General features: G+C 73.9%; 65 protein-coding genes, 1 tRNA gene, 1 pseudogene and 1 riboswitch (1 of these 68 running past the window's edge). Of the genes and pseudogenes, 51 read left to right on the top strand and 16 right to left on the bottom strand.

Going from position 1 to position 54890, the window contains the following annotated elements; translation table 11 throughout:
- The 6 genes from VG869_05435 to VG869_05410 all read right to left on the bottom strand — a co-directional run.
- Positions 1 to 649 carry the start of a glycosyltransferase gene (locus VG869_05435; GenBank protein ID HEV3450630.1) on the bottom strand. The gene continues 785 nt to the left of window position 1, outside the view, so the window shows 649 of its 1434 coding nt (coding positions 1–649); it begins with the start codon at positions 647 to 649; its stop codon lies off the left edge, out of view.
- A gap of 111 nt (positions 650 to 760) precedes the next feature.
- The gene (locus VG869_05430; GenBank protein HEV3450629.1) at positions 761 to 1444 is read right to left on the bottom strand and encodes a hypothetical protein; all 684 of its coding nucleotides are present in this window, start codon (positions 1442 to 1444) and stop codon (positions 761 to 763) included.
- A 370-nt stretch (positions 1445 to 1814) separates the two neighbouring features.
- On the bottom strand, positions 1815 to 2432 hold the full coding sequence (locus tag VG869_05425) for a cytidylate kinase-like family protein (protein HEV3450628.1): 618 nt from the start codon (positions 2430 to 2432) through the stop codon (positions 1815 to 1817).
- 61 nt (positions 2433 to 2493) lie between these two features.
- A complete protein-coding gene (locus tag VG869_05420) occupies positions 2494 to 2937 on the bottom strand; it encodes a nuclear transport factor 2 family protein (protein HEV3450627.1) in 444 nt (147 codons plus the stop codon).
- 25 nt (positions 2938 to 2962) lie between these two features.
- On the bottom strand, positions 2963 to 3184 hold the full coding sequence (locus VG869_05415; GenBank protein ID HEV3450626.1) for a hypothetical protein: 222 nt from the start codon (positions 3182 to 3184) through the stop codon (positions 2963 to 2965).
- A 231-nt stretch (positions 3185 to 3415) separates the two neighbouring features.
- On the bottom strand, positions 3416 to 3829 hold the full coding sequence (locus VG869_05410) for a hypothetical protein (protein HEV3450625.1): 414 nt from the start codon (positions 3827 to 3829) through the stop codon (positions 3416 to 3418).
- Positions 3830 to 3988: 159 nt separating this feature from the next.
- On the opposite strand from VG869_05410, the gene VG869_05405 reads away from it, so the two are divergent.
- The 4 genes from VG869_05405 (at position 3989) to VG869_05390 (ending at position 7581) form a co-directional block, all read left to right on the top strand.
- On the top strand, positions 3989 to 4987 hold the full coding sequence (locus VG869_05405) for a hypothetical protein (protein HEV3450624.1): 999 nt from the start codon (positions 3989 to 3991) through the stop codon (positions 4985 to 4987).
- A gap of 63 nt (positions 4988 to 5050) precedes the next feature.
- The gene (locus tag VG869_05400) at positions 5051 to 5830 is read left to right on the top strand and encodes an endonuclease/exonuclease/phosphatase family protein (GenBank protein ID HEV3450623.1); all 780 of its coding nucleotides are present in this window, start codon (positions 5051 to 5053) and stop codon (positions 5828 to 5830) included.
- Between the two features lie 195 nt (positions 5831 to 6025).
- The gene (locus tag VG869_05395; GenBank protein ID HEV3450622.1) at positions 6026 to 6799 is read left to right on the top strand and encodes an SDR family NAD(P)-dependent oxidoreductase; all 774 of its coding nucleotides are present in this window, start codon (positions 6026 to 6028) and stop codon (positions 6797 to 6799) included.
- A 209-nt stretch (positions 6800 to 7008) separates the two neighbouring features.
- Entirely contained in the window at positions 7009 to 7581 is a 573-nt protein-coding gene (locus VG869_05390) for a TIGR03086 family metal-binding protein (protein ID HEV3450621.1), read from the top strand.
- Positions 7582 to 7617: 36 nt separating this feature from the next.
- On the opposite strand, the gene VG869_05385 is transcribed toward VG869_05390, so the two are convergent.
- Positions 7618 to 8973: a PQQ-binding-like beta-propeller repeat protein gene (locus VG869_05385; protein HEV3450620.1), complete on the bottom strand. Its 1356-nt coding sequence runs from the start codon at positions 8971 to 8973 to the stop codon at positions 7618 to 7620.
- A 183-nt stretch (positions 8974 to 9156) separates the two neighbouring features.
- On the opposite strand from VG869_05385, the gene VG869_05380 reads away from it, so the two are divergent.
- From VG869_05380 to VG869_05275, 22 genes are all read left to right on the top strand, one after another.
- A complete protein-coding gene (locus tag VG869_05380; GenBank protein HEV3450619.1) occupies positions 9157 to 9741 on the top strand; it encodes a sigma-70 family RNA polymerase sigma factor in 585 nt (194 codons plus the stop codon).
- A gap of 46 nt (positions 9742 to 9787) precedes the next feature.
- A complete protein-coding gene (rsrA, locus tag VG869_05375) occupies positions 9788 to 10024 on the top strand; it encodes a mycothiol system anti-sigma-R factor (protein HEV3450618.1) in 237 nt (78 codons plus the stop codon).
- 23 nt (positions 10025 to 10047) lie between these two features.
- Complete coding sequence (locus tag VG869_05370; protein HEV3450617.1) at positions 10048 to 10269, top strand: hypothetical protein; 222 nt, start codon at positions 10048 to 10050, stop codon at positions 10267 to 10269.
- Complete coding sequence (locus VG869_05365; protein ID HEV3450616.1) at positions 10266 to 11372, top strand: zinc-dependent metalloprotease; 1107 nt, start codon at positions 10266 to 10268, stop codon at positions 11370 to 11372. Before VG869_05370 ends, VG869_05365 begins: the two co-directional genes overlap by 4 nt.
- A gap of 1 nt (position 11373) precedes the next feature.
- Positions 11374 to 12288 (top strand): tRNA lysidine(34) synthetase TilS, encoded by a 915-nt coding sequence (gene tilS / locus VG869_05360; protein HEV3450615.1) that lies wholly within the window; start codon positions 11374 to 11376, stop codon positions 12286 to 12288.
- Positions 12285 to 12884 (top strand): hypoxanthine phosphoribosyltransferase, encoded by a 600-nt coding sequence (gene hpt / locus VG869_05355; protein HEV3450614.1) that lies wholly within the window; start codon positions 12285 to 12287, stop codon positions 12882 to 12884. Before tilS ends, hpt begins: the two co-directional genes overlap by 4 nt.
- A gap of 86 nt (positions 12885 to 12970) precedes the next feature.
- Positions 12971 to 14770, top strand: coding sequence for an ATP-dependent zinc metalloprotease FtsH (gene ftsH / locus VG869_05350; protein HEV3450613.1), 1800 nt, complete (start codon positions 12971 to 12973; stop codon positions 14768 to 14770).
- Complete coding sequence (gene folE / locus VG869_05345) at positions 14767 to 15372, top strand: GTP cyclohydrolase I FolE (protein ID HEV3450612.1); 606 nt, start codon at positions 14767 to 14769, stop codon at positions 15370 to 15372. The genes ftsH and folE overlap by 4 nt, the downstream gene beginning before the upstream one ends.
- A 200-nt stretch (positions 15373 to 15572) precedes the next feature.
- On the top strand, positions 15573 to 16418 hold the full coding sequence (gene folP, locus VG869_05340) for a dihydropteroate synthase (protein HEV3450611.1): 846 nt from the start codon (positions 15573 to 15575) through the stop codon (positions 16416 to 16418).
- On the top strand, positions 16418 to 16945 hold the full coding sequence (locus VG869_05335; protein ID HEV3450610.1) for a hypothetical protein: 528 nt from the start codon (positions 16418 to 16420) through the stop codon (positions 16943 to 16945). Before folP ends, VG869_05335 begins: the two co-directional genes overlap by 1 nt.
- 3 nt (positions 16946 to 16948) lie before the next feature.
- Complete coding sequence (gene folB / locus VG869_05330; GenBank protein HEV3450609.1) at positions 16949 to 17299, top strand: dihydroneopterin aldolase; 351 nt, start codon at positions 16949 to 16951, stop codon at positions 17297 to 17299.
- On the top strand, positions 17296 to 17775 hold the full coding sequence (gene folK / locus VG869_05325; protein HEV3450608.1) for a 2-amino-4-hydroxy-6-hydroxymethyldihydropteridine diphosphokinase: 480 nt from the start codon (positions 17296 to 17298) through the stop codon (positions 17773 to 17775). Before folB ends, folK begins: the two co-directional genes overlap by 4 nt.
- Positions 17776 to 17816: 41 nt before the next feature.
- Positions 17817 to 18632: a DUF2520 domain-containing protein gene (locus VG869_05320; GenBank protein ID HEV3450607.1), complete on the top strand. Its 816-nt coding sequence runs from the start codon at positions 17817 to 17819 to the stop codon at positions 18630 to 18632.
- Positions 18629 to 19528, top strand: coding sequence for a pantoate--beta-alanine ligase (gene panC / locus VG869_05315; protein ID HEV3450606.1), 900 nt, complete (start codon positions 18629 to 18631; stop codon positions 19526 to 19528). The genes VG869_05320 and panC overlap by 4 nt, the downstream gene beginning before the upstream one ends.
- On the top strand, positions 19528 to 19917 hold the full coding sequence (panD, locus tag VG869_05310) for an aspartate 1-decarboxylase (GenBank protein ID HEV3450605.1): 390 nt from the start codon (positions 19528 to 19530) through the stop codon (positions 19915 to 19917). The genes panC and panD overlap by 1 nt, the downstream gene beginning before the upstream one ends.
- An 11-nt stretch (positions 19918 to 19928) precedes the next feature.
- The gene (gene nadB / locus VG869_05305; protein HEV3450604.1) at positions 19929 to 21506 is read left to right on the top strand and encodes an L-aspartate oxidase; all 1578 of its coding nucleotides are present in this window, start codon (positions 19929 to 19931) and stop codon (positions 21504 to 21506) included.
- Entirely contained in the window at positions 21503 to 22366 is an 864-nt protein-coding gene (gene nadC, locus VG869_05300) for a carboxylating nicotinate-nucleotide diphosphorylase (protein ID HEV3450603.1), read from the top strand. Before nadB ends, nadC begins: the two co-directional genes overlap by 4 nt.
- Positions 22366 to 23175, top strand: a complete 810-nt coding sequence (locus tag VG869_05295; protein ID HEV3450602.1) for a type III pantothenate kinase — start codon at positions 22366 to 22368, stop codon at positions 23173 to 23175. Before nadC ends, VG869_05295 begins: the two co-directional genes overlap by 1 nt.
- The gene (gene lysS / locus VG869_05290; GenBank protein ID HEV3450601.1) at positions 23172 to 24710 is read left to right on the top strand and encodes a lysine--tRNA ligase; all 1539 of its coding nucleotides are present in this window, start codon (positions 23172 to 23174) and stop codon (positions 24708 to 24710) included. The genes VG869_05295 and lysS overlap by 4 nt, the downstream gene beginning before the upstream one ends.
- Positions 24710 to 25678: an NAD-dependent epimerase/dehydratase family protein gene (locus VG869_05285; GenBank protein HEV3450600.1), complete on the top strand. Its 969-nt coding sequence runs from the start codon at positions 24710 to 24712 to the stop codon at positions 25676 to 25678. The genes lysS and VG869_05285 overlap by 1 nt, the downstream gene beginning before the upstream one ends.
- Positions 25675 to 26343 carry a hypothetical protein gene (locus VG869_05280; protein ID HEV3450599.1) on the top strand — a complete coding sequence of 223 codons (669 nt, stop codon included), beginning with the start codon at positions 25675 to 25677 and terminating at the stop codon, positions 26341 to 26343. Before VG869_05285 ends, VG869_05280 begins: the two co-directional genes overlap by 4 nt.
- Positions 26340 to 27161 carry an alpha/beta fold hydrolase gene (locus VG869_05275; GenBank protein ID HEV3450598.1) on the top strand — a complete coding sequence of 274 codons (822 nt, stop codon included), beginning with the start codon at positions 26340 to 26342 and terminating at the stop codon, positions 27159 to 27161. The genes VG869_05280 and VG869_05275 overlap by 4 nt, the downstream gene beginning before the upstream one ends.
- Positions 27162 to 27164: 3 nt before the next feature.
- Here VG869_05275 and VG869_05270 read toward each other — a convergent pair whose 3' ends face one another.
- A complete protein-coding gene (locus tag VG869_05270; protein ID HEV3450597.1) occupies positions 27165 to 28148 on the bottom strand; it encodes a polyprenyl synthetase family protein in 984 nt (327 codons plus the stop codon).
- Positions 28149 to 28385: 237 nt separating this feature from the next.
- Here VG869_05270 and VG869_05265 point away from each other — a divergent pair, with 237 nt between their 5' ends.
- From VG869_05265 to VG869_05250, 4 genes are all read left to right on the top strand, one after another.
- Positions 28386 to 30872 (top strand): ATP-dependent Clp protease ATP-binding subunit, encoded by a 2487-nt coding sequence (locus VG869_05265; protein ID HEV3450596.1) that lies wholly within the window; start codon positions 28386 to 28388, stop codon positions 30870 to 30872.
- Positions 30873 to 30907: 35 nt separating this feature from the next.
- Entirely contained in the window at positions 30908 to 31717 is an 810-nt protein-coding gene (locus tag VG869_05260; GenBank protein HEV3450595.1) for a hypothetical protein, read from the top strand.
- Between the two features lie 205 nt (positions 31718 to 31922).
- On the top strand, positions 31923 to 32996 hold the full coding sequence (disA, locus tag VG869_05255; protein HEV3450594.1) for a DNA integrity scanning diadenylate cyclase DisA: 1074 nt from the start codon (positions 31923 to 31925) through the stop codon (positions 32994 to 32996).
- Positions 32996 to 33724, top strand: coding sequence for a dienelactone hydrolase family protein (locus VG869_05250; protein ID HEV3450593.1), 729 nt, complete (start codon positions 32996 to 32998; stop codon positions 33722 to 33724). The genes disA and VG869_05250 overlap by 1 nt, the downstream gene beginning before the upstream one ends.
- A 1-nt stretch (position 33725) precedes the next feature.
- Here the strand turns inward: VG869_05250 and VG869_05245 are convergent, their stop codons facing one another.
- Positions 33726 to 34391 (bottom strand): Crp/Fnr family transcriptional regulator, encoded by a 666-nt coding sequence (locus tag VG869_05245; GenBank protein ID HEV3450592.1) that lies wholly within the window; start codon positions 34389 to 34391, stop codon positions 33726 to 33728.
- 115 nt (positions 34392 to 34506) lie between these two features.
- On the opposite strand from VG869_05245, the pseudogene VG869_05240 reads away from it, so the two are divergent.
- From VG869_05240 to VG869_05210, 7 genes and pseudogenes are all read left to right on the top strand, one after another.
- Positions 34507 to 34983, top strand: a pseudogene (locus VG869_05240) (CarD family transcriptional regulator).
- A gap of 145 nt (positions 34984 to 35128) precedes the next feature.
- On the top strand, positions 35129 to 35767 hold the full coding sequence (gene ispD, locus VG869_05235) for a 2-C-methyl-D-erythritol 4-phosphate cytidylyltransferase (GenBank protein ID HEV3450591.1): 639 nt from the start codon (positions 35129 to 35131) through the stop codon (positions 35765 to 35767).
- Positions 35764 to 36246, top strand: a complete 483-nt coding sequence (gene ispF / locus VG869_05230) for a 2-C-methyl-D-erythritol 2,4-cyclodiphosphate synthase (protein HEV3450590.1) — start codon at positions 35764 to 35766, stop codon at positions 36244 to 36246. Before ispD ends, ispF begins: the two co-directional genes overlap by 4 nt.
- 25 nt (positions 36247 to 36271) lie before the next feature.
- Positions 36272 to 37642 carry a cysteine--tRNA ligase gene (gene cysS / locus VG869_05225; GenBank protein ID HEV3450589.1) on the top strand — a complete coding sequence of 457 codons (1371 nt, stop codon included), beginning with the start codon at positions 36272 to 36274 and terminating at the stop codon, positions 37640 to 37642.
- The gene (rlmB, locus tag VG869_05220) at positions 37639 to 38388 is read left to right on the top strand and encodes a 23S rRNA (guanosine(2251)-2'-O)-methyltransferase RlmB (protein ID HEV3450588.1); all 750 of its coding nucleotides are present in this window, start codon (positions 37639 to 37641) and stop codon (positions 38386 to 38388) included. The genes cysS and rlmB overlap by 4 nt, the downstream gene beginning before the upstream one ends.
- Positions 38389 to 38403: 15 nt before the next feature.
- A tRNA-Thr gene (locus VG869_05215) sits at positions 38404 to 38476 on the top strand.
- A gap of 143 nt (positions 38477 to 38619) precedes the next feature.
- Positions 38620 to 38895: a PqqD family protein gene (locus VG869_05210; GenBank protein ID HEV3450587.1), complete on the top strand. Its 276-nt coding sequence runs from the start codon at positions 38620 to 38622 to the stop codon at positions 38893 to 38895.
- On the opposite strand, the gene VG869_05205 is transcribed toward VG869_05210, so the two are convergent.
- On the bottom strand, positions 38870 to 39820 hold the full coding sequence (locus VG869_05205) for a hypothetical protein (protein HEV3450586.1): 951 nt from the start codon (positions 39818 to 39820) through the stop codon (positions 38870 to 38872). The two genes, VG869_05210 and VG869_05205, sit on opposite strands and share 26 nt — an antisense overlap.
- Positions 39821 to 40149: 329 nt before the next feature.
- On the opposite strand from VG869_05205, the gene VG869_05200 reads away from it, so the two are divergent.
- The 8 genes from VG869_05200 (at position 40150) to VG869_05165 (ending at position 44154) form a co-directional block, all read left to right on the top strand.
- Positions 40150 to 40407, top strand: coding sequence for a hypothetical protein (locus VG869_05200; GenBank protein HEV3450585.1), 258 nt, complete (start codon positions 40150 to 40152; stop codon positions 40405 to 40407).
- A 27-nt stretch (positions 40408 to 40434) separates the two neighbouring features.
- Positions 40435 to 40710: a hypothetical protein gene (locus tag VG869_05195; GenBank protein ID HEV3450584.1), complete on the top strand. Its 276-nt coding sequence runs from the start codon at positions 40435 to 40437 to the stop codon at positions 40708 to 40710.
- A 27-nt stretch (positions 40711 to 40737) separates the two neighbouring features.
- Complete coding sequence (locus VG869_05190) at positions 40738 to 41043, top strand: hypothetical protein (GenBank protein ID HEV3450583.1); 306 nt, start codon at positions 40738 to 40740, stop codon at positions 41041 to 41043.
- The gene (locus VG869_05185; GenBank protein HEV3450582.1) at positions 41033 to 41293 is read left to right on the top strand and encodes a hypothetical protein; all 261 of its coding nucleotides are present in this window, start codon (positions 41033 to 41035) and stop codon (positions 41291 to 41293) included. Before VG869_05190 ends, VG869_05185 begins: the two co-directional genes overlap by 11 nt.
- A 45-nt stretch (positions 41294 to 41338) precedes the next feature.
- The gene (locus tag VG869_05180; protein ID HEV3450581.1) at positions 41339 to 41593 is read left to right on the top strand and encodes a hypothetical protein; all 255 of its coding nucleotides are present in this window, start codon (positions 41339 to 41341) and stop codon (positions 41591 to 41593) included.
- Positions 41594 to 41633: 40 nt separating this feature from the next.
- The gene (locus VG869_05175) at positions 41634 to 41885 is read left to right on the top strand and encodes a hypothetical protein (protein HEV3450580.1); all 252 of its coding nucleotides are present in this window, start codon (positions 41634 to 41636) and stop codon (positions 41883 to 41885) included.
- A gap of 482 nt (positions 41886 to 42367) precedes the next feature.
- Positions 42368 to 43243 carry a cupin domain-containing protein gene (locus VG869_05170; GenBank protein ID HEV3450579.1) on the top strand — a complete coding sequence of 292 codons (876 nt, stop codon included), beginning with the start codon at positions 42368 to 42370 and terminating at the stop codon, positions 43241 to 43243.
- Complete coding sequence (locus VG869_05165) at positions 43240 to 44154, top strand: cupin domain-containing protein (GenBank protein ID HEV3450578.1); 915 nt, start codon at positions 43240 to 43242, stop codon at positions 44152 to 44154. Before VG869_05170 ends, VG869_05165 begins: the two co-directional genes overlap by 4 nt.
- A 32-nt stretch (positions 44155 to 44186) precedes the next feature.
- On the opposite strand, the gene VG869_05160 is transcribed toward VG869_05165, so the two are convergent.
- The 3 genes from VG869_05160 to VG869_05150 all read right to left on the bottom strand — a co-directional run bounded on the left by VG869_05160 (position 44187) and on the right by VG869_05150 (position 47465).
- Positions 44187 to 45359 carry a nucleotidyltransferase family protein gene (locus VG869_05160; protein ID HEV3450577.1) on the bottom strand — a complete coding sequence of 391 codons (1173 nt, stop codon included), beginning with the start codon at positions 45357 to 45359 and terminating at the stop codon, positions 44187 to 44189.
- A gap of 243 nt (positions 45360 to 45602) precedes the next feature.
- Positions 45603 to 46307 (bottom strand): cytochrome c biogenesis protein CcdA, encoded by a 705-nt coding sequence (locus VG869_05155; protein ID HEV3450576.1) that lies wholly within the window; start codon positions 46305 to 46307, stop codon positions 45603 to 45605.
- Entirely contained in the window at positions 46308 to 47465 is a 1158-nt protein-coding gene (locus tag VG869_05150) for a redoxin family protein (protein HEV3450575.1), read from the bottom strand.
- A gap of 115 nt (positions 47466 to 47580) precedes the next feature.
- Between VG869_05150 and VG869_05145 the strand changes: the two genes are divergently transcribed.
- The 5 genes from VG869_05145 (at position 47581) to otsB (ending at position 50155) form a co-directional block, all read left to right on the top strand.
- Positions 47581 to 48231 carry an RNA polymerase sigma factor gene (locus VG869_05145; GenBank protein ID HEV3450574.1) on the top strand — a complete coding sequence of 217 codons (651 nt, stop codon included), beginning with the start codon at positions 47581 to 47583 and terminating at the stop codon, positions 48229 to 48231.
- The gene (locus VG869_05140) at positions 48228 to 48509 is read left to right on the top strand and encodes a zf-HC2 domain-containing protein (protein HEV3450573.1); all 282 of its coding nucleotides are present in this window, start codon (positions 48228 to 48230) and stop codon (positions 48507 to 48509) included. The genes VG869_05145 and VG869_05140 overlap by 4 nt, the downstream gene beginning before the upstream one ends.
- A 101-nt stretch (positions 48510 to 48610) precedes the next feature.
- Entirely contained in the window at positions 48611 to 48868 is a 258-nt protein-coding gene (locus tag VG869_05135; protein HEV3450572.1) for a DUF3263 domain-containing protein, read from the top strand.
- On the top strand, positions 48865 to 49341 hold the full coding sequence (locus VG869_05130; GenBank protein ID HEV3450571.1) for a LytR C-terminal domain-containing protein: 477 nt from the start codon (positions 48865 to 48867) through the stop codon (positions 49339 to 49341). The genes VG869_05135 and VG869_05130 overlap by 4 nt, the downstream gene beginning before the upstream one ends.
- A gap of 25 nt (positions 49342 to 49366) precedes the next feature.
- Entirely contained in the window at positions 49367 to 50155 is a 789-nt protein-coding gene (gene otsB, locus VG869_05125; GenBank protein HEV3450570.1) for a trehalose-phosphatase, read from the top strand.
- On the opposite strand, the gene VG869_05120 is transcribed toward otsB, so the two are convergent.
- Together VG869_05120 and VG869_05115 are read right to left on the bottom strand one after the other, a co-directional pair.
- Positions 50139 to 51518, bottom strand: coding sequence for a trehalose-6-phosphate synthase (locus VG869_05120; protein ID HEV3450569.1), 1380 nt, complete (start codon positions 51516 to 51518; stop codon positions 50139 to 50141). The two genes, otsB and VG869_05120, sit on opposite strands and share 17 nt — an antisense overlap.
- Entirely contained in the window at positions 51515 to 52765 is a 1251-nt protein-coding gene (locus VG869_05115; protein HEV3450568.1) for a glycosyltransferase, read from the bottom strand. Before VG869_05115 ends, VG869_05120 begins: the two co-directional genes overlap by 4 nt.
- 14 nt (positions 52766 to 52779) lie before the next feature.
- Between VG869_05115 and VG869_05110 the strand changes: the two genes are divergently transcribed.
- Positions 52780 to 53820 carry a glycerate kinase gene (locus VG869_05110; protein ID HEV3450567.1) on the top strand — a complete coding sequence of 347 codons (1041 nt, stop codon included), beginning with the start codon at positions 52780 to 52782 and terminating at the stop codon, positions 53818 to 53820.
- On the opposite strand, the gene VG869_05105 is transcribed toward VG869_05110, so the two are convergent.
- Entirely contained in the window at positions 53810 to 54712 is a 903-nt protein-coding gene (locus tag VG869_05105; GenBank protein ID HEV3450566.1) for a glucosyl-3-phosphoglycerate synthase, read from the bottom strand. The genes VG869_05110 and VG869_05105 overlap by 11 nt on opposite strands.
- Before the next feature lie 50 nt (positions 54713 to 54762).
- A riboswitch (SAM riboswitch) is annotated at positions 54763 to 54862 on the top strand.
- Positions 54863 to 54890: the final 28 nt, after the last annotated feature.

Raw genomic sequence — 54890 nt, 5'->3', positions numbered from 1 at the left:
ACGGATCGATCGACGGCGGGATCGTGGCCGTGCGCGTCCGATCGGCCCACCGAGGGATGAAGGCAGCGCGACTGAAGACGTACGCGTCGGCGTCTTCGACGTACGGACGGAGAAAGTCCCAGCCCTCGTCCGAGTAGGCGTTCGGGGCGTCGCGGCCGATGTGACAGCGCCAGATGACGATTGCTCCCGCACGTCTGGCCGCGTCGGTGAGGCCCGCGGCCTGCGGGTCATGGAGCACGACGATGTCGCCGGGTCGGATCAGGTCCAGGAGGTCCGCACGGTTCGAGCGCAGTGTCTCCTCGTAGGCAGCGCGTTGGGCTCCCCCAAGCGAGCCGGCGTCACCACGAACGCCGTAGATCCGGTTGTGCAAGCGCTTCGTGATCTCGAAGAACTCTGGGCCGCCGTCGATGACCAGCCAGCTGGCGTCGATGCCGACCCCACGCGCGTATGGAAGGAGGCTCTCGAGGAGCTCGGCCACACCGCCGCCGCGGGCGGTGGAGTTCACGTTGATGACCCGGCGACGGCCCAGCGAGGCCCGGGCGGCAGCAGTGGTCTCGCGGAACCGCTCGGCACGTTCGGGGCCAATCAGAGCCTGGAGGCGATCGGGTGGGAGGGCCTCAACCTGTACTTGGCGCACGGCCACGACCACCGACGACGAGGGGCTCGGACCGGACGCTAGTCGCTTCGTTCAGTCCGATCTCGCGCTCGCGCTGCAGGCGGCTCGTCGAGCCGACCGCGGTCAGCGAGTCGCCGTGCGGGCTCAGGCGGTCCGGGCGTCGCCCTCGCCGGTCAGCAGCGCGACTGGCGGGTCCTCACCGCGGTCCCCGACCGAGCGCCCGCTGTCGCGCGCGGCCATGGACGCGCTGGCACCGCCGGGACCTCCGAGGTCCGAAACGGTGAGGTCCAGCTCCTGGAGTGTGGGTCGGTCGCCGGTCGCGTCCGACAAGAGTCGGTCGAGCTTCGTGGCGTGGGTGTCCAGGACGTTGCGGAGGCGGTCGCGGACCTCGTCGGCGAACTGCTCGAGCGCGTCGACATCGCTCTCGAGGACCCGTCGTTGCGCGAGCGCCTCACCGACGGTGGACTCCGCCCGCGTGCGTCCGGCCTCAACGAGATGGGACGCCACCCGCTCGGACTCGGCGATCAGGCGACCGGCCCGAGCCTGGGCGTCGGTGAGGAGCGTGGCCGCCTTCGCCTCGGCGTCGGCGATCAGCCGGTCGGCGCTGGCCTGGGCCAGGAGCAGTGTCCGGTGCAGCAAGTCGGCTTGGTCCCGTCGGCGGCGCTCGAGCTCGGGTTGGTCGAGAGCCTGGAGCCGGGTGATCGTCGCCGCCGCCCGCTCGAGCAGGCCGTCGACGAGGTCCGGCGCATAGCCCCTGCGAACGATCGGGATCGCGGCGCCGAGCAACTCGTCGGGCGCGACGGCGCCGCCGACCGCGTCGTCATCCACCGGTGTGATGCTCTGCAACGGAAGCCTCCCGGACCGGCCCGACGGGCTCAGTGATGCCGATGTGGCTGGTGTGGGCAATGATCATGATTGGTGGGTCGGGCGGTGTCAAGGGCTGCCACGGCCGAGCCCGCCCGGTGGCGGCCCCCGAGGTGGTGGTCGTCGGCCGCGGCGTCGAGCGGCGAGCGGCGGGGACGTCCCCGACAACGGGAGGCGGCAGCCGCGGGGCGACGGCGCAGGCCGTCGACGAGGGGTTTGGGCGGCGTCATGGTCGGTCCGCCCGGCGCCGACCTTGGACGAGGTGGACGTCGGGTCGCCACCGCGACCAGGGGCGAGTCACGCCCTTTGCCCCTACCGGGCCGCGCTGCCCGCGCTACTCCCAGGCGGCCGAGGCGGCGGCGACGATCAGGTCGGCGCAGGTGTCGAGCGGAACCGTCGCGCTGTCGAGGACGAGGTGGTACAGCCCGAGGTCGTCGGCGTCGCAGTGGTAGAAGCGCCGGAGGTAGAGGGCCCGGGCCCGGTCGGTCTCCTGGAGCCGCCGAGCGGCCTCCGCCTCGTCGATTGCCTCGATGCGCATGGCCTGCCGGACGCGGGCCTCCTTCGATCCGTGGAGGCGGACGTGGAACACGCCCGGCCGCTCTCGAAGCACCACCATCCCGCCCCGCCCGAGTACGACGCCTCCCGTGGTCCGGGCCAGGGTCTGGATGCTGGTCTCGACGTCGTTGCGCACCTGCTCCTCGGTGCTCAGGCCCTCGACCGGTTGGGGCGGGGTGCCACCGACGACGAGGGGCAGCCCGGCGAGCGCGGCGGCGAGCCGATGGAACAGCCGCTCTGGCCGTTCATCGTCGGCGACCGTCTCGACCCCGAGGCGCGAGCCTCGAGCCACCCGCGGAGTCATGACGCGCTCCAGGTACGGGAGCCCCAGCAGCTCAGCGACACGCGGGCCGACGACCGTGCCCGCAGCGCCGTAACTGGCCGAGATCGTGACCACGCGGGGCGCACTCGTGCGACGGATGGTAGCGGCGGCGTTCCGGCCCGCCGCGCTGGCCACGTCAGCCGTCAGGGGGAGCCGGCGGATCCCGTCGCTGCGCCGCCCACGACCCGGGCGCCCACCCGTCGAGCTGCGCAGCGCGGCGGGCGAACAACCACCGGCCGCCGACCGGCACGAGCGAATCGCGGTACTGACCCCAGTGATCGGGACCTGCGGCGGTGATCGCGAGGAAGTAGGACGTCGCACGGGCCTCCTCCGGGCTCGGAAAGTCGATTCGCAGCGAGGCCACGTGGTGGCGGATGAGCCCTCCGCCGGCGCTGGTTGCGAGCGAGGCCTTCGCGCTCTCGAGGTATCGAGCGATCGCGGGCCGGCCTCGCAACTCGTCGGCGTCGGTGGTCAGCACCCCGTCGTCGGTGAACAGCTCCGCCAGCTCGTCGGACCGACCGCTGTCGGCGTACCGGACGTATCGGCCGATCGTGTCCTCGACGCCGAGCCGAGCCGCCATCTCCCAGGATTCCACGCGAGGTCGATCAGCTCGTGAGGGCCGTCGCCACGCGGTAGCGGCGGAGCGCGATCGCCGACCAGACGAGCTCGACCACACCAAACGGCCACGCCCCCGACCAGAACCCGTAGACGCTCGAGAGGACGCAGCCGGCGGCGAAGGCGGCGATGAAGACGCGACCCCGTCGTTCGAGCGCGTACATCAGCATCATGAAGCTGAGTGCGCAGACACCGTAGAGGGTCACGGCCATCAGCCGGCCAGTTCAGCACAGGGCGTGATCGTCCCCCGCCGTGCCGCCCTGGACGCGTCCGCGGAGTGGTACAAGGTCCTCTCATGCACGAGCCCGGCGTGCTCCCTGATCACGGGGGTCGCCGGGACAGGTGGTCGATGCCGTCACCACCGTCACGCCGGCCCGGCGCGGGCACGCACGGCCGCACCGACGAGGCGGCGAAGCGGCCCCGCCGCCTGCGGTCAGCTGCAGCTAGGACGCGCGGCGCGCCGGCCCCACCACGGGCGCCACGGCGAGCAGCTCGCTGTCGAGCCACTCGAGGATGGTGGAGGCCCTCGACCAGTATCGGCGGGCCCGCCGCGTCGGGGGTCGGCGACGTGGCCGGATGCCGATCGCCGACTGGAGCGAAGACCACGGCTCGAGCTCCAGCTCGACCGCGACTGGGAGCGACCACCGATCCAGTCGGAGCGACCCGTTGCACCGCCGGGTGGGCCCCAACGACGGCGTGGTCGCAACGGTCGCAGCACCGACGCCGAGGGGGGCCGATGGCCGGTCCGCCTCACGATCGTGGGTGTCGAAGATTCGGTCCAGGGCGGGCGCGGCGACCTCGACCGGCAGCTCCACGCGGCGACTCACGTACCAGGTGATCGGGCTCAGCTCGTCCATGGCGCGTTCCTCGGCTCGTGATCGGGTCTTCGTCGCTTCGAGTCTCGGCGCGCCGTCTGTCGAACGCGTCGCGAGCGCGCGACGAGGGCGTGAACGGTGGGTGTCGTGACCACGGTCACGTCCGAGACCGCGCGACGAGCCGCGCGCAGTGGAACTGGCTTGATCGCCGTACTCGCAGTCGTCACCTTCGGAGCTGCGCCGGCGCGGACGGTCGAGAGCCCTCGGTCGATCGCGTGGGCTCGACTGCGGAACCCGATCCTCGGCTATCGGGACCGGGCGGTGAAGGATCCCGCGGTGGTGTGGGCGGCGGGACGTTGGCAGGCGCTGTTCAGCTCGGTGACGCCGGCCGGCCAATGGCGCATCGGCAGCGCGACGAGCGCGGACCTCTCCCGCTGGTCGCCCCGGGGCGAGCTTCCCCATGACGCGGCCGTGGAGGGAGAGGCATCGCCTGACGTGGTTCCCACCCCGGACGGCTCCTCGTTCGTCGTCACCTACCAGTCGTTCGTGCACGACCAGACCGGGTCGCAGCCCAAGCTCTACTACCGGACCACCTCGGACTTCCGCCGCTACTCGCCCGCGCGCCCACTCGGTCTCGAGCTGCACCCGGCGGCAGCTGATCGCATGATCGATGCCGCGGTCGCGTGGACGCCCGCCGGTCTCCTGCTCGGGTACAAGTACGGCCGGACCGACGGCGTCCAGGCGTTCGAGCTCGCGCGCTCGTCCACCGGGTCGCTGGACGGACCCTGGCGGCTGCTCGGCCGACCCGACATCAGCGTCTACTCCGACACGATCGAGAACTACCAGTTCCTCCACCTCGGCGGCGGCTGGCAGCTCCTGGGCACGAGCAACCGGCTTGACCGCCCATTCCTGTTCACGCTGGCCGGAGACCCAACGACGCCCGGCGGCTGGCTCCACTGGTCTGGCGGGCGGGAGCTGCACGTGCCCCAGGAGCGATGGAACCCAGGTCGGGGAGCGACGGGCGCCACCTACGAGCACGCCAACTGCGCGTTCGTCGTCGACCGCCAGCCCCTAGGTGGGCGCGTGTACCTGGTGTACGCCGACGCCCCAGAGGTGCGCCGGTTCGGTGGCGCCGGGCACGACCAGCTGGCCCTGGCTCGCAGCGGCGACCTCGTGCACTGGTCGCTCCCCCCGCGCTAGGCCGAGGCCGACCACGTGGCCGTCTCTTCGGCTTGAATACGCGGCGCCCCGCAGGAGGCGCGCATGGTGTTCCCCGTCCGGCTCTCCCTGGTCACCTACAACCTCTGGGGCACCGAACGGTGGCCGGCGCGGGCACCTGCGCTCGCCGCTTTCTGCGACCGGTATCGACCCGACGTGCTGTGCACCCAGGAGCTGACACCCGCGACCCAGTCGTTCCTCGATGACCAGCTCCCGAGCCACGCCCGCGTGACCGACCCCTTCGAGGGCTGGACCCTCGAGAGCAACCTGTGGTGGCGGTCGGATCTCTTCGACGAGGTCAGGCACGGCGCCGAGGACGTCGGCATCGTCGCCTACCCGCGACGTCGACTGTTTTGGGTTCGGCTGCGGCCCCAGGGCTGGGATCGGTCGATGGTTGTGGCGACGGTCCACCTCACCGACGCCGCCGGCGACGAGCTGCGGACCGGGGCCACGCCCCGGGTGCGAGAGACCCAGGCCGTCATCGCCGCCCTGCGCGAGATCGTCGGCGCGGACGAGCCCGCCTTCCTGACCGGCGACTTCAACGACGCCCTGCTCCCGGTGGCCGCGCTGTTCGGCGCCGGCTACACGAGCTGCTTTGGAGCGCTCGGCCAGCTTCCGCCACCGACGATGCCAGCCAGCGTGAGCCGGTTCGGCGTCGCGGGCTTCTCGACCGCGTTCGTGTACGACTGGATCGTCGCGAACCGGCACGCACGAGCGGTCGCTGCGTCGGTCCCGCACGTCTACGCCGACGACGTCGCGCCCTCGGACCACTGGCCGGTGCAGGCCGTGTACGACCTGGCGTCGGGAGCGGGCTCCGGTGGATGAGGCCCGGCAGCTCGCCGTGGCCGTCGGCGGGCGGCGGGCACTTCGACCGCCACCCAGTCGGTCGGACGCCGCTCCGCGGCGGGGACCCGGGCCGAGGGCTGGTTCCCAGCCAGCCGTCTCGAGCGTCCCCCTCGCTGGTGAGCCGCAGCACCGGGGGGCACCATGGAGCGGCCACGAACTAGCGAGGGAGTCGCCATGCTCACCGTTCCCGGGTCGGTCGCGGTCGTCACCGGCGCCTCGTCGGGCATCGGGCGCCAGCTCGCGCTCGAGCTGGCCGCAGCCGACGCAACGGTCGTCGCGCTCGCGAGGCGGGAGGCACGCCTCCGCGAGCTGGCTGAGCTGCTCAGACAGTCCAGCCCAGAATCCGGCTTCGTCGTGTGCGACGTCAGCGACACCGACGGGTACGCGCGCGTTCTGCGCGAGATCGAGGCGAACCGGGGCCGGATCGACATCTTGATCAACAACGCCGCCATTCCCGAGCCCGAGATCGACGGCCTGGCCCGGCACCGAGTGCTGATGGAGACGAACTACTTCGCCGTCGTGGCGGGCACCCTCGCGGTGCTCCCCGGCATGCGGGCCCGTCGGCGCGGAGTAATCGTGAACGTCTCCTCGGACAGCGCCCGCGCCCCGACCCCCGGCGAGGCCGGCTACTCCGCGTCGAAGGCGGCGGTCAGCGCGTTCACGGAGGCGCTGTCCTTCGAGACCGAGGCGGACGGCGTCCAGCTCCACGTGCTCTACCCGGGGTGGGTGCCGACCGAGATGACCCAGCCCGACGGTCACGAGGACCCGAACCTGCCTCCTCGCTTCGTCCGCCGGACGCCCGAGCAGGTGGCGCGCCTCGTCGTCCAGGGCCTCGGGAAGCGTCGCGTCGAGCTCGACGCCACCCATCTGGCCCGGGTCGCACCGGTCGCCCGCACCTTCTTTCCCTCCGCGTACCGGAGGGGCGTGCGCGCCACGCTCCACACCTGACCGCTCCCGCCGCCGCGTCCTCCGGCGCTCGGCCCGAGGCCGCACGGCGCGGCCGCGCGCCGGCCGTCGGCAGGACCGGCGCGGCTCCGGCGTCGGCCACCAGCCGCACCCTGGACCCCGGCGCAGCCTGAGGGCACAGGACCTACATTGCGGCCCATGGGCCAGCTCGACGTCGGTCGGCCGGGCCCCGCCGAGGGCCGGCGGTTGTGATGGACGTCATCGGCGCCTACGAGCGCACCCTCGTGTGGACCGGCCAGCGGATCGCCGGCGTGCGTCGCGAGGACCTCCAGCAGCCCACGCCCTGCCGCGACTGGAACGTGCGCGCCCTCGTGGCGCACATCGTCGCCGGCATCTGGTACTTCAAGGCCCTGGCGGCCGGCGAACCCGTCGAGGAGCTCATGCGCGGCCTCTCCGACCTGGTCGGGGACGACCCCTTCGCCTCGTACGACGTCGCGGCGCGAGCGGGCGTGGCCGCCTGGCGAGAGGCCGGCGCCCTCGACCGCAGCTACCGGCTGCCGCTCGGTGAGCGTGCCGGCCGTGAGGCGCTCGCGATCCATCAGGCCGACGTGCTGGTGCACGGGTGGGATCTCGCGGAGGCGACGCATCAGGACGCCGCGATCGATCCGGAGCTCGCCCGCTTCGCCCTGGACACCGAGCGGTGGTTCGTCCAGCCCGAGATGCGTGGCACCGGGCGCGCGTACGCCGCCGCGCTGTCGGAGCCGGGAGACACCGACCAGGAACGGCTGCTGGCCTTCGTGGGGCGAACCTCGAGCTGGAGGTAGCGAGAGGTCTCGAGCAGGCCCGCCGGGCGGCGATCGCTACGGCAGGTGGACCTGCTGCATGCCGGTCGAGCAGGCGACGTACGCCGACGATGCCAACACCGCGTTCTGCCCGAAGGCCCCGCCGCTGCACGCGTTGTTCAGCCGGCTCGCCGGGGTCAGGTGGTCGCCGCCGCCCAACGAGCTCGTGTTGAGAACGAACGCGTTGTGCTGCTTGCCGATGATGAACAGCTGGCTCCCGCTCGGAAGCAGCACTGGCCCCGCCGACCCCAGATCGGCGTCAGCGGCGTTGTCGCTTCGCCACTCCGCGGGCTGGAAGTAGTCGGCGGGAACGGTCTGCGCACCGGAGATGCTCGGTGAGACCCTCACGACTGCGTCGCTGTAGTCCGTGCCCGGGTTCGGGCTGCCCTGGCCATTGCCGGTCGACGCGTAGACGTTGCCGGCGCTGTCCAGCGTCGGGCCAGAGGTCGCCCACACGGCGCCGGCGTTGCTCGCCGCCGCCACCTCGAGACTGCCGGCGACGCTGCCGTCGGACTCGTTGGCAGCGACGATCCAGCCGTGGTAGCTGCCGCAGTCGCCGGCCAGGCCCCCGAACCCGATGTACACGTGCCCGTTGCCGGCCACGAGCCCGGCCCGCTGCTGCTCGGCGGGCGGGTTCATCCCCGGCGGATCGATCGCGATCGGGTTCAGCGTGAAGAGACCGGTCGCCGGGTCCAGGCCAGCGAGCTTGTGCACGGGCGGGTGCGCGCCCGCCCCGGTGCCGGTCGAGACCTCGCCGACCGCGTAGACGGAGCCGTTGTCGAGGACCGGGTTGCTCGTGATCCCGAGCGGGTCGAGGTCGCCGCAGCCGCCCAGACCCGGGAACGTCTGCACGTGGCTGAGGGGTTCCGCGCCGCCGATGCTGACGGGCCCCCACGCGGTCGTGCCGTCACCGAGGCGGAGGCCGTAGAGCGAGTCGTTCTCGGTCGCGACGACGACGATGCCGTTCACGACGAGGGGACGTGCTTGCACGATCCCGTCCAGCAGGGCCGAGGTCCACGACGTCGCCGACGCCACCGCGGGCGTCGAGAACGCCACGACGTGGTGGCCGCTCTCGATGAGGACCCAGTTGGGGACGACGGCCGGCGTCGGGAAGTGCTCTTGGGCGTCCATCGCCACCACGTGCTGGGCCCGGACGCCGCCGGTGCTGGCGTCCAATGCGGTGAGGGTGCCCGTGCCCTTGTTCATCGCCCACAGCAGGTTCTCGGCGGGGTCGGCCGCGATCGGCCCGTTGATGCCCGACGCGTGCCAACCGAGGCTCATGGAGCTCGGAGGCGGCGGCGCGGGCGCCTGGCACGCCGCGACGAGCAGGGCGAGCACGCCGCCCGCCGTCAGGACCCCCGCTCGCTTGCCCATGCCGTGTCCTCAGCTCGGCCGCCCGCAGGGTGGTGTCGACCAGGAGCGGGCCGAACCTTGAGGGGCCCCGACGGAGGGTGGTGGGCCTCGTCCCTCCGCCCGCGTCCACGGGCGCGCGGATCCCGCTGGCTCGGGCGCAGATACGGCAGTGGTTCGGTTTGACCCCCGGCCTATGCTCCGCCCATGGCCGATCAGGCCCGGTTTGCTGAGCTCGCGATGCCGTACATGGACGCGCTGTACTCGGCCGCGCTGCGGATGACGCGCAAGCCGGCTGACGCCGAGGACCTCGTTCAGGAGACCTACCTGCGCGCGTATCGCGGCTTCGGCGGCTTCAAGGACGGGACGAACCTCAAGGCCTGGCTCTACAAGATCTTGACGAACACGTTCATCAACACGTACCGGGCCAAGAAGCGGCGGCCGGAGGAGACCGACCTCGACGACACGGAGGACTTCTACCTCTACCGTCGGCTCGGCGGCCTCGAGGCGGCCGCGGCCGATCGGACTCCCGAGGCGGAGGTCCTCGAGGCGATCCCGGAGGCGGCCGTCAAGGAAGCGCTCGAGTCGCTGCCCGAGCAGTTCCGGATGGCGGTCCTGCTCGCCGACGTGGAGGGCTTCTCCTACAAGGAGATCGCCGACATCATGGATGTCCCGATCGGGACGGTGATGAGCCGGCTCCACCGCGGAAGAAAGCAGCTCCAGTCGCGGTTGTGGCACTTTGCTGAGGAACGCGGGCTTCTCCCGGAGCCGGCGACCGCCGGCGGGCCCTAGCCCACGATCGGGAAGCGAAGCAGGGGGAACCGAGGACCGGCACGAGATGGACTGCGAGAAGGCGTTCCATCGCATGTACTTCTACCTGGACGGTGAGCTGACCGTCTGGCGGCGGTGGGTGATCGCCCGGCACCTCGACCGCTGCCCACCCTGCGCCAACGGGTTCGACTTCGAGATCGAGCTGCGGCAGGTCATCGCCACCCGCTGCAGAGATCAGGTTCCGCCCGAGCTGAAGCGACGCGTCGCCGACGCGCTCGGGCTCCCGGCTGACGAGGAGCGCTGACCTCGCCTCGTATGATGGCGGGCGTGCGAGCGCTTCGAGTCGCGACGTTGACGGCGGTCGGCGTCGTGGTCGCCGCGTCGCCCGCCGGCGCGACGACGCTCGTCGCCAACCAGCAGTACGCGTGGTTCTACTGGACGGCCCCGATCCTCGCGTTCAGCGCGCTGGGGCTGATCTTCACGTTGTGGGGTGGCTACATCAGGAAGGTGCTGATCCCGAAGTACCGGGGCCGCAAGGTCAGGGAGTGACTGCCACCGCGCCGAGCAGCACGGATCGGTCCGCAGCGCCCGACCCCGTCGACTGGGCCCTGGCCTCGCGCGTCGCCCGTCGGGTCGCGGGCCGCGAGCCGCTCGCCGACTGCTACCTGGCCGAGTCGCTTCGCAACGACTTCGCCGCCGTCACCAGCCAGGCGGAGGCGCTCGTCGCCGCGCACACCGGGCTGCACGCACCCGGGCAAGCCACCGCAACCGTGCTGGACCGCGCCGGCTGGGTCGACGTGAACGTCGGCTCGATGCGACGGCTCCTCGCGCCCTTGACCGAGCGCGTGGGAGAGCGCATGGCCCAGAGCCCGCTCGCGCCGATCGGCCGCTCCGTCGCCGCCACCGAGCTCGGCGTGCTGCTCGGGTGGTTCGCCCAGCGGGTGCTCGGCCAGTACGACCTGCTCGTGCCCGAGGACGGCGACGGCGCCAGCGACGCCGTCTACTACGTCGGACCGAACGTCCTCGGGCTCGAGAAGCGCTTCGCCTTCCGCCCTCGCGACTTCCGGCTCTGGGTGGCGATCCACGAGGTCACGCACCGGGCCCAGTTCGGTGGCGTCCCGTGGATGCGCGACTACTTCCTCGGGCTCGTGGAGCAGGCGACGGGCATGATCGACACCGATCCCCGCGCGTTGGTCCGTTCACTGCTGCGCGCGGCCGACGAGCTGCGTCAGGGGCGCAACCCGCTCGACGAGGGCGGGATCGTGGCGTTGCTCGCCACGCCGGAGCACCGCGGGGTGCTCGGGAGCATCCAGGCGCTCATGTCGGTGCTCGAGGGGCACGGCAACCGAGTCATGAACGAGCTCGGCCGGGTCCACGTGCCCGGGCAGGACCGGATGGCCCGGGTGCTGCGCGCCCGCCGCCGCTCTCGCGGGGTCAGCGGCGCGCTCTACCGGGTGCTCGGTCTCGACGCCAAGATGCGCCAGTACGAGGTCGGGGAGCGCTTCGTCGAGGCCGTCGAGCGCGAGGCGGGACCGCGGGGCCTGGACCCGGCGTGGCGCGGCCCGGAGTTCCTGCCCACGGTCGACGAGCTGTCCCAGCCCCCCGAGTGGCTGGCCCGGGTCGAGCGCGGGGAGCCCGCCCCCGCGAGCTGACGTGCTGCTGGAGGAGCTCGCCCGGCGGCTCGTGGGGCTCGCCACCACCGACCGCCCCGCCGTCGTCGGCTGCTCGGGGGGACCCGATTCGCTCGCCCTCCTGCACGTCGCCCACCACCAGGCGCTCGACCCGGTGGTCGTGCACGTCGACCACGGGCTCCGGCCCGGGAGCGACGCCGACACGGAGACGGTCGCCGACCAGGCCGGCCGGCTCGGCGTCCCGTTCGTGGCCGAGACCGTCCGCGTCCCCGCCGGCGCGAACCTCGAGGCCCGAGCGCGCGACGCCCGCTACGCCGCCCTCGAGCGGGTCCGGCGGCAGCGAGGGGCGGCGGTCACGCTCGTCGGCCACACCGCCGACGACCAGGCCGAGACCGTGCTGCTGAACCTGCTCCGGGGCAGCGCCGCGGCCGGGCTCGGCGCGATGCCCGCCCGCCGCGGCGTGCTGGTCCGCCCCCTGCTGGGCGTGCGCCGGGCCGATACCGAGGCGGTGTGCGCGGCGCTCGGCCTGGTGCCGGTCCGCGACCCCACGAACGACGATCGGGCGGTCCGGCGCAACTGGATCCGCCACGAGGTGCTGCCGCTGCTGAGTGACGGCGCCCGGCGGGACCTGGTGCCGGTCCTCGCCCGCCAGGCCGAGGTGCTGCGCGCGGAATCCGAGTACCTCGACGAGCTCGCCGACGCGGCCTGGCCCGCCGACGGGTCCGTCGCCGCGGCCGCGCTGGGCCGGCTGCCCCGGGTCCTGGCCCGGCGTGCCGTCCGGCGGTGGCTCGGACCGCCGCCGCCGTCGCTCGCCGAGGTGGAGCGGGTGCTCGCCGTCGCCGCCGGGGAGTGCCGGGCCACCGAGGTGGCCGGGGGGCGACGAGTCGAGCGGCGTCAGGGTCAACTCTGCGTCGACCGCGGTACCGTCAGCGGGTGAGCGACGCGGGCCCCGACGGGGGGGCGGACCGGGTCTTCGCGGATCCGCGCAGCGGCGTCGCCGACCGCCACCTCGGGCCGGTCGTGGTCAGCGAGGACGACCTGCACCGGCGGATCGCCGAGCTCGGCAAGGAGGTCACCGCCGACTACGCGTCGCGGGCGCCGCTGCTCGTCGGCGTCCTCAAGGGCGCGTGCATGTTCATGAGCGACCTGGCCCGCGCCATCGAGCTCCCAGTCGAGTTCGACTTCATGGCCGTCTCGTCGTACGGGTCCGCGACGCGGACGAGCGGGGTGGTCCGCATCATCAAGGACCTCGACCTGGACCTGACCGGGCGGGACGTCCTCATCGTCGAGGACATCGTGGACTCGGGCCTCACGCTGCAGTACCTCCGCAAGAACCTGGCCGCCCGGGGGCCGCGCTCCTTGGAGGTCTGCGCGCTGCTCGTCAAGGAGGGGCTCCAGAAGTCGGAGCTCAACCTGCGCTACGTGGGCTTCCGGATCCCGCCCGCCTTCGTCGTCGGCTACGGGCTCGACGTCCGCGAGCGGTACCGCAACATCCCCCAAGTCCATCAGTACCTGGGGCCCGACCCGACGTAGCCTGGCGGGCTCTGGCCAAGCTTCGTCGCACCCTCCCGGTCTGGATCGTCCTCGCCGCGGTCGTCGGCTTCCTCGCCTTCCGCTACCTGAGCTCGGGGACGGCTCGGACCGACCTGTCCCTCACCCAGTTCCGCGGCCGGCTGACCGCCGGCGCGGTCCGGCAGGTGACGCTCCTCGACCAGGACCACGTCCTGCACGGGACGCTGGCGGACGGCACGAGCTTCTCCGTGCACTTCCCGGCCGGGTACACCGGGACGCTCACGGGCCAGATCGTCGCGGCGCACGTCGGTCGCTTCCACGTCGACACCCAGCGGCAGAACCCGTGGCTGGGACTCGCCCTCAACGTGCTGCCGTTCCTGCTCGTGCTCGGCCTCGTCGCCTTCCTCCTCCACCAGGCGCAAGGAACGAGAGGGGTCACCGCCTTCGGCAAGGCGAAGCCCAAGGGGCTGGCGAAGGACCAGCCCGCGGTCACCTTCGCCGACGTCGCCGGCCTCGACGAGGCGGTCGCCGAGCTGCGTGAGATCGAGGAGTTCCTCGAGGATCCGGCCCGATTCCGCGAGATGGGGGCCAAGATCCCGAAGGGGGTACTGCTGTACGGTCCGCCCGGCACCGGCAAGACCCTGCTCGCGCGCGCCGTCGCTGGCGAGGCGGGCGTGCCGTTCTTCTCGATCAGCGGCTCCGACTTCGTGGAGATGTTCGTCGGCGTCGGCGCGTCACGGGTCCGCAGCCTGTTCGACCAAGCGAAGGCCGCGGCCCCGGCGATCGTGTTCGTCGACGAGATCGACGCCGTCGGCCGCCACCGCGGGGCCGGGGTCGGCGGCGGTCACGACGAGCGCGAGCAGACCCTGAACCAGCTGCTGGTGGAGATGGACGGCTTCGACCAGCGGGCCGGGGTGATCCTGCTGGCGTCGACGAACCGCCCCGACATCCTCGACCCGGCCCTGCTGCGACCAGGGCGGTTCGACCGCCAGGTCGTCGTCGACCGGCCGGACCTGGCGGGCCGCAAGGCCATCCTCGCCGTGCACGCGGCCGAGAAGCCCATCGCCGCCGGCGTCGAGCTCGACGTCATCGCCCGGCGGACGCCCGGCTTCACCGGCGCCGACCTCGCCAACCTGGTGAACGAGGCCGCGCTCCTGGCCGCCCGGCACGGGGTGCCGTGCATCGGGCTGCCGCAGCTGGAGGAGGCGACCGAGCGCGTCATGGCCGGCCCGGAGCGGCGCAGCCGCGTGATCTCGGACCGGGAGCGGCGCATCATCGCCTACCACGAGGGCGGGCACGCCCTCGTCGCCCACGCGCTGCCGAACACGGACCCGGTGCACAAGGTGTCGATCATCCCGCGCGGCCGTTCGCTCGGGTTCACGCTGACGCTGCCGACGGAGGACAAGTTCCTCGTGACTCGCGCTGAGCTCGTCGATGAGTTGGCGATGCTCCTCGGCGGCCGCACCGCCGAAGAGGTCGTGTTCGCGGACCCCACCACCGGCGCCCAGAACGACATCGACCGGGCCACGACGATCGCCCGCCAGATGGTCACCGAGTACGGCATGAGCGACGAACTGGGGCCGCTACGCCTCGGGCAGCCGCGCGGGGAAGTGTTCCTCGGGCGCGATCTCGCGACCACCCCCGACTACTCGGACGCGGTGGCGGCCCGGATCGATCAGGAGGTGCGGCGACTCATCGAGCACGCGCGGGACGTCGCCCGCCAGATCATCGACACGAACCGGGCCGTGCTCGACCAGCTCGCCGCGGAGCTCGTCGAGCGCGAGACCGTCGACGTGGAGCGCGTCAGCCAGATCTTTGCGTCGGTCGAGCCCTACGCGGGCGCCGGGCTCGGACGCCCGAGTGCGGTCGCCGCGAGCGATTCCGCTCCAGGACGGGTCCCCCGATGAGCGACGTCGGCAACAACGACGCCCAGATCGACCTCGGGCGAATCGAGAAGGCGGTGCGGGAGATCCTCGAGGCCATCGGCGAGGACCCGGATCGCGACGGGCTGCTGCGCACCCCGGAGCGGGTGGCGCGCATGTACGCCGAGATCTTCCGGGGCCTGCACGAGGACCCGGCCTCGCACCTGACCGTCACCTTCGAGGCCGACCACGACGAGATGGTGCTCGTCCGCGGCATCCCGCTCTACGGCGTCTGTGAGCACCACCTCATCCCCTTCGCCGGGCACGCCCACGTCGCCTACATCCCCGGGCCGGACGGCCGCATCACCGGCCTCTCGAAGATCGCGCGGCTCGTCGAGGGCTTCGCCCGGCGTCCCCAGGTTCAGGAGCGCCTCACCACCCAGATCGCCGACGCGCTCGTCGAGGCCCTCCAGCCCGAGGGCGTGCTGGTGATGATGGAGGCCGAGCACCTCTGCATGTCGATGCGTGGGGTGAAGAAGGCGGGCGCGCTGACGGTCACGTCGGCCGTGCGGGGCCTGTTCAAGACGAACGCGGCGACCCGCGCCGAGGCGATGAGCCTCATCACCGCTCAGGCCAACCGCCTCTGACGCCACGGGGGCCTCGGTGGCGGCGTCCGGACGCGACGGGCAGCCACACGATGCCGCGACGCGGGCGGGCCGAGGTGCTGCGGTCGCGCCGAGGCCGGCCACGAGGGCGTCGAGGTCCCTGCCTCGCCGCGAGGCGTGACCGCGGCGGGCGCGTGCCGGTCCCGGCGCGGTGCCGCACCGGCGCCGGTACGATCCGCCCGGTGTTCGCCTGGGTGAGCGTGTGCGGAGAGCGCCCGGCGGTGATGGGAATCGTCAATGTCACCCCCGACTCGTTCTCGGACGGCGGCCGCTACCTCGACGTCGAAGCCGCTGTCGCGCACGGTCACGCGCTCGCCTCGGCCGGCGCCACCCTGCTGGACGTGGGCGGCGAGTCGACCCGCCCGGGCGCCAGCCCGGTCGACGAGCACGAGGAGCGCCGACGGGTCCTCCCGGTCATCGAGCGCCTCGCCGCCGATGCCGGCGTCCCTGTCAGCGTCGACACCACGAAGGCGACCGTCGCCGCCGCGGCCCTCGACGCCGGCGCGGTCATCGTCAACGACGTGTCGGCCGGGCGCCAGCACCCCGCCATGCTCGAGGTCATCGCGGACCGGGGCGCCGGGTTCGTCGTCATGCACATGCTCGGCGAACCTCGCACCATGCAGGACGACCCCCGGTACGACGACGTCGTCGTCGAGGTCGGCGACTTCCTCCTCGACCGGCTCGAAGCCGCGCGCTCGGCGGGCATCCCCGACGCCGCGCTGGCGGCTGACCCCGGCATCGGGTTCGGCAAGACCGCAGCCCACAACCTGACCCTCCTCGCCCGCCTCGACGAGCTGCACGACCGCGTGGCCGTCCCCGTGGTCGTTGGGCCGTCACGGAAGCGGTTCCTCGGGGCGCTGCTGCGGGACGCCACCGGCGCCGAGCCGCCCCCCGAGGAGCGAGACGACGCCACCCTCGCCACCGTGGTCTGGGCGCTCGGCCACGGAGCCCGGGTGGTGCGGGTCCACGCGGTGCGACCGGCGGCGCAGGCGGTGGCGCTCCTCGACGCGCTGCGCGAGGCGGCGTAGTGCGCGGGCGCTGGGCGCAGGGCCTCGAGCCCCGCGGGTTCACGTGGGTCATCAAGGACCGGCTGGCGGCCTCGGAGCGGCCCGGCGGCTTCGCCCGCAACCACCGGAAGGTTCGGCGGCAGGAGGAGCTGATCTGGCTGGCCGGCAACGGGTTCACGCACGTGCTCTCCTTGCTCGAGTCGCCCCACAACCTCCACGCCTACGACGAGGCCGCCATCGCCTACGAGCACCTGCCCCTCGGCCGCCACGACGAGTGGCCGGCCCGGCTCCCGGTGATCTACACGACCCTGAAGAAGTGGCTCGACGACCCGGCCGAGCGGGTGCTCATCCACCACGAGGAGTTCGGGGAGCGACTGCTGGGCGTGCTCGCCGGCTACCTCCTCTTCGCCGGCGTGGTGCGAGACGGCTCGCACGCCATCGTGCTCATCGAGAAGCTCACCGGCCGTCAGCTCGGCGCCCCGGGACGCGAGGTGGTGGCCGCCACCATGGACGAGGGTCTCGCCGGCGCCGGGGCGCGCCCCACCTGAGCGATGGACCGGATCGTGATTGCCGGGTTGCGAGAGCTGGGCGTGCACGGGGTGCTGTCCGAAGAGCAGACCCGGCCCCAGCCGTTCGAGGTGGACGTCGAGCTCAGCGTCGACGTGTCACAAGCCGGTGAGACCGACGCCCTCGAGCACACGGTCGACTACTCGGCGGTCGCGGAAGCGGTCAGCCGCGTCGTCCGGTCCGAGCGGTACCAGCTCCTCGAGCGCCTGGCCACCCGCATCGCCGAGGTGTGCCGCGTCGACGAGCGGGTCCTGGCCGTGGCGGTGACCGTCCGGAAGCTGCAGCCGCCGGTCCGGGCCATGGTCGAGCACGTGGCCGTCCGCATCGAGCGGTGACGGTCCGGCGCGCGTACGTCGGGATCGGGTCGAACCTCGGTGACCGGCTCGGGCACCTGCGCGCCGCCGTGCGCGGCCTCGGCGACGCACCCGGCGTGACCGTCGCCGCCGTGTCGCCGGTCTACGAGACCGCCCCGGTCGGCGGCCCGCCGCAGCCCGACTACCTCAACGCGGTCGTCGCGCTCGACACGCAGCTCGGCCCCCGGGCGCTGCTCGAGCTCGCCCAAGCGCTCGAGCGGCGCGCCCGCCGCCGGCGGGCCGAGCGCTTCGGCCCGCGCACCCTCGACGTCGACGTGCTGCTCGTCGGCGCCGAGCACGTCGACGAGCCCGACCTCGAGGTCCCTCACCCCCGCCTCCACGAACGCGGCTTCGTGCTCGCCCCCCTCCGGGACCTCGACCCGGCCGCGGCCGGGGCGGCCCCCCCGGGCGGCTGGCCGGGGGTCCGGCGCACCGATCTAGTCTTGGGGGAGTCCTGAATCGACCGGCACCCCGCCTGGGGGCTGGATCGAGAGGTCCGATGCACGAGACCAGACGGCGCGGGTTCGCCCTCGTCGGGCCCGGTCGGGCCGGCACCGCGGTCGCCGCGGGCCTGCTCGCGGCCGGGTACCGCTGCGTGGCCGTCGCCGGCCGGCCCGGGTCGTCGTCGGCGCGCCAGGTGGCCCGCCGCCTCGGCGCCCGCGCCACCGCGGTGGGCGCCGCCGGCCGTGAGGCCGGTGTCGTCATCGTCGCCACGCCCGACGCCGCCATCGCCGACGCGGCGGCGGAGCTGGCGCCCGGGCTCGCGCCCGCCGGCCTCGTCGTCCACCTCGCGGGTGCCGTCGGCGTCGACGCGCTGTCCCCGATCGCCGCCGTCCGGCCCGACGTCGCGCTCGGGGCGTTGCACCCGCTCCAGACCCTGACCGGCCCGGGCGACGCCCTCGCCGGCGCGTGGGCGGCCGTGGCCGGACCGCCCGCGGTGCGGCACCTGGCGCTCGAGCTCGGGCTGCGGCCCTTCCCGATCGGCGACGATCGACGGGCTGCCTATCACGCCGCCGCCGCGGTCGCCTCGAACCACCTCGTCGCGCTGCTCGGGCAGGTCGAGCGGCTCGCAGCGCGGGCCGGCGTGCCCTTCGCCGCCTTCGAGCCCCTCGTGCGGCGGAGCGTCGACCACGCCTGGGCCGAGGGTCCCGCCGCCGCGCTGACGGGACCGGTGTCGCGCGGCGACGTCGAGACCGTCGGGCGCCACCTGGACGCGATCGGAGCGGACGAGCAGCGCGCCTACCGCGCCCTCGCCGACGCTGCCCTCCGACTGGCGGGCCGCGACGAGCCGCCGCTCCGCGAGGTTCTCGCGTGATCACGCTCACGGACGTCGACGACGTCCGCCGCTGCTGCGCCGACGCCCGAGCCGCCGGTCGCGGCGTCGCCCTCGTCCCGACCATGGGCGGCTTTCACGCCGGCCACCGGTCGCTCATGCGCGCCGCCCGCGCCGACGCCGACCTCGTCGTCGTCAGCCTCTTCGTGAACCCCACCCAGTTCGGGCCGGGCGAGGACCTCGAGGCCTACCCACGTGACCTCGAGACCGACACCGCCGTGGCCGCGGCCGAGGGTGTCGACGTGCTCTTCGTGCCCACCGTCGTCGCCATGTACCCGAACGGCGCCCGCACGACGGTGCACGTCGACGGGCTCACCGCCCGGCTCTGCGGGCGTAGTCGCCCGTCGCACTTCGACGGCGTCGCCACCGTCGTCGCGAAGCTGTTCTCGATCGTCGGGCCCTGCCGCGCGTACTTCGGCCGGAAGGACGCCCAGCAGCTGGCGGTCGTCCGCCGGCTCGTCGCCGACCTGAACCTGGCCGTCACCGTCGTCGGGTGTCCGCTGGTCCGCGCCGCCGACGGGCTCGCCCTGTCGAGTCGCAACGCCTACCTCGACGACAACGAGCGGCGCGCCGCCACCGTCCTGCACCGGGCGCTGCGCGCGGCGGCGGACGCGGCGGGGGACGGCGTGCGTGACGCGGCCGCGATCCGCGATGCGGCTGCAGCCACGATCGCGGCCGAGCCCGGCGTGCGACTCGACTACGCCGAGCTCGTCGACGCCCAGACGATCGAGCCGGCGCCCCGGGTCGAGGGCGAGCTCGTGCTGGCGGTGGCGGCGTACGTCGGCGCCACCCACCTCATCGACAACGTGCGGATGACGGCGACGGGCGCCTCGGTCGACATCGACCTCGGCGCCGTCGCAGAGGAGCAGCGCGCCTGATGCAGCGCACCATGATGAAGTCGAAGATCCACCGCGCCACGGTGACCGGCGCCGACCTCAACTACGTCGGGTCGATCACGCTTGACGCCGCGCTGATGGAGGCGGCCGACATCCTCGAGCACGAGCAGGTGCACGTCCTCGACCTCGACAACGGCGCCCGGTTCGAGACCTACGCGATCCGTGGCGGCCCCGGCGCCGTGGTCCTCAACGGCGCCGCGGCCCGCCTCGTGCACACCGGTGACCGGGTCATCGTGATCAGCTACGCCACCTACGACCAGGCCGAGCTGGAGGGCTACGAGCCGACGGTCGTCCACGTCGACGAACGCAACCGCATCGTCGCGCCGACGCTCGCCGCCATCGACGGGGAGGGCGGCGAACGAGCGTCGTAGGCTCGCCCGTCATGCCCACCCGGCCCGAGGTCGACCTCCTCGTCCTCGGCAGCGGCGTCGCCGGCCTCTCGGCGGCGATCCGCGCCGCACGCGGCGGCTGCGTCGTCACCGTCCTCACGAAGGCGGCGCTGGCGTCGTCGGCGACCCAGTACGCGCAGGGCGGCGTCGCGGCCGCCCTCGAGGACGACGTCGACTCCCCGGCGCTGCACCTCTCGGACACGATCTCGGCCGGCGCCGGCCTCTGCGACGTCGACGCCGTGCGGGTCCTCGTCACCGAGGGCCCGACGCGGGTCCGCGAGCTCATGAGGCTCGGCGCCGAGTTCGACCGGGCCTCGAGCCGCCACCTCGCCTACACCCGCGAGGGCGGCCACTCGGTCGCCAGGGTCGTGCACGCCGGCGGCGACGCCACCGGCGCCGAGATCGAGCGGGCGCTCGTCACCGCCCTCGGCCAGGTCTCGGCGACGGTCCTCGAGCGCTGGTTCGCGCTCGACCTGCTCGTCGCCGACGGCCGCGCCGCGGGCGTGCGCGCCACCGACCCCGACGGCGTCGAGCACGAGGTGCGCGCCCGTCACACCGTGCTGGCCACGGGCGGTGCCGGCCAGTGCTTCGCGGTCACGACCAACCCGCTCCTGTCGACCGGGGACGGCATCGCGATGGCCCTGCGATCCGCGGTCGCGGTCGCCGACGTCGAGTTCATGCAGTTCCATCCCACCGCGCTCGACCACCCGTCGATGCCGCGGCCGTTGCTCTCCGAGGCCATGCGCGGCGAGGGCGCGGTGCTGCGCGACGAGCGGGGCCAGGCCTTCATGGCCAGCGAGGATCCGCGCGCCGACCTCGCGCCTCGAGACGTCGTGGCGCGCGCCATCACCCGCCGCCTGAACGAGGCGGACCTGCCGCACCTGTGGCTCGACGCCACCGCCATCCCGAACGTCTCGACGCGGTTCCCGACCGTGGCGCGCGCCAGCGCCGCCGTCGGCCTCGACCCCGCCACCGACTGGCTGCCCGTGGCCCCCGCCGCCCACTACCTCTCGGGTGGGGTATGCACCGACCTGGACGGGGCGACCACGCTGCCCCGTCTCTGGGCCTGCGGCGAGGTGGCCTGCTCGGGGGTGCACGGCGCGAACCGCCTGGCGTCGAACTCGCTGCTCGACGGGCTCGTCTTCGGCACCCGCTGCGTGGACGCCATCCTCGCCGGCAAGGACCACGCCGACGACACCGGCGTGCTGCGCGGCGTCGAGCCTCCGACGCCTCGGACCCCAGCCGCGCCCACGCCGTCGCCGGCGGGCGCCGGGCGCGCCGCGCTCCAGCGGGTGATGACCCGCGAGGCCGGCGTGGTGCGCGACGCCGCCAGCTTGGAGCGAGCCCGGACCGCGCTGGAGGCGATGGCGCCCGCGGACCGCGAGGTCGCGAACCTGCGCACGGTCAGCCTCGCCCTCGTCGAGGCGGCGCAGGCCCGCGAGGAGTCGCGCGGCACGCACACCCGGCTCGACTTCCCGGACCCCGACGCCGCCTTCCTCGGCCGGTTCGTGTTCGGCGCCGACCCTGACCCAAGCTTCGTACACCTACCCGAGCCGGCTCCGACCCGATGAGCGCGCTCGACCCGCCGCGGCACGAGGTGCGCGACGCCGTCGCGCGGGCGATCGCCGAGGACCTGGGGCCGCTCGGCGACCTGACCGCAGCCCTGGTGCCGGCCGACGCCCACGCGCGGGGCAGCGTCGTGGCGCGCGCGCCGGGCGTGCTCGCGGGCCAGGCCTGCGCGACCGAGACCTGGGCCCAGCTCGACCCCGACGTGACCGTGGCCTGGCGCCGCTGCGACGGCGCCGACCTCGAGCCGGGGACGACCGTCGCCACCGTCGACGGCCCGCTGCCGAGCGTCCTCACCGGCGAGCGCACGGCCCTGAACTTCCTGTGCCACCTCTCGGGCGTGGCCACGCTCACCCGCCGGTTCGCGGTCGCCGCCGGGACGCGCGCCCGGGTCTGGGACACCCGCAAGACCCTCCCGGGCCTGCGGGCCCTCGAGAAGGCGGCCGTGCGCGCCGGTGGCGGCCTCAACCACCGGGGCTCGCTCTCGGACCTCGTCCTCGTCAAGGACAACCACCTCGTCGGGCTCGGGATCGGCGAGGCGGTGGCCCGGGCCCGGGCCCAATGGCCCGGCCGCGGCGTCGAGGTCGAGTGCGACCGCGCCGAGCAGGTCCGGGACGCCGTGCAGGCGGGCGCCGACCTCGTCATGCTCGACAACCTCAGCCCCGCCGAGGTGGCCGAGTGCGTCGCGGTGGTGCGGGGGAGCTCCCGCCCCGACACGCCGGTCGAGGTGTCGGGCGGCGTGACGCTCGACGACGTCGCGGCCTACGCCGGGGCCGGGGCCGACCTCATCTCCACCAGCGCGATCACCCAGTCGGCACCGGCGCTCGACCTCGCGCTCGACCTCGAGCCGACACCGAGCCCCTGATGCTCCTCACCATCGACGCCGGCAACACCCAGACCGTCATCGGGCTCTTCAAGGGCAACGAGCTCACCGACCACTGGCGCATCGGCACGGTCGTCGAGCGCACGGCCGACGAGCTCGCCCTCATGGTCCAGCAGTTCCTCGGCTTCCACGGCTTCAGCCTGCAGACCGAGCCCGGCCCGCGCGGCGCTCGCGGCCCCGGACTCGAGGGGGGCTCGATCGACGGGGTCGCGATCTCCTCGGGAGTCCCCAGCGTCACCGCCGAGCTCCGCGCCATGACCGCCCGCTACTTCGGCTTCCCGGCCCTCGTTCTCGAACCGGGCGTCCGCACCGGGATGCCGATCCTCTACGACAACCCGAAGGAGGTCGGCCCCGATCGCATCGCCAACGCCGTCGCCGCCTACGACCTCTACGGCGGTCCGTCGATCGTCGTCGACTTCGGAACCGCGAACACCATCGAGGCGGTGAGCGAGCACGGGGAGTACCTCGGTGGCGCCATCTTCCCCGGCATCGAGATCTCGATGGACGCCCTCTTCGCTCGCGCCGCCGCTCTCCGCCGGGTCGAGCTCGTCGCGCCCCGTCACGTGATCGGCAAGTCCACCGTCGAGTCGATCCAGTCCGGCTGCGTCTACGGCTTCAGCGGCCAGGTCGACGCCCTCGTCGACCGCTTCGAGGCCGAGCTCGGCGAGTGCACGGTGGTCGCCACCGGCGGCCTCGCCGACCCGATCATCGAGCACTCCCGGACCATCCAGCACTACGAGCCGTGGCTCACCCTCCAGGGACTGCGGATCGTCTTCGAGCGCAACCGATGAGCCAGCCGCGCGACGAGCCGCCGGCGGGCGACGACCACGTCGGGGACGAGCGCCGCCGGCGGCTCGGCAAGCTCGAGGCGCTGCGCGCCGAGGGCGTCGACCCCTACCCGGTGCGCTTCGACCGGACCCACACCGCCGCCGAGCTCCACGAGCACTGGGACGACCTGGAGCCGGGCGGCGAGACCGACGACGTCGTCCGGGTCGCCGGGCGACTGCTGCTGATCCGCCGCCAGGGCAAGCTCACGTTCGCGACGCTGCGCGACGGCACGGGCACGATCCAGCTCTTCGTCTCCGAGGGCGAGCTCGGCGCCGCCGCCCACGCCGGCTTCGGCGCCCTGGACCTCGGCGACTGGGTCGGCGCCGAGGGTCTGGTCCTGCGCACCAGGCGCGGCGAGCTGTCGGTGAAGGTGCGCCGGTTCGAGCTGCTCGCCAAGGCGCTGCGGCCGCTGCCGTCGAAGTGGCACGGCCTGAGCGACGTCGACGCCCGCTTTCGGATGCGATACGTCGACCTCATCGCGAACGACGAGGCCCGGCGGATCTTCGCCATCCGCTTCTCGGTCATCGCCACGATCCGCGAGTTCCTCACCGCGCTCGGCTTCCTGGAGGTGGAGACCCCGGTCCTGCAGACCCAGGCCGGTGGCGCGACAGCGAGACCGTTCACGACCTACCACAACGCCCTCGACCTGCCGCTGACGCTGCGCGTCGCCCTGGAGCTGCACCTCAAGCGGCTCCTCGTCGGCGGCTACGAGCGGGTCTTCGAGATCGGGCGCGTCTTTCGGAACGAGGGCCTGGGGACCCGCTACAACCCCGAGTTCACGATGCTCGAGCTGTACCAGGCGTACGCCGACTACCGCGACATGGCGACGCTGACCGAGGACCTCGTCGCCGCGTGCGCCCTCGCCGCCACCGGCTCGACCACGGTCACCGTCGGCGACGAGCGGCTCGACCTGGCCCCGCCGTGGCCCCGCCGCCCCATGCTCGACCTGATACGCGAGCACGCCGGCGTCGACGTGCACCCGTCGATGCCGGCCGACGAGCTGGCCGCGATCTGCGACCGCCTCGAGGTGCCCCGCCAGCCCGGGTGGGGACCGGGCAAGCTCGTGCTGGAGCTCTACGAGAAGACGGTCGAGCCTCGCCTCGTCGGACCGGTGTTCGTCACCGACTACCCGCGCGAGGTCTCGCCGCTCGCCCGGGCCCGCCCCGACGACCCGGACCTCGTCGAGCGCTTCGAGGTCGTCGCGCTCGGTCGGGAGATCGCCAACGCCTTCAGCGAGCTCAACGACCCCGTCGACCAGCGCCAGCGCTTCGAGGCCCAGGCCCGGCTGGCCGCAGCCGGCGACGACGAGGCCCACGGGGTCGACGAGGACTACATCCGGGCCCTCGAGTACGGGCTCCCGCCCTGCGGCGGGCTCGGCGTCGGCGTCGACCGGCTCGTCATGCTGGTCGCGGGCGTGTCGACGATCCGGGAGGTCATCCTGTTCCCCCAGCTGCGGCCCGAGGCGGGCGAGACTGGCGGAGAAGGGGGGAGCGGCTGATGCGCGTGCTCGTGACCGGCATGGGTGGCGTGATGGGGACCCGCGTGACCCAGCTCCTCGAGGCGCGCGACGACGTCGAGGAGGTGGCGGGCTTCGACTTCATGCCCCCGCGCCGCCGCCTCGGCGCCGCCACGTTCCGGCGCATCGACCCCCGCGATCGGGACCGGACCGTCGCCTTCGTCACCGAGTTCGCCCCCGACGTCGTCGCCCACGCGGGCGTCTACGAGCCGGACGCCCGCATGGGCGCGGGGGAGGCGGCCGCCAGCACCGAGGCCTGCACCGTGCACGCGCTCGGCGCCGCGGTCCGGGCCGGGCGCCTCGAGCGGATCGTGGTGCGGAGCGGCCTCGAGGTCTACGGCCGAGGCCGCGGTCACCCGCTCGTCCCCGACGAGGGGGCGCCCCTCGCCCCGACCACGCCGTACGGGCGCCTGTGCCTCGAGGTCGAGCAGCTCGCCGCCGGCATCGGCCGTCGGCACGACGTCCGGTTCGGCGCCGTGCGCTGCGCCGTGGTGGCCGGTTCCCACGCGCCGAGCCCGCTCGCCCGGGTGCTGCGGCTCCCCGCCGTGCCCGTCCCGGCGCTCAGCGACCCGCCGTTCGCCCTCCTCCACCAGGACGACGCCGCGCGCGCGATGGTCGAGGCGGTCGTGCGCGACGTCGAGGGCCCGCACAACGTCGTCGGCCCGGGCGCCGCCAGCCCGTGGCAGGCGGTCCGTCGGGGCGGCCGGGTCCCGGTGCCGGTGCTCGGCTCGGGGTGGCGGGTCGCCGCCCGCGTCGCCGAGTTCGCCGGCGCGCCGATCCCCCCGCACGTCCTGGAGCTGCTCCGCCGGGGCCGCATCGCCGACGGCGCCCGCGGCGTCGCCGAGCTCGGCCTCGGCGCGCTGCGGCCCACCCAGGACGTCCTCGCCGACCTCTTCACGTGGGCGACGGTCACCCGGCTGGAGCCGGCCCGCCAAGCGGTGGTGGCGTGAGCGCCGCGAACTACGGCCTCGACACCGACCGGGTGCTCGCCACCGAATCGCTGCCCGACGCGCTGCGCCGCCGGCTCGCCGGCCGGTACGCGGTCGACGAGTTCGGCGGCGACCCGCACCTCATGGACCTCGTCGCCCCGCTGTTCCCGCTCCCGGTCGTGGTCGAGCACGGCGAGCGGGTCCCCGACCGGGGGCCGGCGCTGCTCGTCGCCAACCGAGGCCTCGGGATCCTCGAGCCCCTCGCCGTCGTCCGCGCCGTCCGGGCCGCGGCCGGGCGCCGGACCCGGGTCGTGGGCGCGCCCGAGCTGCCGGTGATCGGGGACGCCATCCGCACCCTCGGCGCCATCGGCTACCGGGCCGACGACGTCGCCGCCATGCTCCGAGCCGGCCACCTCGCCGCCGCGCCCCTCGGGCCGACGTGGCTGCGGCCCGGGCTCGGCGAGCCGCCTCGCGCCCTCCTCGTCGCCACCCTCGGCTTCCCCGTCCTGCCCGTCGCCGTGCGCCCCGGCTTCCCGCAGGCGTGGCCGGGCCGCCCGTGGCGGGTCCGCGTCGGCGCCCCGCTCGGGCCGCCCCCCGGCACCCGGGCCGGCGACCAGCTGGCCGCGGCCGAGCTGGCCGAGGCCGTCCACGACGCCGTGGCCGCGCTCCTCGACGAGGGCCCGTGAGCACCGCCCTCGCCGGGGACGGCACCTGGATCGCCTACGGCGCCGGCGGCCGGCGCGACCGGCCCGCGGTGCTGCTCCTCCAGGGCCTCGGCGTCGACGCCCGGGGCTGGGCGCTCCAGCGCATCAACCTCGGTCGCAGCTACCGGCTCCTCGGCGTCGACAACCGCGGCGTGGGCGGGACCGCCGACGCGCCGCGGCCCTACTCGCTCGAGCAGATGGCCGACGACGCCGTCGCCGTCCTCGACGCCGAGGACGTCGAGGACGCCCACGTCATCGGCGCCTCGATGGGCGGCGTGCTCGCCCAGATCCTCGCCGTGCGCCATCCCGAGCGGGTGCGCTCGCTCGTGCTCGCCTGCACTGCCTGCCGCCACCACGAGTGGCGGCGCGAGCTGCTCCAGGAGTGGGCCGACGACGTCCTCGCGGGCGGGATGGGGGCGCTCGGCGGCGACGGGCTGCGGTGGCTGATCGGGCCCCGCCTGCACCGTCGCTTCGGCGTGTGGCTGAACCTCATGGCCCGCATCCTCCTGCAGGCCCAGCCCGAGAACTTCGCCGCCCAGGTCGCGGCCATCCTCGATGCCGCCGACGAGCTGCGGTTCGAGCTCGCCGTGGTGTCGGCGCCCGCGCTCGTCATCACCGGGTCCCAGGACCTCCTCACCCCGGTCGGCGACGCCGAGGAGCTCGCCGAGCTCCTCCCGAACGCTCGGCTCGAGGAGCTGCGCGGCGCCGGCCACGCGCTGATGGTCGAGGCGCCGAACGCGTTCAACCGGGCCGTGCACGCTTTCCTCGCCGAGGCCGAGCTCCGGGCTGCGGCGGCCTGACGCTCAGCTCTGGCGGGTGACGAGGCCCTCGACCAGGCGGCGCAGCGACTCGCACACCCCCGCCTCGAGGGTGTCGGCGCCCGCGAGCGCCTCCCCCGCCTTCGTGGCGTGGTCACGGGCCACCGCCAGCGCGGCCTCGACCGCGCCGTTGGCGCTGGCGCGGCTGCGCACCTCGGCCACGCGCGCCTCGTCGATCGGGCCCCCAAGCCGCGGCCCGAGCCCGGGGTCTTCGGCGAGCGCGTAGATCACGGGGAGCGTGTAGATCCCCTCGAGCAGGTCCTGGCCCGCGGGCTTGCCGAGCGCGGCGTCGGTGCCGGTGAGGTCGAGGCAGTCGTCGACGATCTGGTAGCCGAGACCGAGGTGGGTGCCGAACCGGGTGAGCGCGTCGAGCGTCGGCTCGTCGGCGTGGCTCACCATCCCGCCGATGCGACACGCGGTCCCGAACAGCGTCGCCGTCTTGCCCTCGATCGCGCTGGCGTAGTCCTCCTCGGTGCGCGTCACGTCGAAGAGGTGCTGCAGCTCGAGGACCTGGCCTCGGCAGAGCTCGCCGATGGTCGCGGCGAGCAGCGCCGCCACCGGCGCGCCGAGCGAGGCGGCCAGGCCCGACGCCCGGGCGAGCAGGTAGTCGCCGGCGAGGATGGCCACGATGTTCGACCAGCGCGCGTTCACCGACGGGACCCCGCGCCGGGTCTCGGCCTCGTCGATCACGTCGTCGTGGTAGAGCGACCCGAGGTGCACGAGCTCGACCGCCACCGCGCCGGTCACGGCGTCGTCGTCGGCGGGCCCGTCGCCGCCCCCCGCCGCGTACGCCGCGCAGAGGGTCAAAGTGGGGCGAATGCGCTTCCCCCCCGCCTGCACCAGGTGGGCGGCGACGTCGCCGAGGAACCGGTCGGGGTGCCGGACGGCGGCGGCCAGGCCGGCCTCGACCCGCTCGAGGTCACCGGCCAACGGCCGGAGCCGGAGGGTCTCCGCCAGGCCCGTGACCATCGGCCCAAACTACGCAGGGCCGGCGGGGTCCACCAAGCCCGGGGAACATTTCCGGGTCCCGAGCCCTTGACAACCCTCACGCGCGCCGCAGAAAGCGCCGAGACATCTCCCACGGGCTGCGCTTAGCGCAGAAGCCGTGCGGACCCTGACAGGTAGACTGAGTGCAGCGGGGCGGCTCCGGTCCCACCGCCCCGGCCGCGGGACGGGGACCATGACCCTCAAGACACGGTAGGCACAGTGTTCGAACGCTTCACCGACCGGGCCCGGCGGGTGGTCGTGCTGGCGCAGGAAGAAGCACGCCTGCTCAACCACAACTACATCGGGACCGAGCACATCCTCCTGGGCCTCATCCACGAGGGCGAGGGCGTCGCGGCCAAGGCGCTCGAGTCGCTCGGGATCTCGCTCGAGGCGGTGCGGGCCCAGGTCGAGGAGATCATCGGGCACGGCGGCCAGGCCCCGTCCGGCCACATCCCGTTCACGCCTCGGGCCAAGAAGGTCCTCGAGCTGTCGCTGCGCGAGGCGCTGCAGCTCGGCCACAACTACATCGGCACCGAGCACATCCTGCTGGGGCTCATCCGCGAGGGCGAAGGCGTCGCCGCGCAGGTCCTCGTGAAGCTCGGCGCCGACCTGTCGCGCGTCCGCCAGCAGGTCATCCAGCTCCTTTCCGGCTACGCCGGCGCCAAGGAGGGCCAAGGCCAAGGCGGCGCCAGCGGCGAATCGCAGCCCTCCGGCTCGCTGGTGCTCGACCAGTTCGGTCGCAACCTCACCCAGCTCGCCCGCGAGAAGAAGCTCGACCCGGTCATCGGGCGCGAGAAGGAGATCGAGCGGGTCATGCAGGTGCTCTCGCGCCGCACGAAGAACAACCCGGTGCTGATCGGCGAGCCCGGGGTCGGCAAGACCGCGATCGTCGAGGGCCTCGCCAGCGACATCGTCGGGGGTGACGTGCCCGAGACGCTCCGGGGCAAGCAGCTCTACACCCTCGACCTCGGCGCGCTCGTCGCCGGGTCCCGCTACCGCGGTGACTTCGAGGAGCGCCTGAAGAAGATCCTGAAGGAGATCCGCACCCGCGGCGACATCATCCTGTTCATCGACGAGCTGCACACCCGCGTCGGCGCCGGCGCCGCCGAGGGCGCGATCGACGCCGCCAGCATCCTGAAGCCGATGCTTGCGCGCGGTGAGCTGCAGACCATCGGCGCCACGACGCTGGACGAGTACCGCAAGCACCTCGAGAAGGACGCCGCGCTCGAGCGCCGGTTCCAGCCCATCAAGGTGGAGGAGCCCACCGTCGCGCACACCGTCGAGATCCTGAAGGGCCTGCGCGACCGCTACGAGGCGCATCACCGCGTGACGATCACCGACCAGGCCGTGGTCGCCGCCGCCAACCTCGCCGACCGGTACATCTCGGACCGGCACCTGCCCGACAAGGCCATCGACCTGATCGACGAGGCCGGGTCGCGGCTGCGCATCCGTCGCATGCAGGCACCGCCCGACTTCCGGGAGCTCGAGGACCAGATCGCCACCGTCCGCAAGGACAAGGAGGAGGCGATCGAGGGCCAGCAGTTCGAGCGGGCGGCGTCGCTGCGCGACCGCGAGAAGGAGCTGCTCGAGCAGCGCCGCGACAAGGAGTCCGAGGCCCAGCGCGAGGGCGTCGACCTGTTCAACGAGGTCAGCGAGGAGTCCATCGCCGAGGTGCTGGCCCTGTGGACCGGCATCCCGGTCTACAAGCTCACCGAGGAGGAGACGGCCAAGCTCCTGCGCATGGAGGACGAGCTGCACAAGCGGATCGTCGGCCAGGACAGCGCGGTGAAGGCCGTGTCCCAGGCGATCCGGCGCACCCGCGCCGGGCTGAAGGACCCGAAGCGCCCGTCGGGCTCGTTCATCTTCCTGGGGCCCTCGGGCGTCGGCAAGACCGAGACCGCCAAGACCCTCGCCGAGTTCCTGTTCGGCGACGAGGGCGCGCTGATCCAGCTCGACATGAGCGAGTACATGGAGAAGCACACCGTGTCGCGCCTCGTCGGGTCGCCGCCCGGCTACGTCGGGTACGACGAGGGCGGGCAGCTCACCGAGGCCGTCCGGCGCAAGCCGTTCTCGGTCGTCCTCTTCGACGAGATCGAGAAGGCCCACCCGGACGTGTTCAACACCCTGCTCCAGATCCTCGAGGACGGGCGCCTCACCGACGCCCAGGGGCGCACGGTCGACTTCAAGAACACGGTCATCATCATGACCTCGAACCTCGGGACCGCCGACCTGCGCAAGGCGTCGATCGGCTTCGGTCCCGCCGACGAGGCGGTCAGCTACGAGAAGATGAAGGCCAAGGTGATGGAGGAGCTGAAGCGCCACTTCCGGCCTGAGTTCCTCAACCGCATCGACGAGGTCATCGTCTTCGCCGAGCTGTCGATCGACGAGGTCGGCGAGATCGTCACCCTCATGATCCGACGGGTCCAGGGGCAGCTCGAGGGCCAGGGCCTCGGGCTCGAGCTCACCCCCGAGGCGAGGTTGCTGCTGGCGAAGAAGGGCTACGACCCGCAGCTCGGCGCCCGGCCGCTCCGTCGCGCCATCCAGCGGCTCGTCGAGGACCCGCTCTCGGAGAAGATCCTGTGGAAGGAGTTCCACGCCGGCGAGACGATCCTCGTCGACGCCGACGGCGAGGAGGTCTCCTTCCGAGCGGTGGAAGGCGTCGAGCCGCCGCCGGTCGAGCTCGCCGGGTCCGGCTCCGAGGGCTAGCCCCGACCCCCACCTCGAAGGCCGGCTCCGCGCTGGTGGCCGCCGTCGCCTCGCCCCCCCGGCGCGGCGCCCGCACCCGACGGCGCCGCATCGCCCTGCTCGCGCTCCTCGCGCTGGTCGCCGCCGGGTGCAGCGCCCACGCCACCCTCGAGGTGCGGATGAACGCCGACGGGTCGGGCGCGGTCGCGGTCCGGGTCGCGCTCGACGCCGAGGCGGTCCAGACCGCGCAAGCCGGGGGAGCGCCGCTCGAGCAGACGGTCCGCCTCGCCGACCTGCGGGCCGCCGGCTGGAAGGTGTCGGCCTGGGCCCGGGCCCGGGACGGCTCGGCCTCGATCACCATCACGAAGCCGTTCCGCCGCCCCGACCAGGTGGCGGCGATCGGCCGCGAGCTGAGCGGCGCCGCGGGCCCGCTGCGCGGGTTCGGCGCCGCGCGTCGGACGGCCTGGCTCGGCTTGGCCCACACCAGCTCGGTGCGGGGCGTCCTCGACCTGCGGGGCACGAGCAGCGGCGTGCCGGGCGACGCCGCCCTCCTCGCCACCCTCACCGGCCACGGCATCGACGTCCGAGCCCTCGACCAGGAGCTGACCGCCCAGGTCCGGTCGGGGTTCGCGCTCCGGGTCGTCACCCGCCTGCCCGGCGGGACGCACACGGCGTCGGTCGCGCCGGGAACCCGGGTCCCGCTGAGCGTCTCCTCGACCGACCTGGACTCGCGCCGCGCCGGCCTCGTCGCCGGCGGGGTGGCGCTCCTCCTCCTCGCCGGGCTGACCTGGCGGCACGGCCGCGCCCGCGCGCGCGTGCGCCGGCTCCGGGCCGCCCCCCCGCCCGGGCGCCGCGCCCCGCGCTGACGGCCGCCCCACGCCGAGGGGCGCGGGGCGGGCTCACGCGGCGTCGGCCGCGGGCCACACGGTGCGTCCAACGCGCGGTGACGACGCCGCGGGTCCGTCGAGACCCGCTCCTGACGCGTGGCGCGTCCGCGGCCCCCCGCGGCGACTGACCCCCCGAGGCGCTAGGGTCGTTGGCCTGCCCCGCGGGCGCAGCCCGCCCAGCCCAATGCCGGCCCCGCCCCGATCCGAAGCCCTCCTCGACGCCCTCCGGCTCGTCGCCCCCGGGACGGCGCTGCGCGAGGGGATCGAGCGGATCATCCAGGCCCGCATGGGCGCCCTGCTCGTGGTCGGCGCCGGCCCCGAAGTGCTCGGCGTCTGCTCGGGAGGGTTCCTCCTCGACGCCGAGTTCACGCCCCAGCGCCTCTCGGAGCTGGCGAAGATGGACGGGGCGATCATCGTCACCGGGGACTGCGCCCGGATCGTGCGCGCCAACGTCCACCTCGTGCCCGACCCCAACATCCCGACCGCCGAGACCGGCACCCGGCACCGGACGGCCGAGCGGGTCGCCCGCCAGATCCCCGTGCCCGTGATCACCGTCTCGGAGGACCGGTCCGAGGTCGCCATCCACGTCGGGAGCCTCAAGCGGTCGATCGAGCCCACGCCGCGGGTCATGGCCCGGGCCGACCAGGCCCTCCAGATCCTCGAGCGGTACAAGGCGCGGCTCGACGCCGTCAGCGCCTCCCTCTCGGCCCTCGAGATCGAGGACCTCGTCACCGTCCGTGACGTCGCCACCGTGCTCCAGCGCGCCGAGATGGTGCGCCGCATCTCCGAGGAGATCGAGGGCTACGTCATCGAGCTCGGCGCCGACGGCCGGCTCGTCCTCCTCCAGCTCGACGAGCTGATGGGCGGCGTGGAGGACGACCGCCGCCTCGTCGCGAAGGACTACATGCGTGGCGACCTCGACTCCGAGCTCGTCGAGGTGATGGCCCGGCTCGGCGAGCTCGGTGACGAGGAGCTCCTCGACGTCCACGAGGTCGTCGGCGTCCTGCAGCTCGGGACGGGCGTCGGACTCGACTCGGCGCTGCAGCCGCGCGGCTACCGGATCCTCCACAAGATCCCCCGCCTCCCCGAGGTGGTCTCCGACCACGTCGTCCGGCGGTTCTCGAACCTGCAGAAGATCATGCGGGCCAGCGAGACGGATCTGGTGCAGGTCGAAGGGGTCGGCGACGCCCGCGCCCGGGCCATCAAGGACGGGCTGGCCCGCCTGGCCGAGACGAGCATCCTCGAGCGCTACACCTGATGGCGGCGCTGGCCGAGGGCCCGCGCCCGGCGTCGGCGGCGCGGGTCACCCTCGCCGGGCGCGACGACGTGCCGATCGAGGCCATCGTCGCCCGGCCCGACGACGGCGAGCCGTCGGCGGGACTCGTCCTCCACCCCGACCTCCTCGGCGTCCGGCCCCTCTTCGACGACCTGTGCCGCCGGGTCGCGACGCACGGCTACGCCGTGTGCTGCCCGGAGCCGTTCGCGCGGGCGCCCGCCGCGACCCGGGACGCCGGGACGGCCGAGCCGCGCCTGGCGTGGCTGCCCCACCTCGACGACGACCAGCAGCTCGCCGACCTGACCGTCGCCGGCGACGCGCTCGCGGTCGCCGAGGTGTCGGTGCTCGGGTTCTGCATGGGCGGCATGCAGACGCTGAAGGCCGCCGCCACCGGCCGCTTCCGCCGCGCCGTCCCCTTCTACGGGATGATCCGAGTGCCGGCCGAGTGGCGGGGGCCGGGGCTGCACGAGCCGCTCGACACGGCCGCCGCCGTGTGCCCCACCCTCGCCGTCTTCGGCGGGTCCGACCCGTTCACGCCGCCCGCCGACATCGAGGCCTTGCGCGCCGCCTGGCGAGGGCGCGACGACTGCGAGGTCGTGGTATTCCCCGACGCCGAGCACGGCTTCGTGCACGACCCCGCCCGCCCGGCCCACCGCCCCGACGACGCCGCCGACGCCTGGCGGCGAGCCCTCCGCTTCCTGGACCGGTAGCTCAGAGGGTGGCCCGGTCCTCGAGGGCCTGGCGGTCCAGGATCCGGTACTGGCTGCGACCCTCGAGGCTCAGCCACCCGAGCCGGGTGAAGAGCGAGATCGCCTTGTTCACCCGCTCCCGCGAGGCGCCGACCATGCCGGCCAGTTCCTCCTGGGTGACGGGCAGCGAGAACCGCTCGCGGCCGGCGGCGAGGTAGAGGAGGCGCTTGGCGGTCCGGGCCGGGACGTCGAGGAACACGGCGTCGGCGAGCGCCTCGTTCGTGGCCCGCAGCCGGCCGGCGAGGAGCCGCACGATCACCCACAGCAGCTCGGGCTGGGCTCGGAGCACCGCCCGCACCGGCTCGTACCCGAGCACGACGACCGCCGAATCGACGAGCGCCCGCGCGTCGGTCGAGCGCGGCGCCTCGTCGAAGAGGCCGAACTCGCCGAAGAGCCCGCCCGATTCGAGGACGGCCACGACGGACTCCCGACCGTCGCTGGAGCGCTGGGCGATGGCGATCCGTCCCCGCTCGATGACGAACAGCTCGTCGGACCCGTCGCCCTGGCGGAACAGGACCTGGTTACGCGCGTAGTGGCGGACCTCGGCCTGGCGCTCGAGCCCGGCGAGCGCGGCGTCCGGAAGCGCCGCGAACAGGTCGGTGGTGTTGAGCAGGCGACGTGCGGGCAAGTGGTCACCTCCGGCGCGCCCGAGGTTAGGCGACCGCATACCGGCGGACTCCGGGCGGTCTGGTACTCTGGTGGTTCCTCACTTCCCGCTGCGCTCTGCCCTCGCGAGGAACCGCATGTCGTTTGCCGTCGGTGACAAGGTCGTCTACCCGCACCACGGGGCCGCCATCATCGAGGGCAAGGAGAAGCGGGTCTTCGACGGGCACAAGACGGACTACTTCGTCTTGCGCATCACCTACGGGGATCTGAAGGTCTCGATCCCGGTCGACAAGGCCGAGGAGATCGGCCTGCGCGACGTGATCAACGACGAGGAGGTCGAGGAGGTGTTCGCCGTCCTCCGCAAGAAGGAGGCGCGGATGCCGACGAACTGGTCGCGGCGCTTCAAGAACCACGTCGAGAAGCTGAAGAGCGGCGACATCTACCAGGTCGCCGAGGTCGTGCGGAACCTGTCCCTGCGGGAGGCCGACAAGGGGCTCTCGGCCGGCGAGAAGCGCATGCTCGCCCGGGCGCGTCAGATCCTGGTGTCCGAGCTCACCTTCGCCCTCAACGTCGACGAGGAGACCGCCGAGGCTCGCCTCGACGACGTCCTCGCCGGCAAGGAGGTCAGGGTCACCCGCAGCCGCCGGCGCGCGACGCCCGGCGCCAACGGCCGCAAGACGCCGGTCCGGAAGGCGGCTGCTGGACGCAAGGCGGCGTCGCCGAAGAAGGCGGCGGCCCGCCGCAAGTAGCGCGGCCGCCGTGGGACGCAGCGCGGCGATCGTGGTCGCCGCCGGCGGCGGCAGCCGGTACGGCGCGCGGAAGCAGTTCGCGGTCCTCTGCGGCTCGCGCCTCGTCGACCGCGCCGTCACCGTCGCCGGCCGCGCCTGCGACGACGTGGTGGTCGTCCTCCCCCCCGGTGTCGACTGGGACGGCGTTCCGGTCAGCGCCGCGGTCGCGGGCGGCGCCAGCCGGCCCGAGTCGGTCCGGGCCGGCCTCCGAGCCGTCGCACCGGGATGCGACGTCGTCGTCGTGCACGATGCGGCGCGGCCGCTGGCGTCACCGCCGCTGTTCGCCGCGGTCATCGATGCCATCCGCGACGGCGCCGACGGCGCCGTGCCGGCGATCGCGCTGACGGATACCGTCAAGCAGGTCGAGCACGACCGCGTCGTCGCCACCGTGGCCCGCGACGCGCTCGTCGCGGTGCAGACCCCCCAAGCCTTCCGCGCCGACGCGCTGCGCGCCGCGCATGCCGCCGGCGGGGACGCCACCGACGACGCCGCGCTCGTCGAGGCGGCCGGTGGCACCGTCGTCGTGGTGCCGGGCGACCCGTCCAACCTCAAGGTGACCACCCCCGCGGACCTGGCGCTGGCGGCGGCGCTGGTGCGCCGGCCGTCGTGAGCGTCCGCGTCGGTCTCGGCTACGACGTGCACGCCGTGGGCGGCGACCGTCCGCTCGTGCTCGGCGGCGTCACCGTCGACGGCCCCGGCCTCGTTGGCCACTCCGACGCCGACGTCGTGGCCCACGCGGTCGCCGACGCGCTGCTCGGTGCGGCCGGCCTGCCCGATCTCGGCACCACGTTTCCGGCCACCGACGAGCGCCTCCGCGACGCCGACTCGGTCGACCTGCTGCGCGACATCGCGGCGCGCCTCGCCGCGGCGGGGTGGTCGATCGGAAACGTCGACGTCGTGGTCGCGGCCGAGCGGCCGCGGCTGGGGCCGCACGTCGAGGCGATGGCCGAGCGCCTGTCCGTCGCTGTGGGCGGTCCGGTCGGGGTGAAGGCCAAGCGCGGCGAAGGCGTGGGCGCGGTCGGTCGCGGCGAGGCGGTCGCGGCGTGGGCGGTGGCGCTGGTCGCGCGCGAAGTCCCCGGTGACGCCTGACGAGGCGGCGGTACCCTCGGCGGCGATGACCGTCCGGCTGTACGACACGCTGCAACGGGCCAAGGTCGACCTCGAGCCCCGCGAGCCCGGCCGGGTGTCGATCTACGTGTGCGGGCAGACCGTCTCCGGCGTGCCCCACGTCGGACATGGCCGCACCGTGGTCGTCTACGACACGATCCGCCGCTACCTCCGCTGGCGGGGCTACCAGGTGACGTTCGTCTCGAACATCACCGACGTCGAGGACAAGATCATCGCCCGGGCCCACGAGACCGGCGGCACCGAGCCGGAGCTGGCCCGTCGCTTCGAGGCCGCGTACTGGGAGCAGGTGGACCGGCTCGGCGTCGAACGGCCCGACGCGGTGCCGCACGCGACCGCCTACATCGACGACATGCTCGACCGCATCGCCGAGCTGGTCGAGCGCGGCCACGCCTACGTCGTCGAAGGCCGCGGCGTCTACTTCGACGTGCGCTCCTACCCCGACTACGGGGCGCTCGCACACCAAACCGTGGATCAGCTTCTCGAATCGGCGGGCGCCCGGGTCGAGGTCGACGAGGCGAAGCGCAGCCCGGTGGACTTCGCGCTCTGGAAGGCCGCCAAGCCAGGTGAGCCGTCCTGGGACTCGCCGTGGGGCCCCGGTCGCCCGGGCTGGCACATCGAGTGCTCGACCATGGCCCTCGACCTCCTCGGCGAGGGCTTCGACCTCCACGGCGCCGGCGACGACCTCGTCTTCCCGCACAACGAGAACGAACGATCACAGGCCGAGGCCGCCGGGCATCCCTTCGCCCGCCGGTGGCTCCACTCCGGGATGGTCGAGGTCAGCGGGGAGAAGATGTCGAAGTCGCTCGGCAACTTCCGCACCCTCGCCGAGGCGCTCGACGAGCACGGCGCTCGCGCCTTCCGGGTCGCGGTGCTGCAGACCCACTACCGGAAGGCCACGGACCTCGCCGACGCCGAGCTGGCCGCAGCGGCCCACGCCGCGGGCCGGCTCGATGCCCTCGCCCGCCGTGCTGCCGCCGACGGCGTGCCCGCCGACGTGGCGCCAGACGAAGAGACCTGCGACCGTTTCCGGGCCGAGATGGACGACGATTTCGGCACCCCCGGAGCGCTCGCGGCCATCTTCGACGCCGTCGCCCGAGCGAACCGGGCCATCGAGGACGGCGACCGCCTCCACGCCGCGGCGCTGGTGGCGGCCGTCATCGAGCTCTCGGGTGTACTCGGCCTGACCGTCGACCCGGGGACCGGTGCCGACACGGACGTGGACGCCCGGGTCGCCGCCCGTGACGCCGCCCGTGAGCAGGGCGACTTCGCGACCGCCGATCGCATCCGGGCCGAGCTGGCCGACGACGGGATCGTGCTGGAGGACACGCCGGGCGGGACCGTCTGGCACCACCGGTGACGCGTCGCCGCGGCGATGACCTCGGCGGCGCCGTGGTCCCCGGTCGGCGCGCCGTCGCCGAGCTCCTCCGGGCCGGACGCCGTCCGGTGCGCATGGTGTCGCTGGCCCGCAGCGCCGGGCGTGTCGCCGACGAGCTGGCCGAGCTGGCAGCTGCGGCCGGCGCCCGGGTGCGCTGGCGCGACGCCGACCAGCTGCGGGAGGAGTCGGGGGTCGAGGCGACCCAAGGGGTCGTCGCCCGCGCCGCCCCGGTGACGCCGGCGCCGCTCGCGGGCCTGCTGGAACGGGAGGACGCCTTCCTCGTCGCCCTCGACGGGGTCACCGATCCCCGCAACCTCGGGGCGGTGCTGCGCACGGCGCTGGCCGCGGGCGCCTCGGGCGCCATCCTCCCCCGCCACCGGGCCGCGCTGCTCACGCCGGCGGCGGTCAAGGCCGCGGCGGGCGCCGTCGAGCACCTCCCGGTCGCGCTCGTCGGCGGCGTCGCCACCGCCCTCGACCAGGCTGGCCGCGCCGGAGTCTGGACCGTCGGCCTCGACGCGCGCGGCGAGGCCCTGGTCTCCGACCTCGCGGTGGCCGATCGTCCGCTCGTGCTGGTGCTCGGCGCCGAGGACACCGGCCTGGCCCGGCTGGTCCGGGCGCGCTGCGACGTCGTGGCGCGAGTCCCGATGCCAGGACCGGTCGAGTCCCTGAACGTCGCGGCTGCGGCCGCGGTCGCGTGCTTCGAGGTCGCGCGACAGCGCGCCGGGTAGCCTTTCGCGGCGCGCGCCGGGTTAGCTCAGCTGGCAGAGCGCTGCTCTTGTAAAGCAGAGGCCGTCGGTTCGATCCCGACACCCGGCTCCCCACCCCCTCGCCGAGCGGCGCCGCCGCCACGACCGCGCGGCCGCGCCGCGGTCGGGGGAAGCGTGCGACACCGGTCCGGGCGACACGACGGACCGGTTCGGGGAACGGCTCCCGTCGCGCGTTCGATACGATGCGCGCCCGTGGCGCCGGGCCGAAACCCCGACGTGGTGTCGGACCTCGTCGAAGACCGAGCGGTCCTGGTCGATCCTGCCGGAACCGAGCTCATCACCCTGAACGCGGTCGGCACGCTGGTGTGGGACGCGCTCGACGGTCGCCGAGACCTCCCGGACCTGTGCCGCGTGGTCCTCGACCGCTATCCGTCAATGCCGGCGGCGCAGGTCGAGGCGGACGTGCGGTCGTTCCTCGACGAGCTGTCCAGCCTCGGGCTGCTCAGCGACGGGTCGCCGCCAGGCTGAGCCCGCGAATCGCCGCGGCCGTCGACGCCAGACGGCGAGCGGCGTCGGTGCCGTGCCGCAGCGCCCAGGAGGGCAGCCGCGTCAGCTCCGCGAACACCGGATGCGCCCGCCGGAGCTGGTCGGGGTGGCTCGCGGCGGGGAACGAGCCCACGAGCACCAGGTGGACGTGACGCCCGGCGACCGGCGCTAGCTCGCCGAGCGGCTCGCTCCCGTGGCCCACGACGACGACCGCGCCGACGCGGTGGAAGCCGCCCGTGAGCACGTCGGGGGCGAGCTGGGCCCGACCCCGCGGGTCGTCGGCGACCGGTCGCGCCGCGCCCTCCACCTCGGCCTGCAGGTCCGTCGGGACCGTCGGTGGCCGGGGCACGCCGGCGACGTCGATGCCGTCCTCGGCGCGCCGCAGGATCACCAGGTCGTCCGACAGGACCGGCCACCCCTGCTCGAGGGCGGCCAGGGCGACCGTCGACTTGCCCCTCCCACTCTCTCCGAGGACAAGGACGGTCCGGCCGTCCACGACGACCGCGCCCCCGTGGACGAGGAGCCGGTCCTGGAAGCCGAGCAGGTGGCCCACCGCGCAGAGGAACAGCCGCCGGATCCCGAGGGCGGCGAGCTCGCGGCCCGGACCGCCGCCGATCGTCGCCGTCGTGGGCCCGGACCGGGCGACGACGCCGGTCAGGTCCAAGAACAGGAGGTCGTCGTGCTCGAGCCAGACCCGGCGGTCGTCGTAGACCTGATCCGGCGGTCGCTCGGGTAGCGTCGGCGCGGCCCCCCCGGCGCGCACCGTCCCGACGGGGGCCGCAGCCCCCGGGGCGGACACGCCCGCGGGGCCCACGCTGAGCTCGAGCGCGGCGGCCCCGGCCGCGTCCGCGGCCACGAGGCGTAACGAGATGTCACCCAGCGTGACGACGCGATCGAGATCTGGCACCGATTGGTCCTTGCCCTGAGGGATCCGCGGCCTCTAGTGTCACGCAGCGTAGTGAAGTCCCGATCGATGCGGCGGAGGGCAAGCGTCGGGCAAGGGCGGCAACGCCGGCGATAGCGGCGGGCGGACGTCGAGCTCGATCGACGAACCCGGAAGGGCGGGGCACGGGGAAGGGTGGGGCACCGTCGGGGGCGACGGGTGGCGTGCGAGGACGAGCACGCCCCTGTTCCCGGCCCGGAGAACGCCGAGACCGGACGCGAGCCGCGTTCCTCACCCCGAGACAGAGGGCATCGGACGACCACCAGTGGGCGTCCCAGGGAGGAGGAGCTGCGATGCACGACCACTACGAGCGACCGCGGGTCGAGGACCGGACGACGGTCACCGAGCCGCTCAACACGATCAACACCAGCCATGGCCTTCCCACCACGCCGGCCTGGCGGTCGGGCGCGGGGGACGACGACTACGACGCGCCGGCGGTCGCGGCGCACACGCCGGTCAGCGATCCGCTGAACGCGGTGTCCAACAGCAATCCGCTCACGGTCACCCCGGCGTGGCGGACGACGCAACCGGACGACGAGCCCGACCGCTAGCGGGCGGGCCCAGACGGGAGGACTGCGATGGACGATCACCGCTACGAGCGACCGCGGGTCGAGGACCGGACGACGGTCACCGAGCCGCTCAACACGATCAACACCAGCCATGGCCTTCCCGAAACGCCGGCCTGGCGGTCGCGCGCCGCGGGGGACGGGCCTGTGGCCGAGGCCTACGAGCCACCCGGGGTCGCGGGGCAGACACCGGTCAGCGATCCGCTGAACGCGGTGTCCAACAGCAATCCGCTCACAAACACCCCGGCGTGGCGGACGACGCAACCGGACGACGAGCCCGACCGCTAGCGGGCGGGCCCAGACGGGAGGACTGCGATGGACGATGACCGCTACGAGCGACCGCGGGTCGAGGACCGGACGACGGTCACCGAGCCGCTCAACACGATCAACACCAGCCACAGCGTCATCAACATCACGCCCGCGTGGCGGTCGCACGCCGCGGGGGACGAGCCCGTGGCCGAGGCCTACGAGCCACCGGGGGTCGCAGGGCAGACACCGGTCCGAGAGCCACTGAACGCGGTGACGAACAGCAACCCGCTCGCCGGCACCCCGTTATGGAGAACGGCGGACCCCGACCGCAGGCGGCCGCCATCGACGAGGGAGGACGGCAATGCAGGATGACCGCTACCAGCGACCCCGGGTCGAGGACCGGACGACGGTCACCGAGCCGCTCAACGTGATCAACACCAGCCAGGGTGTGGCGTTCACCCCGGCCTGGCGGTCCCGTGCCGCGGGGGACGAGCCCGCGGTCGAGGCTTACGAGCGACCGGGGGTCGAGGAGCACACGCCGGTCAGCGAACCACTGAACACGTTGACGAACAGCAACTCGGTACCGACACCGACGTGGAGGACGAAGCCAGACCAGCTGTAGCCGACGCGGCTGCGGCCACCATTGCGAGTACGAAGGAGGAATCCGATGGGAGAAGCGAGCTACGAGCGGCCCCGGGTCGACGACCGAACGTCGGTGTCCGAGCCCCTCAACGCGGTGAACACCAGCGGCGGCGTTCCGTTTGCCACCCCGGCCTGGCACGGGTCCGCCCGGGGCGACGAGCCCGCGGCCTACGAGCCGCCCCGCGTCGCGGGGCAGACCCCGGTCAGCGAGCCGCTGAACGCGGCGAGCAGCAGCCAGGTGTTCAAGACTCCGGCCTGGAGGTCGAAGCGCGAGCACTAGGTGCTCGCCCGGCATCGGTGCCAGCAGCGGGAGGAGTTGGATGCGAGGAGAACGCTACGAGCGGCCGCGGGTCGACGACCGGACGCCGGTGTCCGAACCACTCAACGTCGTGAGCACGAGCGGCGGCGTGCGGACCCCGGTTTGGCGCCCGCACGACGGGGACGAGCCCACCGCGTTGGCGTACGAGTCGCCGGAGGTCGTGGAGCGCACCTCGGTCAGCGAGCCGCTGAACGCGGCCACCAGCAGCCAGCCGCTCACCCCGGCGTGGAGGCCGACGCGCCACGACTCGTAGGCGGTCCGAGAACCGTCCCCGGACGGACGACGGCGAGGGAGGAGGGAGAGCCATGCACGACGAGAGCTATGAGCGACCGGCGGTCGTGGGGCGGACGTCGGTGACCGAGCCGCTGAACACGATCAATCACAGTGTCGTGGTGCCGCCGCTGACCCTCGCGTGGCGCAGGAAGAACGGGCGTGAAGGACCTCAGGCGACGACGAGGGAGCGAGACCACGATGCGAGATGAGAGCTACGAGCCGCCGGCGGTCGCAGACCGGACGCCGGTCACCGAGCCACTCAACACGATCAGCGCCAGCCAAGTTCGCTGCACGCCGATCTGGCGGCCCAGCGACCGCTAGCCGATCGATCCGACGACGGGTGCCGTTCCCCCACCTGAGGTGGCCGAGCGGTCGGGGCCACGCGCCGGACCGGTGGTCGAGCGGCCGGCCGCGCCCTGGCACCCGGAGTAGACCCGGCGCGCCGCGGTGAGGCGCGCCGCGATGAACGTGGACCACCTCGGCCCGGTCGATCGCCGGCAGTGGCTCGACGTCGAGCCCGCGGAGCTGCGCCGGGCTGCTGCTGCGGCGCAGCCGCTGCGCTTCGCGCACCAGGCACCAGCGTTCGCGGACTTCGAACCCTCCGCCCTCGGGGAGATCGGACGGCGCCTGCCGTCAGCCTGGATCACGGTCAACGACGGAGAGCTCCCTGTCCTCAGCCCACCCCCTCGGGCGCTCCCGTACCCCGACGGCGGCGCGGCCCTCGAGGACCTCGCTCGACGCTGCTTGTCGGTCCGCCTCTATCACGTCCATCACACGCCCAAGGTGGGACCGCTCGTTCGCGAGACCCTGGACCAGGCCGAGCGGGTGCTCGGCTCCTACGGCGGGGGCATGGTTCGACGCGACGCGTCCCTGTTCTGCGGCTCGCCCGGATCCACGGTGCCGGCCCACTGCGACCGTCACGACAACCTCCTGCTGCAGCTCGTCGGCACGAAGGAGGTGATGATCGGGGCCTTCACCGACCCCGACCGTGAGCTCGCCGAGATCGAGCGCAACTTCGGCCGCCACCTCAACCTCGCCGCGATGCCGGACGAGGTCCGGGTCATCCAGCTGGGCCCGGGTGAGGGGCTCTTCCTGCCGCCGTACACCATCCACTGGGTGCGGTGCGGGCCGGAGCCGTCCACCGCCCTGTCCGCCAGCTTCTCCACCGTCGACAGCGAGCGGGCCGAGCTGGTCCACCTCGCCAACCGTCATCTGCGCGAGCTGCGCCTCCGTCCTCGGGGCCCGGCCGAGTCCCGGCTGGCGGACTGGACGAAGGCGAGGATCGTCCTCGCCGTCCGCTGGCTGCGTCGACGCCGCTCCGCGAGCGCTGGGCGATGACCACGGACGCGTTGGTCGGACTCGACCCGGCAGCCCTGCGGGGCGCCATCGGGCGCCGCCCCCTCCAGCTGCGGCACGGGCTGAGCGGTCATCCGTCGTTGTCGAGAGAGGCCCTGGCCGCGGTCGCCGAGGTCCATCCTGGCAACCTCGTCGAGCACCACCGCGCCGACCTCCCCCTCGTGCTGCCCACCGGTGAGGCCGAACGGCTGCCCTTGTCGGCCCGAGCGGTGATCGAGGGGATCGAGGAGAACCACTGCTGGATGGTCCTCTGGCACATCGACACGGCCACGCCGTACGACGCGCTCGTCGAGCGCTGGGTCGAGCCGATCCGAGCCGCGATCCCGACCTCGGAGGGAACGTTGGGACCGAGCGAGTCGCTGGCGCTCATCGCGTCGCCCGGCGCCGTCGTTCCAGCCCACGTCGACCACAACCACAACGTCCTGCTCCAGCTCGAGGGCACGAAGGAGCTCTTCATCGGCGAGTTCAGCGACGCCTCCGAGGGCCAGCGGCAGGTCGAGCGTCGCTACGGGCCGGCGGTCCTCAACCTCGACCGGCTCCCCGAGCGCGTCACCCGCTTCGTGCTCGGGCCCGGCGACGCGCTCTACATCCCGCCCTACGCCTTCCACTGGGTCATCGGCGGCACCGACGTCTCGGTGGCGCTGTCGTGCAGCGTCACGACCGCGGCCGCGAACCGCACCCAGGAGGTCCACGCGTGGAACAGCCGGCTCCGTCGCCTCGGACTCCGTCCCCGCCCGCCGGGCGAAGGGCTGCACCGGGACCGGGCGAAAGTTCGGGCGCTCCACGCCTGGATCCGGTTCCGGATGCTGTCGTCGGGCGCCCGGCGGAAGCTCTCGGCCGGCGTCGCGCGCGTCCGATCGCTACGCCGGGCGCGACACCAAGCCACTCGCTGACCGGCTGCTCGCGCCGCGCGGCGCGCCCCGGCTCAGTCGGCCCCGGCCTTGCGGGCCAGGCCGAGGTGACGGGCGAGCCGAGCGACGGCCTCGAGCGGGATCTCCCAGGCGTGGGCGAGACCCCAGTGGTCCTCCAGATGGCCGGGTAGCTCGCGGACCTGGCGCCAGCGCGGCAGCGCCCCCGTCTTCTCCAGCCAGTAGCCGCGGAACCGCCCCGCGGTCTCGCGGAGCCCGCCGCGTGGGAGCGACCGGGTCAACGACCGGTACGTCCGCGCCTCGCGTCGGCTCACCGGCGCGCGCCGGAGGCGCTCGAGCACCGCTCCGGGCACTGGTGCGCCGAAGTCCCGTGCGAGGTAGGTCAGGTCGTTGCGGAGCCCGATGACGACGCGACGCCGCGCGATCTGGGTCGTGAGACGGTCCCAGTCCATCCGGTCTCCGGTCGACCGGATGACCGTCATCGCGTCGGCGACCCACCGCGCCGTGGCCTCAGACAGCGTCCACGCGCCGTGGACGCAGACGTGGAGGACGAGGTCGGCGGGGCAGGGGGCGAGGGTCTCGACCCCGGCCACCGTGAGCGGCTCGGCCGCCTGCCAGAAGTCCTCCTCGGAGCGCTCGCGGTCAGCGGCCAGCACGAGGGGCATCGAGAGGCGCCAGTGCAGGTCGAGGTTGCCGTGCTCGTCGTGGACGAGGTTCTCGGAGTGCCGGGCCCGGAACAGGCGCCGGCGAGGGATCGGGCTCTGGCGGCGCCATCCGGCGGCCGTGAGCAGGTCCAGGCTCGGTTCGGCCGCCGCGGTCGGGACGAGGACGTCGACGTCGCTCAAGAAGCGGAGGGACGGGTGGGCGTAATACCGGAGCGCCAGCGGTGCACCCTTCAGGACCATCGTCGGGACGCCGGCCGCGAGGAGGCACGACAGCGCCGGCGCCGCGCCCGCCAGGACGGTGCGCGTCCGGTACCAGTTCTGGCGCGTCGCGGCGCCAAGGGCATCCGCGTGCGGGTCCGTGATTCCGGCCCGACGAAGGTTGTGGTGCACGAGCGGGAGGAGACGCAGGACCTCAGGGTCCTCGTCGGGCCGGTCGGGGTGCAGGTCCGGGGCGAGCTCGGCCCATGCCGCGCCGGCGGCGTCCCGATCGAGCAACGCAGCGCGGAGCAGCAGCTCCTGACGCTCGGACGGCCAGGCCGACCCGTCCAGTCCGGGCTTCCTCACCGGCTCGTCATGGCTCGCCGGTTCCTAGCTCGCGTGCGCCCGAGACCTCGTGCCGGCACGAGCGATCCCCCGAAGCGCCGGTCCCGTCCTCGCCCAGCCACCGGTACCACCTCCGCGTGGGGCGCGCCATTGTTCCGGACGCCGCGGTCTCGAATCAAGGTGACATGCGAGCTCGGCCCGCCCGCGATCTCGAGTCGCGTCCGTCGCGCCGCGCGCCTCGCGGTCTGTGATCGCCGTGAGCGGTCAGAGGCCGCCGACCGCAGGCGTGAAGCGCGCCAGGTACGAGGTCAGGTGTCCGTAGGCCCCGGTGGCGAGGAGGACGCCAAGGATCACGAGCAGCACGCCGGCGACGCGCTCGAGGACCGGCCCCGCTCGCCGGAGGCGCTCGGCGAGGTTCGGGAAGGAGGCCAGGCCTAATGCCGCGAGGAGGAACGGCACACCGATTCCGAGCGCGTACGCCAGCAGCAGGAGGGTGCCCCGTCCGACCTGGCCGCTGCGGGCGGCCAAGGTGAGCGCCGCCGCCAGGAGCGGCCCGACGCACGGGCTCCACGCGGCACCGAAGGCGACCCCGACCACGAACGGGCGCGCCGGGCCCCGGCCGGTCGGCACCCGTGGCACCAGCCGGCGCTCCCGTGCGAAGGGTCCCCGGAGGACGCCGAGGAGCGCCAGGCCCATCACGGCCACGACCACGCCGCCGACCCGCTGCACCGCCTGCTGGACGTCGTGCAGCGACGACCCGAGCAGGCCCGCGACGGCGCCGAGCCCCGCAAACACGACCGCGAAGCCGAGCACGAACACGACGGTGGCGGGCACGGCCCGGGCCGGGTCGCGAGCGTCGGCGGTCTCGCCGGCGATGATCCCGAGGTACGCGGGCAGCAGCGGCACGATGCACGGGGCGAGGAACGACGCCACCCCGGCGCCGAACAGCGCGACCAGCTGGGCGGCCACTCAGGCGCCGAAGGTGAACGCGAACGCCTGGACGCCGGAACCTGCCGCGGTGAGGCGCAGCGTGTGGCCCTCGACGCGCCCGCCGAGCACCACCGGGTACAGATCGGGCGTCGAGACCCTCAGGAAGGTCCGGCCCTGGGCGTCGACCTGCACGGCCGGGCTCCGCTCCGCGGGCGGCAGGGGCTTGCCGTCCAGCTGCACGTCCACCCGCACCGGCTGCGCCGACGCGGCCGCCATCACGAGGTTCACCGCCCGGGCGCGGTAGCCGAGCACGACGGCGGCACCGGGGGCCACGGCCTGCACCTGCTGCGCGGTGGCGTCCCACGCGCCGACGAGGCGCGCCGTCCCCTCCGGCAGCGTGCCGACGTTCGGGTACGTGGCGGGCCCGGGCTGCGCGCCCGTCGCCCCCTTCTCGAGGCCGAGGTAGGTCTCGGCGGTGACGCTCTGTGCCGCCGTGGGGGGCTGGCCCAGGTTCCCCGCGCCGGGCGGGGCAGCGCGGGGGGCGCGGGCGGGCACGCCCAGCAGCTTGCGCAGCACGGCCTCGGTGCTCTGGTAGTTGCCCTCGCCGACGTCCATGTACCGGAGGTGGCCCTGGCGGTCCGAGACCCACTCCTCGGGCCAGTACTGGGTGCCGAACGCGTTCCAGATGTCCATGTTGTCGTCGAGCGCCACCGGGTAGTCGACGTGCAGGCGCTGCACGGCGGACGTCACGTTGCCGTGGTCCTTCTCGAAGTCGAACTCGGGGGAGTGGATCCCGACGACGACGAGCCCGTCCTGCCGGTAGCGGTCGAACCAGGCCCGAACGTGCGGGAGGGTGCGGACGCAGTTGACGCACGAGTAGGTCCAGAAGTCGTAGAGGACGACCTTGCCCCGCAGGTCGGCGGCGGTGAGCGGCGCCGTGTTCAGCCAGCCCTTGGCGTCGGCGAGGCTCGGCGGGGCCGGGCCGACCGACAGGTGGTTGACGTCGACGCCACCGGCGACGCTGCTCGGGTTCGACTGGCTGGCCACCGCGACCCCCGCCGCCGCGAGCATTGCGAGCGCCACCGCCGCGACGCCGTACTTCCGTCGGGGCGACCAGCGCGGCGGACGCGGCGCGTCGGCCGTCACCGGCCCGGCCCGGTCCCGGGTCCGCGCCGCGTCCCGGCCGGTGCCGGACACCTCACGCCGAGTGCCATCGGTTCCTCTCGCTCGCCTGCACGTGCGGGCCAACGCGGTCCAGTCTCCACGGAGGGCGCGGCCGTTACACCGCGGGGCGCTGCGAGAATGCGGATGAATGGCCGACGTCGCCGCCGACTTCGCCGACGATGGGGTCCTGGTCGACGCGCTGCGCCGCGGCGACGAGGCCGCGTTCGGCTGGCTGCTGGACCGCTACGACGCCTCGCTGCGGCGGTTGGCGCGCTCGTACGTGGCGACGCCGGCCGCCGTCGAGGAGGTCGTCCAGGACACCTGGATGGCGGTCATCACGGGGGTCGGTCGGTTCGAGCAGCGGTCGGCGGTGAAGACGTGGCTGCATCGGATCCTCGCCAACCGGGCGCGGAGCACGGGCGTTCGGGAGCGCCGCAGCGTCCCGTTCGCGTCGCTGAGCGACGAGCTCGACGCCGACCAGCCCGCCGTCGATCCCGGGCGGTTCCGCCGCCGGGGCCGGCGGGCGGGAGCGTGGGCGGCGCCGCCATCGGCATGGGACGAGGAACCCGAGGAGCATCTCCTGGCGGCCGAGACGCTCGACGCCGTCGAGCGGGCCGTGGCGACCCTGCCGCCGAACCAGCAGGCCGTCCTCAGCCTCCGAGATCTCGAGGGCTGGACCGCGGCCGAGGCGTGTAACGCCCTCGAGCTCTCCGAGACGAACCAGCGGGTGCTCCTGCACCGGGCGCGTGCGACCGTGCGCCGTGCCCTCGAGACCTACTTCGAGGACGATCCACGATGATCCGGGCCAGGTTGCTGCGTCGCAGCGCGGACGACTACCGCTGTCAGGAGTTCGTCGAGGCGGTCACCGACTACCTCGAGGGCGCGATGCCCGCCGACGCGCGCGTCCGCTTCGAGCGTCACTTGTCCGCGTGCGACGGTTGCGAGCGCTACCTCGCGCAGATCCGCCGCACCATGGCGCTGACCGGCCGCGTGACGGTCACGGACGTCGAGGCCCTCGGCGCTGAGGCACGCGAGCGGCTGCTCGTCGCGTTCCGGGAGTTCCACGGCGGGCCGTGACCGGAAGACCGGTCGTCCCAGCGTCCAGACGACGCCGCCGGGCGCCCGCTGGGCCCCGAAATCCACGGCCACGAACGGGAAGCCGGCCATACTCGGGCACGATGGACCTGTCGGCGCCCGAGCGCGCCATCCTCGACTTCGAGCGTTCGTGGTGGTGCTTCCCGGGGCCGAAGGAGTCGGCGATCCGAGCCCGACTTGGGTTATCCACGAGTCACTACTATCGGGTGCTCGGCGAGCTCCTCGAGAAGCCCGCCGCGTTCAAGTATGACCCGCTCACCGTGAAACGCGTTCGCCGCTCCCGCGAGGTTCGACGCCGCAGTCGCCTCGACGGTCGACGCGCCGACCCGGGCAGCCGATGACCGCCGTCGCCCACGCGCCGGCGCTCGGCGCGCGGCTGCTCCGCACCGCGGCACGAGGCGCGGTCCTGGTCGGGGTGGCGGTCGTCGTCGGGATCGTGCTCATCGCGGTCGTGAACGGCTCCGGCGCGCCGGGCAGCGCCCGCCACGTCACCGGTCCGACCCGTGGGACCGCCGGCACGACGACCACGACGAGCGGCAAGCAGATCAAGGTCGCGGTCTTCAACGCGTCGGGGGTGAGCGGCGCCGCCACCGCGATGGCGAACAAGCTGCGGGGGCTCGGGTACGCGATCCTGTTCACGGGGAACGCGGCGACGAGCCAGACCGGCACGACGGTGGCGTGCAAGACCGGGTCGAGCTCCCAGGCCGACACCCTCGCCAAGAGCGTCGTGGTCGGCGCGACGGTGCAGCCGTTCCCGAGCCCGCCGCCCTCGACCGCGACCGGGGCCGACTGCATCGTCACGGTCGGCAAGTAGCGACGTCCCCGGCCGCGCCGGCGCCGTGACGATCCCGGACGCCCTCGCGCCGATCACCGCCGATCCCGGCTCGAGCGCCGTGGTGACCGACTTCGACGGCACCCTCGCCCCGATCGTCGACGACCCGGCGCGCGCCCGCGCGCTGCCGGCCGCCCTCGAGGCCCTCGCCGCCCTCGTCGCCCCGCTGGCCCTGGTGGCCGTGGTGAGCGGGCGGCCCGTCACCTTCCTCCGGGCCCAGGTGCCGGTCCCCGGTGTCGAGCTGGTCGGCGTCTACGGCCTCGAACGGCTCGTGGGGGGCGAGCCGGTAACCGACGAGCGCGCCGCGCCCTTCGTCGACGCCGTCGTCGCGGCCGCACGCGAAGCCGAGCGGCGCTGGCCGCGGCTGTCCGTCGAGCGGAAGGGCACCGTCGCTTTCACGGTGCACTGGCGCGTCGCACCCGAGGCCGCGCCCGCCTGGCCCGCGCTCGAACAGCTGGCGGGCGCGCACGGCCTGTCGCTCGGCGCCGGTCGGAGGTCGGCCGAGCTGCGGGTGCCGGTGCCGGTCGACAAGGGAGGAGCGATGACGACGCTGCTCGACGAGCGGCGGGTGCACGTGGGCGTCTTCGCGGGCGACGACGCGGGCGACCTGCCTGCCTTCGACGCGCTCGCCCGCCGGGCCGTCGAGCGCCCCGGCTTCACCAGCATCCGCGTCGCGGTCGACTCCGACGAGGCCCCGCCGAGCCTCATCGAGGAGGCCGATCTCGTCGTGGGCGGGCCCGCGGGGCTGGCGGCGCTGCTCGGCGCGCTGACGGCCGGGCTCAGGCCGCGCGCGTGAGCTGCTCCTGGAACCACGACATCGGTGTGCGCCGGCCCGCCAGCTCGCGCAGTCGGGCCGCCCGGGGCGCCCGCTCCTCCGCTGGCATCGCCAGCGCCGCGTGCAGCGCCCCGGCCGCCTGCTCGATGTCGAACGGGTGGACCGCGAGCGCGGCGGGGCCGAGCTCGTCCCAAGCCCCCGCGTCCGGCGACAGGCACAGCACGCCGTCGCGCTGGTTGACGAGCGGTCCCTCCTTCGCCACCAGGTTCAGGCCGTCCTTCACCGAGTTCACGAGCAGCACGTCGTATCGGATCATGGCGGCGATCGTCCGCGGGTAGTCGTCCCCCGTGTCGAGCACGACGGGCTGCCAGTCCCGGGTGGCCCACCGCTCGTTCACGCGCGCCGCGGCCAGCTCGACCTCCTGGCGGTAGGCCTGGTACTCGGCGAGCGACTCGCGGGACGCCGTGAGGCGGGCGACGAACACCACTCGCCCGCGCCACGTGGGCTCGGTCTCGAGGAGCCGGTCGTAGGCCTGGAAGCCACGCAGGACGTTCTTCGACGGGTCCATCCGGTCGACGCGCAGCAGCAGGGCACGGTCACCAACGAGGGTGTCGAGCTCCACGAGCGCGGCGCGCGCCGGGTCGCTGCTGGCCATGGCGGCGAGCGCGTCCGGGTCCGGTCCGAGCGGCGCCACGAAGCTCGGCGCGAGTCGCGCCCCCTCGCCGAGGACCTCGCGCGCCGACGACTCGTAGGCCCGCGCCCAGCGGGCGGCGTGGAACCCGCACGGCACGCCGGCCATGGAGGCGCACAGGGCCCGCGCGGCCTCGGTCGGGAGGACTCGGATGGAGTTCGGCCCGCAGAACGCAGTGTGCGTGAAGTAGACGAGACGCAGATCTGGCCGCTGCTCCCGCAGCAGCCCCGGCACCAGGGTGAGGTGCAGGTCCTGCACCAGCACCACGTCGCCGTGGTCGGCGAGGTCGCTGGCGGCGTCGGCGAAGGCCCGGTTCACCGTCTCGTAGCCGGCCCACGCCTCGAGCCACCGGTGGTCGAAGCGGGGCCGCCGCGGCAGGTCGAAGAGGCCGTGGTGGAGGAACCAGAGGGTCCCGTTCGACACCAGGTCGTAGGCGAGTCGGTAGGTGGCCGGGTCGAGGTCGAGGAGCGTGAGCCGGATCCCTTCGACCTCGGCGGCGCCGGCTCGGACGGCGGCGCGGTCGCCGTCCCCGACCGCGGCCGCCAGCCACGCGCCGCCCGGTCCGGCGACGCCCGAGAGCAGCAGCGGTCGCAGCGAGCTGGCCAGCCCGCCGGCGCCCGGGTAGGCGCGGAACGTCCCCGCCGGGTCCTCCGCGAACTCGTACGGTCCGCGGTTGGAGACGACGACCGTCACCGCAGGTCGCCGAACAGCTGCAGCCAGTCGAGCAGCTCGCGGGTGGCGAGGAAGTTGGCCCGCACGTGTTCGCGGCCCTGGGAGCCGAGGGCGTCGGCGCCCACCGGGTCGGCGAGCAGGTCGATGACGCGCCGGGCGCAGTCCTCGATCCCGTGGACGAGGTAGCCGTCGTAGCCGTCCATCACCTGCAGCTTGATCCCGCCGGCGTCGCCGCCGACCACAGGCCGGCCCTTCCACAGTGCCTCGCTCACGGTGAGGCCGAACCCCTCTCGCAACGACTTCTGGACCACGACGGTGGCGATGCGCTGGAAGGCGTTGATCTGCACCGACCCCACCTGGTGCAGGTTCGAGAGGAGGTAGATGTCGCGGTCGCCGGCGCGCGCCTGCTCGGTCTCCTCCCAGACTCGGAACGCCTCGGGGTCGTCGGTCGCCATCGAGCCGGCGAGGAGCAGCTGCGCGTCCGGCACCTGCTCGCGGACCAGCCGGAAGGCCTCGATCACGCCGACCGGGTCCTTCCACGGGTCGTAGCGGCTGATCTGGCACATGATCGGCCGCGCCGGGTCGATCCCGTACTGGCGGGTCAGCTCGATGCAGAACGGGGTGGCCAGGTCGAGGTTCTTCACCGACAGCGGGTCGATGCAGGGCGGTCGGTGGAGGATGCGCTCCATCTTCAGCGACGCCGGCACGAACTCCTCGAGTGTCCACACCGACGCGTCGTGAAGCTCGACGAAGGGCCGGAAGAACTCCCAGACCGTTGGGTCGGCGGCGGTGAGGTCGATGTGGCAGCGCCACACCCATCGGGTCCGGTCCCCCGACAGGTCGGGGTGGGCCCGAAGGAAGTGGAGCAGCGCCACCGGCTGGGGGTCGTGGACGACGACGAAGTCCCAGCCGTCCTCGAGGAGCAGCGCGTTGTCGAGGATCCGCTCCAGGTAGACGCGCTGCATCTGGGGCGTCCAGTCGATGTCGGCGCCCTGCAGCGCGTTGTGCACCTGCTTGGTGATGGCGAAGAACTCGTCGCTGCCGTGGAGCACCTGCCACTCCGATTCGAGGCCCACGCTCCGCAGCAGCGGAACGTGGGTGGCGAGCAGCTCGGCGACGCCACCCCCGTAGGCGGTGGCGCTGATGTGCAGGACCCGGGCCCCCTGCAGCGGCTCGGCCGCCCGGTGGATCTCGGCGACCACCTCGGGGCCGACGACGTCGGCGTAGTGGTCGAGCTCCTTCTCGAGAAGGGGGACACGCTCGAGCATTGCAAGCCAATCTAGTGAGCGTGGATGTCGCAGTCGCGTGTCCTGACAAGTTCCGGAGCACGTTGACGGCCTCGGAAGCCGCGGCGGCGATCGCGCGGGGCCTCGAGGCGGCCGGGTTCGACGAAGTCCGCCAGCTCCCGCTCGCCGACGGCGGCGAGGGGACGCTCGACGCGCTTCTCGCCGGCGGCGGCGGCCGCCGGCGGGTCCGGGTCACCGGCCCGCTCGGCGACCCGGTCGACGCCGAGTACGGGATGACCCCTGGCGGACTCGCGGTCGTGGAGATGGCGCGCGCGAGCGGGCTCGCGCTCGTCGAGCGCAACGACCCTCTCCGCGCGTCGACCCGGGGCACCGGTGAGCTGCTCGGCGCGGTGGCGCGCGCCGGCGCGCGCCGCGCCCTCGTCGGCGTCGGGGGCAGTGCCACGACGGACGGTGGGCTCGGCGCCCTCGACGCGCTCGGTTGGTCGCTCGGCGCCCTCGACGTGACCGTCGCCTGCGACGTCACCACGCCGTTCCTCGAGGCGGCGGCGGCGTTCGGCCCCCAGAAGGGCGCGACCGAGGCGCAGGTCGCGCTCCTCCGTCGCCGCCTCGAGCGCCTGGCCCTCGAGTACGAGCGGCGGACCGGTGTCGACGTCACCGGGCTGGAGGGCGGCGGCGCCGCCGGCGGCCTGGCCGGCGCGCTGGCCGCGATCGGCGCGCGCCTGGAGCCTGGCTTCGAGGTGGTCGCGGCCGAGGTCGGGCTCGAGGACGCGCTCGACGGCGCCACCCTCGTCGTGACCGGCGAGGGACGGCTCGACGTCACCAGCTTCGCCGGCAAGGTCGTCGGCGGCGTGCTCGAGTGGGCCGCCGAGCTCGGCGTGCCCCATCGAGCCGTGATCGCCGGACAGGCGACGGCCGAGGCTCGCGAGGAGCTGTCGGTGCGCGGCCCGGCGCAGCTGTTGGTGCTGACCGAGCGGGTGTGGCAGGCCGGCGAGGCGTTCGACCGAGCCGCGACCCTCGTCGAGGAGTCGGCGATCGAGGCCGGCCGGGTGGCGCGGGGCGGCGGCGCTAGGCGCTGAGCTCCCGACCGAACTTGGCCCGGTAGGCGGGCACGGTGACGATCGGCGGCCGTTCCCGCACGGGGACGGCGACGTCGGCGACGCCCGCGCCGGAGCGCACGAGCGCGCTCGAGACGTCGACCGGCGCGACGCCGGCCCGACGCAGACCGGTGAGCAGCACCGCCAGCGCCTGCGGGCCGAGCTCGTCCAGCGAGCGGTTGCGGTGCTCCCGCACGCCGAGGTCCCGCTCGGCGATGGCGTCGAGCCCGAACCGGTCGGCGACGTCGATGAGCAAGCCGAGCTCGACGCCCCACCCCTCGACGAAGGGGAGCACCTCGAGGAGCTCTCGGCGGGCCGCGTACTCGCCGCCGAGGGGCTGGCGGATCCGAGCCAGGGCCGGGAAGAGCGCCGAGAGGAGGGGGCGGGCCACGAGTTCGGTCACCCGGCCGCCGCCGTTCGGGTCCCCGTGGAGCGGGCGCGCGTAGTGGCCCTTCACGAACCCGACCGCGGGGTCGAGGATCAGCGGCTCGAGCAGGCGGGTCACGAAGTGCGGAGCGAAGTTCCGCACGTCGGCGTCGAGGAAGCACACGAGGTCGCCCTCGGTGACGAACAGTGATTTCCACAGGGCGTTGCCCTTGCCCTCGCCCGCCGGCAGCTCCGGGAGCACGGCCGCCACCGGGAAGACCCGACCGCCGGCGGCCGCGGCGGCCGCCGCGGTGTCGTCCTCGGACCCGTCGTCGAGGACCACCACCTCGTCGACGAGCCCGACCCGCTCGGTCAGGGTGCCCCGGACCGTGGCGACGATCCCCCCCACGGTGGGGGCCTCGTTGCGGGCCGGGAGGCAGACCGAGACGTGGAGCCCTCGCCGCCGCTTCTCCTCCGCGAGCGACCGGGCGTGCAGGGCTGAGGCCATAGCGAGTGGCAGCGTAGGGGACCCTGGCGCTACGCTTTCCGGTCAGCACGCGCTCATCAAGAGCGGCCGAGGGACAGGCCCGTTGACGCCGCGGCAACCAGTTGCGATCCACCCGGACCGTAGCCAGGTGCCAATGCCTGACGATGAGCAGCCGAAGAGCGGTTCCTCCGCTCGAGGC

It is taken from the genome of Acidimicrobiia bacterium (assembly GCA_035948415.1).
Taxonomy (GTDB): domain Bacteria; phylum Actinomycetota; class Acidimicrobiia; order IMCC26256; family PALSA-555; genus PALSA-555.
The sequence above is the reverse complement of the archived record's forward strand: the minus strand, read 5'-3'. Positions and strand labels throughout refer to the sequence as shown.

Coding starts and splice junctions, on each gene's coding strand:
- VG869_05420 (HEV3450627.1), bottom strand. CDS start 2,937: ATGGCGGCTCGGCTCGGCGTCGAGGACACGATCGGCCGATACGTCCGG.
- VG869_05415 (HEV3450626.1), bottom strand. CDS start 3,184: ATGGCCGTGACCCTCTACGGTGTCTGCGCACTCAGCTTCATGATGCTG.
- VG869_05410 (HEV3450625.1), bottom strand. CDS start 3,829: ATGGACGAGCTGAGCCCGATCACCTGGTACGTGAGTCGCCGCGTGGAG.
- VG869_05400 (HEV3450623.1), top strand. CDS start 5,051: ATGGTGTTCCCCGTCCGGCTCTCCCTGGTCACCTACAACCTCTGGGGC.
- VG869_05395 (HEV3450622.1), top strand. CDS start 6,026: ATGCTCACCGTTCCCGGGTCGGTCGCGGTCGTCACCGGCGCCTCGTCG.
- VG869_05390 (HEV3450621.1), top strand. CDS start 7,009: ATGGACGTCATCGGCGCCTACGAGCGCACCCTCGTGTGGACCGGCCAG.
- VG869_05385 (HEV3450620.1), bottom strand. CDS start 8,973: ATGGGCAAGCGAGCGGGGGTCCTGACGGCGGGCGGCGTGCTCGCCCTG.
- VG869_05380 (HEV3450619.1), top strand. CDS start 9,157: ATGGCCGATCAGGCCCGGTTTGCTGAGCTCGCGATGCCGTACATGGAC.
- rsrA (HEV3450618.1), top strand. CDS start 9,788: ATGGACTGCGAGAAGGCGTTCCATCGCATGTACTTCTACCTGGACGGT.
- folE (HEV3450612.1), top strand. CDS start 14,767: ATGAGCGACGTCGGCAACAACGACGCCCAGATCGACCTCGGGCGAATC.
- folB (HEV3450609.1), top strand. CDS start 16,949: ATGGACCGGATCGTGATTGCCGGGTTGCGAGAGCTGGGCGTGCACGGG.
- VG869_05320 (HEV3450607.1), top strand. CDS start 17,817: ATGCACGAGACCAGACGGCGCGGGTTCGCCCTCGTCGGGCCCGGTCGG.
- panD (HEV3450605.1), top strand. CDS start 19,528: ATGCAGCGCACCATGATGAAGTCGAAGATCCACCGCGCCACGGTGACC.
- nadB (HEV3450604.1), top strand. CDS start 19,929: ATGCCCACCCGGCCCGAGGTCGACCTCCTCGTCCTCGGCAGCGGCGTC.
- nadC (HEV3450603.1), top strand. CDS start 21,503: ATGAGCGCGCTCGACCCGCCGCGGCACGAGGTGCGCGACGCCGTCGCG.
- VG869_05295 (HEV3450602.1), top strand. CDS start 22,366: ATGCTCCTCACCATCGACGCCGGCAACACCCAGACCGTCATCGGGCTC.
- lysS (HEV3450601.1), top strand. CDS start 23,172: ATGAGCCAGCCGCGCGACGAGCCGCCGGCGGGCGACGACCACGTCGGG.
- VG869_05285 (HEV3450600.1), top strand. CDS start 24,710: ATGCGCGTGCTCGTGACCGGCATGGGTGGCGTGATGGGGACCCGCGTG.
- VG869_05270 (HEV3450597.1), bottom strand. CDS start 28,148: ATGGTCACGGGCCTGGCGGAGACCCTCCGGCTCCGGCCGTTGGCCGGT.
- disA (HEV3450594.1), top strand. CDS start 31,923: ATGCCGGCCCCGCCCCGATCCGAAGCCCTCCTCGACGCCCTCCGGCTC.
- VG869_05250 (HEV3450593.1), top strand. CDS start 32,996: ATGGCGGCGCTGGCCGAGGGCCCGCGCCCGGCGTCGGCGGCGCGGGTC.
- cysS (HEV3450589.1), top strand. CDS start 36,272: ATGACCGTCCGGCTGTACGACACGCTGCAACGGGCCAAGGTCGACCTC.
- VG869_05200 (HEV3450585.1), top strand. CDS start 40,150: ATGCACGACCACTACGAGCGACCGCGGGTCGAGGACCGGACGACGGTC.
- VG869_05195 (HEV3450584.1), top strand. CDS start 40,435: ATGGACGATCACCGCTACGAGCGACCGCGGGTCGAGGACCGGACGACG.
- VG869_05190 (HEV3450583.1), top strand. CDS start 40,738: ATGGACGATGACCGCTACGAGCGACCGCGGGTCGAGGACCGGACGACG.
- VG869_05185 (HEV3450582.1), top strand. CDS start 41,033: ATGCAGGATGACCGCTACCAGCGACCCCGGGTCGAGGACCGGACGACG.
- VG869_05180 (HEV3450581.1), top strand. CDS start 41,339: ATGGGAGAAGCGAGCTACGAGCGGCCCCGGGTCGACGACCGAACGTCG.
- VG869_05175 (HEV3450580.1), top strand. CDS start 41,634: ATGCGAGGAGAACGCTACGAGCGGCCGCGGGTCGACGACCGGACGCCG.
- VG869_05170 (HEV3450579.1), top strand. CDS start 42,368: ATGAACGTGGACCACCTCGGCCCGGTCGATCGCCGGCAGTGGCTCGAC.
- VG869_05165 (HEV3450578.1), top strand. CDS start 43,240: ATGACCACGGACGCGTTGGTCGGACTCGACCCGGCAGCCCTGCGGGGC.
- VG869_05145 (HEV3450574.1), top strand. CDS start 47,581: ATGGCCGACGTCGCCGCCGACTTCGCCGACGATGGGGTCCTGGTCGAC.
- VG869_05140 (HEV3450573.1), top strand. CDS start 48,228: ATGATCCGGGCCAGGTTGCTGCGTCGCAGCGCGGACGACTACCGCTGT.
- VG869_05135 (HEV3450572.1), top strand. CDS start 48,611: ATGGACCTGTCGGCGCCCGAGCGCGCCATCCTCGACTTCGAGCGTTCG.
- VG869_05130 (HEV3450571.1), top strand. CDS start 48,865: ATGACCGCCGTCGCCCACGCGCCGGCGCTCGGCGCGCGGCTGCTCCGC.
- VG869_05115 (HEV3450568.1), bottom strand. CDS start 52,765: ATGCTCGAGCGTGTCCCCCTTCTCGAGAAGGAGCTCGACCACTACGCC.
- VG869_05105 (HEV3450566.1), bottom strand. CDS start 54,712: ATGGCCTCAGCCCTGCACGCCCGGTCGCTCGCGGAGGAGAAGCGGCGG.